Here is a 57,113-nt window from a genome sequence, read left to right on the forward strand (position 1 = left end):
CAAGCGTTTATTTTGAAGTTTGTTTCGAGAAACTCGTTCAACTTCAAACACTTGACTCGCTTCGATCTCTCGTAGCGGGAGGCGAATTCTACAGCGTTTCAACACGCTGTCAACCTTCTTCTCAACCGCTGCCGATCTGTTCGATCGTAGCCCTTACAGCACCACCCGAACTAGCTAACCCATTGAATCTCAAGGAGTTTCGCGTTCCGATGTCGCTGGAAGTGGGGCGCATTATAAGGGGATTCGAAACCGCGTCAACCTTTAATTTCATATAAATCAAAAGCAAAGCGGGGGGGCTGCCGCCCCCCCGCTTATCTATAGATGCAATGACCCGCTAGATCACCCCAGCCACCCGCAGTCGCTCCACTTCGGAATCCGGCACGCTTAGCAGCGCCTTCAATACGCTCTCCGTGTGCTCACCTAATAGAGGTGGCGCATGCCTGTACTCAACAGGCGTCTGCGACAAGCGAATCGGCGAAGCGACCTGGGGCACTGTCCCCGCCAGCGGGTGCGCCATGGTCACCGCCAGTTCTCGCGCCATTACCTGGGGATCACTAAACACCTGCGCCAGGTCGTTGACGGGCCCGCACGGCACACCTACTGCTTCCAGATCACTCACCCACTGCGCCGTCGTTCTGAACACCGTCACCTGGCGGATCAAAGGCACTAGTTCGCCTCTATTGGCCACACGCGCCTTATTGGTAGCGAACCGCGGATCATCCGCCCACTGAGCATTTCCAGCCACCTCTGCAAACTTGCGAAACTGGCCATCGTTGCCCACGGTGAGAATGAAATCGCCATCGGCCGTGGGAAAGTCCTGATAAGGCACGATATTCGGATGCGCATTGCCCAGTCGCCGCGGCGGCGCGCCCGTTGTCAGGTAATTCATCGCCTGATTGGCCAGGCACGCCACCTGGACATCCAGCAGGGCCATGTCGATGTGCTGACCTTCACCACGCTGCTCCCGATGAGACAGTGCCGCCAGAATCGCCACCGTCGAATACAGCCCGGTAAGAATGTCCGTCAGCGCCACCCCAACCTTCACAGGCCCCGCACCCACCTCACCCTCCGGCAGCCCTGTCAGGCTCATGAGCCCCCCAAGCCCCTGAATCATGAAGTCATAACCCGCACGCTGCGCGTAAGGACCTGTCTGCCCGAACCCGGTGATCGAACAGTAGATGAGCTTCGGATTGACAGCCTTCAGGCTGGGATAATCCAACCCATAGCCCGCCAAGCCACCTACCTTGAAGTTTTCAATGACGATATCGCTCTTGGCAGCCAACTCGCGAATCAGTCGCTGGCCATCGGCCTGGGTAAAGTCGATCGTGATCGAACGCTTGTTGCGGTTGGCCGCCAGATAATAGGCCGCCTCGCCGGTACTGCCACCCTCGCTGTCCCTGAGATAAGGCGGCCCCCACGCCCGCGTGTCATCCCCCTTACCTGGGCGCTCGACCTTGATTACATCGGCACCCAGGTCCGCAAGGATCTGACCAGCCCATGGCCCCGCCAGTACCCGTGACAGATCCAGCACGCGTAGATGCGAAAGCGCTCCCATGACCGCCTCCTTATCAATAGAAAGCCTGGATACCCGTCTGCGCACGCCCCAGTATCAGAGCATGCACGTCATGGGTGCCTTCGTAGGTATTCACCACCTCAAGGTTCACCAGATGACGCGCCACGCCGAATTCGTCCGAGATGCCATTACCGCCCAACATGTCACGCGCCATGCGGGCGATGTCCAGCGCCTTGCCACATGAATTGCGCTTCATGATCGACGTGATCTCGACAGCAGCCGTGCCCTCATCCTTCATGCGCCCCAAGCGCAAGCAGCCTTGCAGCGCCAAGGTGATCTCGGTCTGCATGTCGGCCAGCTTCTTCTGAATCAGCTGGTTGGCCGCCAGCGGCCTGCCAAACTGCTGCCGGTCCAGGGTGTACTGCCGCGCTGTGTGCCAGCAGGCCTCGGCAGCGCCTAGCGCTCCCCAGGAAATCCCGTAGCGCGCAGAGTTCAGGCAAGTAAAAGGCCCCTTGAGCCCGCGCACCTCAGGGAACATGTTCTCCTCGGGCACAAACACGTTGTCCATCACAATCTCACCCGTCACGGAGGCGCGCAGCCCGACCTTGCCATGAATGGCCGGTGCACTCAGGCCCTCCCAGCCCTTTTCCAAAACGAAACCGCGGATGTCACCTGCATCATCCTTGCCCCATACCACGAACACATCAGCGATAGGACTGTTGGTGATCCACATCTTGCTACCGGTCAAGCGATAGCCGCCCTCGACTTTCCGGGCACGCGTGACCATCGACCCCGGGTCCGACCCATGGTTGGGCTCAGTAAGGCCAAAGCAACCAATCCACTCGCCACTGGCCAGCTTGGGCAAGTACTTCTGCTTCTGTGCTTCGGAGCCAAATTCATTGATCGGCACCATCACCAGCGACGACTGCACGCTCATCATCGAGCGATACCCCGAGTCGATGCGCTCTACCTCGCGAGCAATGAGCCCGTAACACACGTAGTTCAGACCGCTCCCACCGTACTGCTCCGGAATCGTGGCGCCCAGCAGCCCCACTTCACCCATCTCACGAAAGATCGCTGTATCTGTCTTCTCATGACGGAACGCTTCAAGCACACGCGGAGCCAGCTTGTCCTGGGCGAACTGATAGGCACTGTCTCGAACCATGCGCTCCTCTTCAGTGAGCTGTTGATCCAGCAAGAGGGGGTCGATCCAGCTAAAGCTTGCTTTGGCGGCCATGAGTGCATTTCTCCCAGAACGGTGGATGACGTATGCCGTGATCCTAGGCCGGGCAAACGGCGAGGACAAACGACGTTTGTGCACCCAGGAGTGCTATTTTCTCACTCATAAATAAGTGAAAACCCAAAAACCGATCATCCACGAGTGAGGGATAGGCATGCGTCGGAAGATACCCAGCACTACCGCCCTGGTTTGCTTCGAGGCTGCCGCACGCCACGAAAGCTTCACCAAGGCTGCCCAGGAACTGTCGCTGACCCAAGGCGCTGTGTGCAGGCAGATCGGCAGCCTTGAGGGCTTTTTGAACGTCGAGTTGTTCCGCCGCTCACACCGGGGCGTGAAGCTAACCGAGGCAGGGCTGTCCTACAGCCGGCAAGTGGCGGCGCAACTCGATGCGGTAGAGCGCGATACGCTGTCGGTCATGCGTCAGCAGGGCGCCAGCGTGATCGAGCTTGCAGTGGTGCCTACGTTCGGCACTCAATGGTTGCTGCCGCGCTTGATGGATTTCCAGCAGCGCCAGCCCGATGTCACGGTCAACCTGACCAATCGCACAAGGCCTTTCCTATTTGCCGATACCAGCTTCGATGCCGCCATCTACTTTGGTGACGGTGATTGGTCAGGCACTCGGTCGCACAGGCTGATGGGTGAAAATCCTGTCCCTGTCTGCAGCCCCGCATTGCTCGGTGGCAGGCAAACCCTCCAGGCTCACGACATTGCACAACTCCCCCTGCTGCAGCAAAGCACCCGGCCCTATGCGTGGCGCCAGTGGTTCAGTAGCGTCGGCATTTCTGTAGCAACCGACATGACCGGCCCCCGCCTTGAGCTTTTTTCAATGCTCGCACAAGCGGCCATGCACGCAATGGGGGTCGCGCTCATTCCACCCTTTCTGATTCAACGCGAGCTCGGCGAGGGTAGGTTGGTGGTCGCTAACAGGCATGTTCTACGTAGCGACAGGGCCTACTATCTGATGATTCCGGAGCGCAGGGTCGAATCGACCACGCTGGATGCATTTCGTGAATGGCTAGTGGCGCAGGCGGCGAACTTCGCGGACACCAAAGAAAGCTGACCCCGTAGTCAATTATAATTTACACCTACAGATATAATCATCTGTCGCATTTAAATAACCATATTGCAATGCTTCTGACGGTGATAAAGTGCTCCCGCGTTCTTTAATCAGGACTCTGTTTGCGACATTCGCCTGCCTACACGCGAAAAATTCAGATTTTCCGCTGAAAATCGCCATAACCTGGCGAATAAAGATGCTTGAGCGCTTGTGACAGATTAGCTGCGACATCTGGTCACATGGTGACTTGTAGTTATTGTTTGGTTTCGCTCCAAATTCTATTGAAGCCCGTTCGGTTCGTCTGCAAAATGCTGTGCCCGCCCAGGATTGGGCGGTAAGGCCCTTAGCCGCTCCGGCGCACCCTACGAAGTGCGCTGGCCTCAAAAATATAAAAAAGGTCATCGCAGGAGAAATAGTCGTGCACATTGGTGTTCCGCTCGAGACGCAGGCCGGCGAGACAAGGGTCGCCGCGACGCCTGAAACCATCAAGAAACTGATAGGTCAGGGTCATCAGGTTACGGTCCAGCAAGGCGCTGGGGTCAATGCCAGCATTCCGGACAGCGCCTATGAAGCTGTCGGTGCCCGCCTAGGCTCGGCGGCTGAAGCCTATGGCGCGCAGTTGGTGCTCAAGGTAGTCGCGCCAACCGATGATGAACTGGCGCTGATGAGCAGCGGCAGCCTTCTGGTCGGCATGCTCAACCCGTTCGACAACGACGTTATCGCCAAAATGGCCGCGCGCGGCCTCACGGCTTTTGCGCTAGAGGCCGCGCCCCGAACTTCCCGGGCACAAAGCCTTGACGTGCTTTCGTCCCAAGCCAACATCGCCGGCTACAAGGCTGTATTGCTGGCCGCGCATCATTATCCGCGCTTCATGCCGATGCTGATGACAGCCGCCGGCACGGTGAAGGCTGCGCGCGTCTTGATCCTGGGGGCAGGGGTGGCGGGGCTGCAAGCGATTGCGACGGCCAAGCGTCTTGGCGCCGTCATCGAGGCATCGGACGTGCGCCCTGCGGTGAAGGAGCAGATCGAATCGCTCGGCGCCAAGTTCATCGATGTACCGTACGAGACCGATGAGGAGCGCGACTGCGCCCAAGGCGTCGGCGGCTACGCCAGGCCCATGCCGGCAAGCTGGATGCAGCGCCAGGCTCAGGCCGTACACGAGCGCGCTCGGCAAGCAGACATCGTCATTACCACCGCACTGATCCCGGGCCGCAAAGCGCCTACCCTGTTGAGCGCCGACACGGTTGCCCAGATGAAACCAGGTTCGGTGGTCATCGACCTGGCAGCGGCCCAAGGCGGCAACTGTCCATTGACCGTGGCCGACGAGGTCGTACATGCCCATGGTGTCACCATCGTGGGCCCAACGAACCTGCCAGCCCTGGTCGCAGCGGACGCTTCGGCCCTTTACGCACGCAACCTGCTGGACTTCATGAAACTGCTGTTCGACAAGGACGGCGCCCTGACCATCAACCTCGAAGACGACATTGTCGCGGCCTGCCTGATGTGCCGCGACGGTCAAATCGTCCGCAAGAACGGCTGAGGAGCACGACAAATGGAAGACATGCTGATTTCCCATGGCATTTATAACCTCATCATTTTCGTGCTGGCCATTTATGTGGGTTATCACGTGGTCTGGAACGTTACACCGGCCTTGCACACCCCGCTGATGGCAGTCACCAACGCAATATCGGCCATCGTTATCGTTGGTGCCATGCTCGCCGCTGCGCTGACGGTCACACCTGCCGGAAAGGTGATGGGCACGCTCGCCGTGGCCCTGGCTGCAGTCAACGTGTTTGGCGGGTTCCTGGTCACCCGCCGCATGCTTGAAATGTTCAAGAAAAAGGTCAAGAACGAGGGGCAGAAGTCAGCATGAGCATGAATCTGGTAACGCTTCTGTATCTGGTCGCTTCGGTGTGTTTCATCCAGGCGCTCAAGGGCCTGTCCCATCCCACTACATCCCGGCGCGGCAACCTGTTCGGCATGATCGGCATGGGTATCGCGATCCTCACCACGGTCGGCCTCATCTATAAGCTCGGCGCTGAGCTGGCCACGGCCGGTATCGGCTATGTGATCGTCGGGTTGTTGGTGGGCGGCACTGCGGGCTCAGTGATGGCCAAACGGGTCGAGATGACCAAGATGCCTGAGCTGGTCGCCTTCATGCACAGCATGATCGGCCTTGCTGCGGTATTCATCGCCATTGCCGCGGTGCTCGAGCCCCAGTCGATGGGCATCGTCGCCGCCATCAGCGATCCGATCCCTACGGGCAACCGCCTGGAGCTGTTCCTGGGGGCAGCCATTGGTGCCATTACTTTCTCGGGCTCGGTGATCGCCTTTGGCAAGTTGTCGGGCAAATACAAGTTCCGCCTGTTCCAGGGTGCGCCGGTACAGTTTGCCGGTCAGCACAAGCTCAACCTCATTCTCGGCCTGACTACCATTGCGCTGGGGCTGCTGTTCACCTTCACCGGCCACTACAGCGCCTTCACCCTCATGCTGGTTCTGGCGTTCATCATGGGCGTGCTGATCATCATCCCGATCGGCGGGGCGGACATGCCGGTAGTGGTGTCGATGCTCAACAGCTACTCGGGCTGGGCGGCGGCAGGGATCGGCTTCTCGCTGAACAACTCCATGTTGATCATCGCCGGTTCGCTGGTAGGCTCGTCCGGGGCGATTCTGTCCTACATCATGTGCAAGGCCATGAACCGCTCGTTCTTCAATGTCATCCTGGGCGGCTTTGGTGGTGATGCCGAAGCTGGCGCTGCCCAAGGGTCCACGGAGCAGCGCCCGGTGAAATCCGGTTCGGCCGACGATGCGACCTTCCTGCTCAGCAACGCCGACAGCGTGATCATCGTTCCCGGCTATGGCCTGGCCGTAGCCCGCGCCCAGCACGCACTCAAGGAACTGACCGAGAAGCTCACGCACAACGGCGTTACCGTCAAATACGCCATTCACCCGGTGGCAGGACGCATGCCCGGGCACATGAACGTGCTGTTGGCAGAAGCCGAAGTACCCTACGATCAAGTGTTCGAGATGGAAGACATCAATGCCGAGTTCGGCCAGGCCGACGTAGTCCTGGTATTGGGCGCAAACGACGTGGTCAACCCGGCCGCCAAGAATGACCCCAAGTCACCCATTGCCGGCATGCCGATTCTCGAAGCCTTCAAAGCCAAGACCATCATCGTCAACAAGCGCTCCATGGCCAGCGGCTACGCCGGCCTGGACAACGAGCTGTTCTACCTCGACAAGACCATGATGGTATTCGGCGATGCCAAGAAGGTCATCGAAGACATGGTCAAGGCCGTGGAGTGAGGCAGGTTCGGTTCTGACCCTATGAACGAGAAGCCTTGGTCGGTAACGGCCAGGGCTTTTTCATTTATTGATCCGGATCAACGGCCATGTAGCGGCGAGAGTAATACGACCATGGTCGCGGGACGGCACCGGTCTAAATCACTAGACTGCGCTGCAGTAGCTTAGTAGCCCGAGATAACAATCCATGTACCGTGATCGCATCCGCTTGTCCTCCCTGCATAGCAAGGTAATGAGTGCGGCCGACGCCGCTGGCCTGATCGAGGACGGCATGACCGTCGGCATGAGCGGCTTCACCCGCGCCGGTGAAGCCAAGGCCGTCCCCCACGCGCTGGCCGAACGCGCCAAGCAGTCGCCACTGCAAATCAGCCTGATGACCGGCGCGAGCCTTGGCAACGACCTGGACAAACAGCTGACCGAAGCCGGTGTACTGGCCCGCCGCATGCCATTCCAGGTGGACAGTACGCTGCGCAAGGCCATCAACGATGGCAAGGTCATGTTCATCGACCAGCATCTGTCGGAGACCGTCGAGCAACTGCGCAACCAGCAACTGAAGCTGCCCGACATTGCCGTGATCGAAGCGGTGGCCATCACCGAGCAGGGGCATATTGTGCCGACCACCTCGGTTGGCAACTCGGCAAGCTTTGCGATCTTTGCCAAGAAAGTGATCGTCGAGATCAATTTGTCGCACAACCCGAATCTTGAAGGGCTGCACGACATCTATATACCTACGTACCGTCCTACTCGTACGCCCATCCCATTGGTTAAGGTAGACGACCGCATCGGCAGTACCGCCATTGCCATCGACCCTGCCAAGATCGTGGGCATCGTCATCAGTGACCAGCCCGATTCGCCCTCGACGGTGCTGCCACCCGATGACGAAACCCAAGGCATTGCCGACCACCTGATCAGCTTCCTGAAGAAAGAGGTGGAAGCAGGGCGCATGACCAACCGGTTGGGCCCCTTGCAGGCGGGGATCGGCAGCATTGCCAACGCCGTGATGTGCGGGCTCATCGACTCGCCGTTCGAAGACCTGACCATGTACTCCGAGGTGCTGCAGGACTCCACCTTCGACTTGATCGATGCGGGCAAGCTGCGCTTCGCCTCCGGCAGCTCCATCACCCTGTCCAGTCGCCGCAACGCCGACGTGTTCGGCAACCTGGAAAAGTACAAGGACAAGCTGGTGCTGCGCCCGCAGGAAATCTCCAACCACCCCGAAGTGGTTCGGCGCCTTGGCATCATCGGTATCAACACTGCCCTGGAATTCGACCTCTATGGCAACGTCAACTCCACGCATGTCTGCGGCACCCGAATGATGAACGGCATTGGGGGTTCCGGCGACTTCGCCCGTAATGCACACCTGGCCGTATTCGTGACCAAATCGATTGCCAAGGGCGGCGCCATTTCGAGTGTGGTCCCCATGGTCAGCCATGTGGACCATACCGAGCATGACGTGGACATTCTGGTCACCGAGCAAGGTCTGGCCGACTTGCGCGGCCTGGCTCCTCGGGAACGCGCCAGGGCGATCATCGACAAATGCGTGCACCCTGACTATCGCGCGGCCTTGAACGACTACTTCGAGCGCGCTTGCCTGCGGGGCGGGCACACGCCGCACATCTTGCGTGAAGCGCTGGCATGGCATGAAAACCTCGAAGAAACAGGTCGCATGCTTGCCCTGTAACACGCTCTGAAGTACGCACAAACCTCAAAGGGTCGCTTAGCGACCCTTTTTTGCGTGCTCAACGAAACAGATACCAGCAAGACTCTATAAAACTGTACTACTGTACTGGTTTTTACACTCAAGCCTGTCAACGAGCCAAGCAAATTATATAAACTTGCACCATATTTGTGCGCACCAGTACAGTTAAGTCACTTTCGAGTGCAACAGTAGCGTTACACAGTTAACTGGCTTGCCGTCTTTACCTGCAACTGTATCTACTGTTATGGACAAGAGGGGAGGATCATTGGTATCAGTTAAATCACTATCTAATGCCGCCATAAGCGGAAGGATGATCATCATGGAACGTACCCTCAGTTCCGGTCTGGTTTTTGAAAGCACCGCCAAGCAATCCAACGCTTCGTTCCCCCTGCGCGTAGCTTCCACTCTGCTGCTTTGGCAGCGTCGTATGGCCAGCCGTCGTCAACTGGCTCGCCTGGATGCACGCCTGCTGGCAGACGCCGGTATCAGCGAATCGCAGCGCTACGAAGAGTTGAGCAAGCCTTTCTGGCGCTAATCGCCTGGCCCAGCCTGACTGGCAGCGTTAATCTCAAAAACCCGTCGCAGGGCCCTGCGACGGGTTTTTTGCTTCTGCTTTAAAGAAAATTCGCACGAACGATACAGTTCCTTCAATTTATTTATCAGGCATAACAGTTGAGCGGCGCTCTATCATTAACATCTTGATACAGCACAGCGTGATACGCTTCGCTTAACTGTCTGGTAGAACCGACTGTCATACCCTAGGCAAGGGCCGTTGCCCACGTTCCCAGCTGGATTTCCTTACACCAGGAGCTAACGTTCATGACCCGTAATTACCTCATTGGCGCTGCGCTGATGCTTGGCCTGGCTGGTACAGCCAGTGCCAGCAGTTTCGTCGTCACCACCGACACCGTGGTACGAGGCGTCGCTGCCTCTACCAACGCCACCTCCGATGCGTCTTCATCTTTGCGCGACAACAAAATCGTGCAAGCAGCCCGCGACGACGCCGCCAGCTTCGTCGCCAGCCAGGGCAGCATCCGAGGCGCCAAACTCGAAAGCGCGCTGGTTCACATCCGTGCCCAGGCACCTGCCTTGCACGCCAGCGACGAGCAGCTGGCTCAAGCCATCCTGGCTCTCTGAGTCAGCAGGCCGCCCCCAGCTGATCGCTCATGCGTTTTCTGCTATTACCCCTGCTCTGGATCGCAGGCATAGCCACGGCTCACGCGCTGGACACCACTACCCAAGGCCTGGTGATCTCGGGTTACGTCACGACCCAGGTCACCACTGCACCTTTTGATCGCAAGCTCATAAGCGCAGCGCGCGACGATGCGGCAGTGTTCGTTGCCACCGACGGTCGTGTGCGCGGCGCACGGCTTGAGGCAGCCCTTGAAGCCATTCGCGTGCATAAACCCGCGCGCACTGCCAGCGACCTGGAACTGGCGCGAGCAATCCTCGTCGAATGAGTATCCTTTTCCTCCCCAGTATTTTCGGAGATGCTCCATGCGTAAACCGCTGATTGCCGCTACTCTCGGCATGTTTCTGCTGGCCGACCTGGCCCAGGCCCAGACCTTGGTGGCCACCAGCAACATCATCGTGCGCGCCTTTGGCCGTTCGATCGACTTCACGTCAGATACCACGACATCCATTCGCGATTCCAAAGTGGTACGTGAAGCTCACGACGATGCAGCCAGCTTCGTAGCCAGTAACGGCGATATCCGTGGCGCGCAACTGGAAGCGGCGTTCACAACGTTGCGCGAGCGTGTACCGCAGGCACGCGATGCCAGTGACCAGGTATTGGCCGAAGCCATTCTCGCGCTGTGAAGTTACTGCGTGCCGGGTGGTTCGGCGGCCTTCTGACACTGCTTGGCACGCCCGCGCTCGCAGACTTGCACCTTGACCTGCAAACCGCCGACCTGACCCCGCAGCAGGTCAGCGCCAGCCAGGCGCTGCTCGACCAAGCGATGGCCAGCCTGCCACCCTTGTTCAAACAGCGGCTTGATCGCACCGTCAGCGTCAGTTGGAGCGACCAGATGCCGCCTGACGCCTACGGCCAGGCATCACTGGTGTCCAGCTTGATGCTCAATCGGCGCCTGCTGCCCAGCCTTGCCGACGGCACCGCGACAACCGAGCTGACGCATCGGCCCCATGGCACTGTGCGCAACGAACTGTTGGCGACCGTGGTGCACGAGCTCACTCATATCTACGACCGCGCCCGGTTATGGCCGGGGCAACAGCATGCCGTGCTCACTCGATGCAACCGCCTGCAAGGCACTGTCGGGAACATCGGCCTGCCCGGAGAGTGCCGCGGCCAGGCGGGGCGACGGTTCACGCTCAGCGATGACCCACGTCTGCTGGACCTCGCCGGCTGGCCCCAGTACGTAGGCCGGCGCGGCGAACGCGAACAGCATAATGGCCAATTCGTGCGCAGCCCCGACCGCTACGAGCTGAGCAGCCCGAAGGAATACGTCGCGGTCAATATGGAGTACTTCCTTCTCGACCCTAGCTATGGCTGTCGCCGCCCCGCGCTCAATCGGTACCTGACACAACATTTTGGCTGGAGCCCACCCCAGGACGCCTGCGCCAAAGGCCTGCCGTTCATCAATGCCGGTAGCGACTTCGCGCGCCAACCCCTGGGTGAAGTCGACCCCGAGCGGGTGTACGAGGTGGATTACCTGCTGGCCGAGGCCAACCAGAACCTGGTCAGCCGCTGGGGGCACAGCATGCTGCGCCTGGTCATCTGCAAACCCGGCCGGCCGCGAGGCCCGGACTGCCGCCTGGATCTCGATCAAAGCCTGGTGCTCTCGTACCGCGCTTTCGTCAACGACGTCCAGCTGTCCAGTTGGGATGGGCTGGTCGGCGTCTACCCCTCGCGGTTGTTCGTGCTGCCGCTGGGGCAGGTGATCGATGAATACACCAAGACCGAACTGCGCAGCCTGGCCTCGGTGCCGCTCAAGCTCAATCGAGAGGAGATCGAGAACCTGGTCCGCCAGGCCGCCGAGATGCACTGGAGCTACGACGGCAACTACTGGTTCCTGTCCAATAACTGCGCGGTGGAATCGCTGAAGCTGCTGCGCAGCGGTACCGCCAACCCAAAACTCAACGACCTCGACAGCATCATGCCCAATGGCCTGCTTGCCGTGCTCGATGGGCGTGGGCTGGCTGACACCAGCGTGCTGGACGATCCGCGGGAGGCGTTGCGCCTGGGCTACCGCTTCGACTCGTACCGCGACCGTTACCAAGCCATGTTCGACGTCCTGAAGAAGCAGCTGCCAGTGAAGCAAGCCAAGGTGGAGGATTGGTTGGCCCTGGACGCCGAACAACGCAAGCCCTGGTTCGACCAGGCTGACCTGCGCACCAGTGCAGCCTTGCTGCTTCTGGAACAGGCGGGCCTGCGACGGCAACTGCTATTGGCCCAGGACGAGGTCAAGCAACGCTACCTCAATGCCGCAGCGCTCAAGGATGGCAGCGTCGACAAGGCTGATGCCACCCTCAAGCAGATGCTCGCCAACAGCGGTTTCCTGAGCCGCCCGGCTGAACTGCTCGACACCACCGGCTACGGACTGCCGCAGCAAGCAGAGCGGGTTCACCTGGAAAAGGTCAGCAGCGAACGCCAGGCGCAGCTGCTGCGCTTGAGTACCAACCTGGACAAGGAGGTGAGGGCGCTACTCGAGCCTTCCCGTGCAAGGCAGATAGCGGCAGTCGAAGCCAACGTGAAGCACATTGGAGAGCATCTTCGCGCATTGCACAAGGCAGCGGGTGGGCTGCAGCTGTAGCGGCACGACAGCCCACTCACGCGCCTTCCCTACCTTTTGTCACCCTTGTTCGAGCGAAAGCTGGCTGAAAGCTTGCGCGCATAGGATAGCCCCATTGCCGGCACAGACCGGTCAGCCAGGGCGAGGTACGTGCCCCGCCCGGCGCATCCAACAACAACAATGGTGATACCGATGCCTTTCCGTGCCCGACTTCTCTCAGTCTTGTTCGACCCACTCCACGCGCAGCGTCCTGCACGCTGACCCGCCCGAACCGTCCTCTTTTTCGTCGCGCCTCGCCTGGAGTATTGCCATGCTGACCTTCCTCGGCTTCGCCATGGTCGTCACGTTCATGTACCTGATCATGACCAAGCGCCTGTCGGCCTTGATCGCGCTGATCCTTGTGCCCATTCTGTTCGCCATCTTCGGCGGTTTCGCCAGCAAGATCGGCCCCATGATGCTCGAGGGCATCAGCAAGCTGGCGCCCACCGGCGTCATGCTGATGTTCGCCATTCTCTACTTTGCCCTGATGATCGACTCCGGCCTTTTCGACCCTGCGGTGCGAAAGATCCTCAAGCTGGTCAAGGGCGACCCGCTCAAGGTGTCGGTAGGTACCGCCGTGCTGGCCCTGGTGGTATCGCTGGACGGTGACGGCGCCACCACCTACATGATCTGCTGTGCGGCCATGCTGCCCATGTACAGCCGCCTGGGCATGAGCCCGCGCATCATGGCGGGGCTCATCATTCTTGCCGGCGGGGTCATGAACATGACGCCATGGGGCGGGCCCACAGCGCGGGCGGCCAGCGCCTTGCACGTGGACCCTTCCGATATCTTCGTGCCCATGATCCCAGCGATGCTGTTCGGCGTAGTGGCAATTCTGGCCATTGCCTACCTGTACGGCAAACGCGAACGTGCCCGCTTGGGCGAGCTGCACCTGCCAACCGACGATGTCGATCACAGCGACATCAGCGTCTCGCAATATCCAGAGGCACGCCGACCTAAGCTGCTGTACTTCAATGGCGCACTGACCGCTGCATTGATGGCAGCCCTCATCGCCGGCCTGCTGCCGTTGCCAGTGCTGTTCATGATCGCCTTCAGCATCGCCATAATCGTCAACTACCCATGCCTGCAACAACAGAAAGACCGTATTGCAGCCCACGCCGGCAGCGTGCTGGCGGTCACCGGTCTGATCTTCGCCGCAGGCATCTTCACCGGCATCCTGTCAGGCACCGGCATGGTCGATGCCATGTCCAAAAGCCTGCTGGCCGTCATTCCCGAAGCCCTGGGCCCGTACCTGGCGGTGATCACGGCGATCGTGAGCATGCCGTTTACCTTCTTCATGTCCAACGACGCCTTCTACTACGGTGTCCTGCCGGTGCTGGCCGAAGCGGCAAGCCACTATGGCATCAGCCCGGTCGAAATGGCCCGTGCATCCATCGTCGGGCAGCCGGTACACCTGCTGAGCCCGCTGGTACCCTCGACTTACCTGCTGGTCGCCCTGGCCGGCATCGAATTCGGGGATCACCAACGCTTCACGCTCAAGTGGGCAGTGCTGGTGTGCCTGTGCATAATGTTCGCCGCGCTGATCATGGGCATTTTCCCGCTGTTCAGCAGTCTCTGATAACAGACCTCTCTCCACCGCAATGCGCCTCGATGCAGGCGCATTGCCTATACCGCTCAAAGGAAAACACATGGAATGGCTGACCAGCCCGGAAATCTGGGTTGCCTTTTTCACCCTGACCGCGCTTGAAATCGTTCTGGGCATCGACAACATCATCATGATCTCGATCCTGGTCAGCCGCATGCCCAAGCACATGCAGCCGCGCACCCGGATCTTCGGCCTGGCCCTGGCCATGGTGACCCGCATCATGCTGCTGCTGTCCATCACCTGGGTAATGCGCCTGACCGACGATCTGTTCGTGGTCCTGGGGCAGGGCATATCCGGACGTGACCTGATCCTGTTCTTCGGCGGCCTGTTCCTGCTCTGGAAAAGCTCGCAGGAGATCTACCATGGCCTGGAAGGCGAAGAAGAAAACGCCGATGAACCCAAGGGCTCTGGCGGCAAGTTCCTCTACACCATCATCCAGATCGCGATCATCGACATTGTTTTCTCGCTCGACTCGGTGATTACCGCTGTTGGGATGGTGTCGCACGTGCCGGTGATGATCGCCGCAATCATCGTCGCCGTGCTGGTCATGATGGCGTGCGCCGGCACCATTGCCGACTTCATCGACAAGCACCCTTCGTTGAAGATGCTCGCACTGTCGTTCCTGATCGTGGTAGGTACCGTGCTGATCGCCGAAGCATTCGATGTGCATGTCCCTAAAGGCTACGTTTACTTCGCCATGGCCTTCTCCCTGGCGGTCGAAGCCATCAATATCCGCATGCGTACGTCGTTGGCACGCAAAGCCGGCAAGGAACACGAGGCCGTGAAACTGCGCAAGGATGTGCCGGGTCAATAATCCTGCACGTCTCGAGAGAAAGGGCCCTGCGGGGCCCTTTGCGCATCCCCCCAGCCCTGGCCCCGGATGTTTCAAAATCATGACAGCCATGCGAAGCTGGCGGCAGCGGCATATTAGAACTAAAGCTTGAACAAGCCTGTGCAAACAGCACTGCGCCAACGTCTTTTCGACTGGCCAGCTTGGCCGGTGCAATCAGGGGGCTCTCGTCATGCTGACCCTACTCAACCTGCTTTCGGCAGTCACCTTGCTGGTGTGGGGCACGCACATCGTGCGAACCGGCATTTTGCGGGTATTCGGTTCGGACCTGCGACGCATCATCGGCCAGAACATGGACAAACGTCCGCTGGCCTTCATCGCGGGCATTCTCGTCACCGCAATGGTGCAGAGCAGTAACGCAACCGCAATGCTGGTCACCTCATTCGTGGGCCAGGGCCTTATGGCCATGACCCCGGCGCTGGCCATCATGTTAGGGGCTGACGTGGGCACAGCGCTCATGGCCCGTGTACTGACCTTCGACTTGTCCTGGCTTTCGCCCCTGCTGATTTTCCTGGGGGTGATCTTCTTCCTTTCACGCAAGCAGACCCGTGCTGGCCAACTTGGCCGCGTCGGCATCGGCTTGGGCCTGATCATCCTGGCGCTGGAACTGATCGTCCAGGCAGCTGCCCCCATCACCCATGCCCAGGGCGTAAAGGTGCTTTTCGCCTCCCTGACCGGCGACATTCTGCTCGACGCCCTGGTCGGTGCATTGTTCGCCATGGTGTCGTATTCGAGCCTGGCCGCCGTCCTGCTCACCGCCACACTGGCAGGGGCCGAGGTGATCAGCCTGCCCGTGGCCATAGGCCTGGTGGTCGGCGCCAACATTGGTAGCGGCCTGCTGGCGTTCATCAGCACCAGCATGCAGAACGCCGCTGGCCGCCGCGTGGCGCTGGGCAGCCTGCTCTACAAGCTGATCGGCCTGCTGTTGATCATCCCTGTGCTCCACCCGCTGGTGGACTGGATGGACACACTGAGTTTCAGCCCGCAGGAGCTGGTCATCGGCTTCCACTTGCTCTACAACACTGCCCGTTGCCTGATCATGCTACCTACGGTCAAGCCCATGGGACGGCTGTGCAACAGCCTGTTGCCAGAGCGCGAGCGCGACAACGGGCAGATACGCCCGCGCCATCTCGACGCCTCGGCCTTGGAAACGCCCAGTCTGGCGCTGGCCAATGCTGCTCGGGAGACGTTGCGCCTGGGGGACATCGTCGACAACTTGCTCGAAGCCATGCTTGGCGCACTGCGCGGCACCCAGGCTGCATTGCCTCAGCAGGTGCGTGCACTGGGGGAGGATGCCGAGGCCCTGTACAGCGCCATCAAGTTATACCTGGCGCAGATGACCCGCGAGGACCTCAGCGAACACGACAATCGTCGCTGGGCTGAGATCATCGAGCTGGCGATCAACCTCAAGCTGGCCTGCGACCTGATCGAACGCATGTTGCGCAAAGTCCAGCAGCAGAAGACCAGCCAACGACGCGCCTTTTCCCAAATGGGGCTGGAAGAACTGACCGGGTTGCAAGAGCAATTGCTGGCCAACCTGCGCCTTGGCCTCTCGGTATTCCTCAGCGCCGACCCGGAAAGCGCGCGTCTGCTGCTGCGCGAGAAGCGTCGCTTTCGCGCCCAGGAGCGGCGCCTGGCCCATGCCCATGTCAGCCGCCTGCAGCGCAAAGTGGTACAGAGCATCGAGACAAGCTCCATCCACCTGGAGCTCATCGCCGACATGAAGCGGTTGAACTCTTTGTTCTGCAGCAGTGCCTATGTGGTACTGGGCGGCTCGGACACGGGCGGGCTGATGCTCGACAGCGTGCCGGACGAAGCCCCGCCGCCGTGATGTCGCCGACCTGAGGACCCCCGCTCGCCCATGCGTTGCCTGATGTTCATCTGCCTGCTGATGTTTAGCCTCTGCTCCTTTGCCCTGGACCGCGCTCGCGTGGAGGGCTACCTGCTGCCCAACGGCCTGCAGGTCATCCTCAAGGACGGCTACGAACGCGACCATGTGTCCATTCGCCTGGTCGTGGGCGTGGGCCTGGACGACTTCGGCTGTGACCAGAAAGAACTGCCGCACCTGTTGGAGCACTTGCTGTTCAGTGGGGTGGACGACACGGGCGAAGGAGGCCTCGAAGAGCGCCTGCAGGCACTGGGTGGCGAATGGAATGCGTTCACGGGCAATGCCGACACCACGTTCGTGATCGAAGCGCCCGCACGCAATCAGCGCAAGGTACTCGACCTGTTGCTGTCGATCATTCGCGACACCCAGATCGACGCCAAGGCCCTGGCGACTGCCAAGCGCATCATTGAGCGTGAGGACGGTGGCCACTACGGGCATCTACAGCGCTGGCTGGACCGGCAAGACATCGGTCACCCCGCCGGGCAGCAATTGGCAACGGAATTGGGCTTGAAATGCCCCGAGCGTTCCAATCTCGACGACATGACCCTCGAACAGGTCCAGGGCCTGCGCGAGCGTTGGTACGCGGCCAACAACATGACACTGATCATGGTGGGTGGGCTGGACCGCCTGTTGCCCGCCTACCTGGAAAGAACCTTCGGCGAACTCCCGGCCACCGAGCCGGAAGACCGCCGCGACCTGGAATCGATCAGCCAAGAGGCCAAGCAACGGCGCGACCTGATGCACGGCTGGCTGGGCGACACGGCCAAACTCCACTGGCTGTTCATCGAGCCGGTGCTGGACAACGACCACCAGGCCACCCTGGATCTGCTCTCCCGTTACCTGGACTGGGCAGTATATGACCAGCTGCGCCTGCGCAATGGCCTGTCCTATGGGCCCTCGGTCCAGCGCGAGAGCTTCGGTGATACCGGCCTGCTCAGCCTCAACGCCGACCTTGAGCGCGATGATATAGGAAGGGCGATCGAGGTCATGCGGCGCTTGTTCGATCACTTGCGCGAGCAGGGTCTGGACCCGGACACCTTTGCCCGCATCAAGCAAGCGAGCATCGCCAAGGAAAGTTGGGCAACCCAGGGCAACAGTGCCCTTGCCGATTATTACTGGGGCGCACTGAACGACTACACCGACGGCCGCTTCGCCAGCCCTGTACGTCAGTTGCAGCGCGTGAGCCTGGAGCAAGCCAACCAGGCGCTCGAACAGTTGCTCGCCCATGAAGGCTACATTCGTATCGAAAAACCGCTGCTCGGGTACGATGAGCTCTACGGCCTGTCGTTCCTGCTGGCAGGGTTGCTGCTCGCCGCATGCCTTCTGCGCTGGCGTCGACAGGCCCCTGACAAGCCAGGCGGTGCTACTCGGCACGTGTGAAACGGCGGTATCCTTTCAATGCCCGCGTCGTGCATGCAAGGGCCGCCTCCTAGCCACTCCCAAGCATTGCAGCCCCATGCCCCCAATACCTAAGATCGCCCAGCGCATCATCGAACTGCTCAAACGCTATCCGGGCGTCATTGCCTTGGGTGGTTTTCTATCAGGTGTAGGCAGTTTCATCCTGGTCGACCGGCAGGCGGGCCTCGCCAGCTGGATCGCCGTCCTGCTGCTGGTCAGCTGGGTCTGGCTGATGCTCGAAAGCACGCTCACCCGCCTGTTCACGCGTACCTTCAAGCGTGAAATACCCCAGCCGCTGTTGCGCTATGCCACGCAGATGATCCATCAGGAATCCCTGTTCTTCGTACTGCCGTTTTTCTTCATCACCACCACCTGGAACAGCGGCCAGTCGATCTTTACAGGCTTGCTGGGCGGCGCCGGACTGGTCTCGATCATCGACCCGTTGTACTACCGCTGGCTCGCGCCGCGGCGCTGGCTGTTCATGGCGCTTCACACCCTGACCCTGTTCGCCGCCTTGCTGACCGCCCTGCCGATCATCCTTCACCTCACCACCGCGCAAAGCTTCAAGCTGGCCCTGATCATCGCCATGGCCTTGTCCTTCCCGAGCCTGGTCAGCAGTTTTCCGGTCAGCAACTGGCGACGCGGTGTCGCCCTGGTGGTAATCACGCTGGCCGTCGGTGGCGGGGGTTGGTTGTTGCGCTCCTGGGTGCCGCCGGCCACCTTGTGGATGACCGAAGTCGCCGTGAGCACCGAGGTCATTAACCGTGAGCCGGGAGATTCACTGGATAAAATCGCTGCCAGCCGTATTCGCAGCAGCGGCCTTTACGCCTACACCGCCATCAACGCGCCGCGCGGCCTGAATGAGCGGATCTACCATGTATGGCAGAAAGACGGGCAGGAAGTGGACCGTATCGCCCTAGACATTCACGGTGGGCGCAAGGAAGGCTATCGAGCCTGGACCCACAAGCAGAACTTCCCGCCCAACCCGGTAGGGCGTTGGCAGGTGAGGGTACTGACTGAGGATGGCCAGGTGATCGGTGTACTGCGCTTCAAGGTAGTCGAGGATGCCGCCGCTTCATGAGCGGCGCATCGTGTACCGCCAGAAACGCCGGTCAGCCGAAGAACCAGTAGCAAACGCAGATCGCTGCCACCACACCGGAAAACTCGGCCAACAGTGCACACCCCACGGCATGGCGCACCCGTTGAATGCCCACGGCGCCGAAGTACACGGCCAGGACGTAGAACGTGGTTTCGGTACTGCCCTGAATGGTCGCTGCGACCAAGGCAGGGAAGCTGTCAACACCCTGGGCCTGCATGGTCTCGATCAGCATTGCCCGTGCAGCACTGCCGGAAAACGGCTTGACCAGGGCAGTTGGCAGCCCTTCGACAAAGCGCGTATCCAGGCCCATCCAGTTCACCGCATGGCGGATACCGTCCAACGCCACCTCAAGCGCCCCGGATGCGCGCAGTACACCGACCGCCACCAGCATCGCCACCAAGTAGGGCAGCAGGCTTTTGGCAACGTCGAAGCCCTCCTTCGCCCCTTCGACGAATGCTTCGTAGACCTGGACCCGCTTGAGCGCGCCGATGATCAAAAAGACGATGATCACCCCGAACAGCGTGAGGTTGCCCAGGATCGAGGACAAGCTGGCCAGCGCGGCTGCCGACAGCGTGCCGAGAAAGGCCATGAAGCCCCCCAGCAGCAACGCGCCGGGTACCAGGTACGCCAGCACCACAGGGTCCCATAGCCGTAAACGCTGCATCACCGCGACCGACAGCAGCCCGACCAGCGTCGACACACTGGTGGCCAGCAGGATAGGCAGGAACACCATGGTTGGGTCGGGCGCGCCTTGCTGGGCGCGGTACATGAACACGGTTACAGGGAGCAGGGTCAAGGAAGACGCGTTGAGCACCAGGAACAGGATCTGCGCGTTGCTGGCCGTGGTGCTGCTGGGGTTGAGCGTCTGCAGGGCACGCATGGCCTTCAGGCCGATAGGGGTAGCAGCATTGTCCAGGCCCAGGCCATTGGCCGCAAAGTTCATGGTGATCAGCCCTAGCGCAGGGTGCCCAGGCGGCACTTCGGGCATCAGCCGTGCGAACAAGGGGCCCAGTACCTTGGCCAGCCACTCGACGATACCCGCCTGCTCGGCGATCTTCAGAAAGCCCAGCCATAGGGTCAGGGTGCCGAACAGCAATACCATGACCTCGACCGACAGCTTCGCCATGGCGAAGATGCTTTCGACCATGGCCGCGAAGATGCCGGCGTTGCCACCCACCAGCCATTGAGCCATGGCAGATATGGCCGCTACCAGGAAAAAGCCGAACCATAAGCCGTTGAGCATCCACGTACCTCCCCGAAAATGCCCGAATCATAACGTATCGAACACTGCCCTGGCTGCGGCTCGCCGTGAGTATGGATGCCACAGACGACAAAAAGCCCCGACGGGTCGGGGCTTTGGGTCCAACAGGTTTGGCCTCAGCGTTTGGCTGCTTCACCCACCATGGCAGTTTCAGGCTTCTCGGCGATCAGCGAAGCGTAGTACAGCTCGCCCTTGGCCGCGTCGTACATGCCTTCCCAGCGGGAGATGACCAGCGCCGCCAGGGCATTGCCGATCACGTTGAGCGCCGTGCGCGCCATGTCCATGATGCGGTCGACACCGGCAATGAACGCCAGGCCTTCCAGTGGGATACCCACGCTACCCAGGGTGGCCAGCAGCACCACGAACGAAACGCCTGGTACCCCGGCGATGCCTTTGGAGGTCACCATCAAGGTCAGCACCAGCAGCAACTGCTGGCTCCACGACAGGTCGATACCGTAGAGCTGGGCGATGAAGATGGCCGCGATGCTCTGGTACAGGGTGGAGCCGTCGAGGTTGAACGAGTAGCCGGTGGGTACCACGAACGAGCAGATCGATTTGGGCGCGCCGTACTTCTCCATCTTTTCGATAACCCGTGGCAGGACGGTTTCCGAGCTTGAGGTGGAGTAGGCCAGGATCAGCTCATCTTTCATGATGCGCATGATCTTGATCACCGAGAAACCGAACAGGCGCGCTACCAGCCCTAACACCATGAAGGCGAAGAAGGCGATGGCGAAATACACCAGCAGCACCAGCTTGGCCAGTGGCAGCAACGAGCTGAAGCCAAAGTTGGCAACGGTCACCGCGATCAGCGCGAACACACCGATCGGCGCGTACTTCATGATCATGTGGGTGACTTTGAACATGGTCTCCGATACGGCCTGGAAGGTGCGTACCAGAGGATCGCGCAGCTCGGCTTGCAGGCTCGAAAGGCCAAGGCCGAACATGACCGAGAAGAAGATGATCGGCAACATTTCACCGCGCATCAGCGCCGCGAAGATATTCGACGGGATCAGATTGAGCAGGGTCTCGATGAAGGCATGCTCATGCTGCACCTCGGCGGCGGTCGCCTGGTACTTGGAGATGTCCACAGTACCAAGGGTGCTCATGTCGATACCCGCGCCCGGATGGAACAGGTTGGCAAGCACCAGGCCCACAACAATAGCGATGGTCGTGACGACCTCGAAGTAGAGAATGGTCTTCAGGCCAATACTGCCAAGCTTCTTGGCATCGCCAACCCCAGCGATACCCACGATCAGCGACGAGATCACGATCGGGACCACGATCATCTTGATCAGGCGAATGAAGATATCACCAGCAGGCTGAAGGACGTTGCTGATCCACCAGGCCTTTTCTGCACTGAAGTGGTTCAGGAGCGCGCCGATTGCAACGCCCAGTACCAGACCTATGACGATCTGCCAGGCGAGGCTCAGTTTTGCCTTCTTCATGTCTTTACCCTTTGTTGTAGTGGTCATGTCGACTAACGGCAACCGGACAGCAGATGGACACAAGCCCGGAGTGAATTCGCCGATTAGCGACGTGTTGTAAGGACAGCGCAGACGAGCGCAGGGCTCGGTCGGCGAAAAAGGCCGCAACTATTGCGATGGGAAGAAGGGAAATCTAATGCCGGAAACGCATACCCCATACCGATTGAGCATGGGAAAGTGGGGTATCTAGAAGGGAATAGGCGTCCTGCGAAGCGCTGTTCGGAATCCCGAACAAGACATAAACGCCATATGACGGCTGAAATAGTCGCAGGGGAAAGTAAAAGAAGCTTGGTTGTTCGACAATCCGAATGCTTCAAACGCAGCTGATATAGATAGCACAGCTCACGAAAAAAAAGACGCGCGGTTGAGACAAAATGTGTCCCCAGATGGATTTCGTGCATCGTGCACTGCCATCTGGATGGCTCCTCGGAAGCCAGGTCCACCCTGAAGATCGTTCAGGGCTCTACTGACCTGGAACTTCCGATTCTGCCTTGCCTGACCCGGCCCAACAGGTGGAGGCACTCCCTGTACCCCTAGGCCACTCCGATCCTGTAGCGATCAAAACAGCCCGGCCCCTTGGTCATGTGCTGCTCCTCCTCGGAGCGGCGCATCATAGAAGGCTGCAAGCCTACGGCCGTTCAGCTTCTATTTCATGACAGTGCCAAACCTGAACCACACCGGTCTTGCGACTCAGTACCAGTTCGGGTCCCGCTTGAGTTGCTCCTGAAGCATGGTTTTCATGCCCTCGTCAGGTTTGCCAAGCCACCGATACTGCGCATGGCGGGTAGGCGACTTGTCGCTGGGCAGGCCTTCCGGTACCTCCACCAGCATCCCGTAGGCGTCATCCTTGTCCCAGCTGAATGCGACGATCAAACGCTTGTAAGTGCATTTGTCCGCAGCTTCGCAGAGCGGGCCCACGAGGTATTTATCGCCGTCTTCCGTGACCGCCGACATCTGCTGAGGCGAGCTCCCCGTCAGGTTCAACACCCAATCGGGCAGGCGTTCCTCGCCTTTGACGGCGTCCTGCCAGGATTCCCGGTACTCGGCGTCGCTACCCAGCAATTGATCGACGCGTAGCTGGCCATCATTGGCCGCCAACGCTGCTGCAGTGGCGCTCATCATCAGAACGCCAGCTACGGCATTGCGTAACAGCCTGCTCATCTGCGACCGCGTCCAAAGAAGAACGAAGCAACGAAAAGAACCAGGAAGACGATGAACAGGATCTTGGCGATACCCGTTGCAGCGCCAGCGATACCACCAAAGCCCAGAACTGCAGCGACGATGGCGATGATGAGGAAAGTGATAGCCCAGCTCAGCATGGTGATTCTCCTTTGTTTTCGAAAGCAGGGTGATCAGAACACCCAACGGTCCTGTGGTACGACATGTTCAACGGTTGCAGGGGACTCGGCCTTACCCTTCGATGGCAGCGGCTCGGCTGCTTGCACGAGGTTACTGGCGCGGGTGTTCTGGATCTGCGACAGCAGGGCTGTTTGCGCCGCCACTTGGTCGGCCAGGCGGGCGGTTTGCACGCTGTAGTAGAACAGCCCTGCTGCCAAAGTCAGCATGACCGCGATGCCAAGCGACATGATCTGACGCAGTGGCAGGGCGGTAACGTGCAAACGGTTGACAGATGGGCGGTTCATACCGGCTTCTCCTGCTGTAATTTTTGTCCAGACTTGAACAAGTAATTGCAGCCTGCGTGCCAGCTTTGAAATTAGAAAATATCCTTATTTTTCAATAAGTTAAAAGATTGAACCATTAGGACCTACCACGTATCCTGCACGATGCCCCCTGGGGGACCGTGCGAAATGCACGATCACCCTTCAACCTTGGTTGCCACCTTGAGCATGTCGGCATCGACCCCACGCACACCAGTGATCTGTCTGGCGATGTCCGTCGCGATATTCTTCTGCTCCGGGCTGACGACTTCGCCGGAGAGTCTGACCAAGCCATCCTGGCTCACCACCTTCAGATTCAGCCCGTCGAGGTTGCGGCTGAAGCTGTAACTGCTTTGGACCTTATCGACGATCCAGGCATCGCTTGGCTGCGGTCCGGTTGGGGCATCCACAGGCTGGTCTTTAGCTTTGATCATGGCTGCGGTGTCAAGGCTGATCAGGTTGTTGACCAGGTACACCCCCTCGGTCGTACGCGCCACGACGCCCGCAAGCTCCTTTGCCTCGGGGTTGTCTACCCGCCCCCGGAGCGTGACGACACCGCTGTCACTTTGTACCTCTATGGGTGCCTTCTCAGTCAGGCGGCTCCACAACAGCCGTGACCGTATGACTGCCGTAAGCGTCACGTCCTCCGTGCGCTGGGCATAAGCGCGCAACGCCAGTGGACGCTCGACCAGCTCAGGATTGACCTGCACCTGATTGTCGACCTTCTCGATACCTGAAGTCGCCAAAGCCACTTCTTCGACCAAACGTCGCTCAACCTCATTCTCGACCTCCCCAGCCAAACGCGCCGACGCGCCATCGACCTTAACGGTGATTCGATAGGGATTGAGGATTCGATTCAAGGACACTGCCGTCTGCAGCGAACCTTCCAGGCGAGCATCGTGGACAGGATCGTCACTGGCCACAGCGGCGAGGGGCAGCAAACTGACCGCTAGCGCAAGTGCGCGAAAGGGGAAAGGCATGTCGTAGTCTCCTTTTGTAGGCAAAATCTGAAACTCTTCGCAACCAATGTGCCAACCAACCTCTCTAAGCAAATCGCCGGCCCCACGGGTGTCTTCAAGCTTCTTGGTCGACCCGCTGGCGTGCAAAGGGCAGAATCCTTCAGAATTGACCATGCAACTTGCCCGATTTTTCCCACACTAAACAAAGATATTTCCCAAAGGAGCGCAGGTACATGGAATCAGCCCAGGACAAGCAAGGCCGCATTCTGCTGGTGGATGACGAGTCCGCGATCCTGCGCACCTTCCGCTACTGCCTGGAAGACGAGGGCTACAGCGTGGCGACCGCCAACAGCGCCACCCAGGCGGAGAGCCTGCTGCAGCGCCAGGTGTTCGACCTGTGCTTCCTCGACCTGCGTCTGGGCGAGGACAATGGCCTGGACGTGCTGGCCCAGATGCGTGTTCAGGCACCGTGGATGCGCGTGGTCATCGTGACCGCCCACTCCGCTATCGACACGGCGGTCGATGCCATTCAAGCCGGTGCCGCCGACTACCTGGTCAAGCCTTGCAGTCCTGACCAGTTGCGCCTGGCCACAGCCAAGCAACTGGAGGTACGCCAGCTTTCCGCCCGCCTGGAAGCCCTGGAAGGCGAAGTGCGCAAGCCCAAGGATGGCCTGGACTCCCACAGCCCGGCCATGATGGTCGTGCTGGAAACAGCCCGCCAGGTAGCAACCACAGATGCCAACATCCTGATCCTGGGCGAGTCCGGGACCGGTAAAGGTGAGCTGGCCCGCGCCATCCACGGCTGGAGCAAGCGTGCGCGCAAGGCCTGCGTGACCATCAACTGCCCGTCGCTCAATGCCGAGCTGATGGAAAGCGAACTGTTCGGCCACACGCGAGGGGCCTTTACCGGCGCCAGCGAGAGCACCCTTGGCCGCGTCAACCAGGCGGACGGCGGTACGTTGTTCCTCGATGAAATCGGTGACTTCCCCCTGACCCTGCAACCCAAGTTGCTGCGCTTCATCCAGGACAAGGAATATGAGCGTGTTGGCGACCCCGTCACCCGCCGGGCCGATGTGCGCATCCTCGCCGCCACCAACCTCAACCTTGAGGAAATGGTGCGCGAGGGCCGTTTCCGCGAAGACTTGCTCTACCGCCTGAACGTCATCACCTTGCACCTGCCGCCCCTGCGCGAGCGCAGTGAAGACATCCTCACGCTCGCCGACCGCTTCCTGGCCCGCTTCGTCAAGGAATACTCAAGGCCAGCACGCGGCTTCAGCGACGAGGCACGCGCAGCGCTGCTCAATTACCGCTGGCCGGGCAACATTCGCGAATTGCGTAACGTGATCGAGCGGGCCAGCATCATCTGTCCCCAGGAAAAGGTCGAGATCAGCCATCTGGGCATGGGCGAGCAACCGGCAAGCAACGCGCCGCGTGTAGGGGCCGCCTTGAGCCTGGATGAGCTGGAGCGCGCGCATATCGGCGCCGTGCTGGCTGCCAGCGACACGCTTGACCAAGCCGCCAAGACCCTCGGGATCGACGCGTCGACCCTGTATCGCAAGCGTAAGCAGTACAACCTGTGAAGTGGCCGACCATGAAGCTGCGCACGCGGCTCTTTCTCAGCATCTCGGCGCTGGTCACGGTCGCCCTGCTGGGGCTGCTGCTTGGCTTGGTAAGCGTCCTGCAAATGGCTTCGGCCCAACAGGCACTGGTTCGCGACACCAATCACTCGCTGGATGTGGGGTTGAAGCTACGCCAGAACCTCGGTGAGCAACTCATCCTGCTGCTGGATACGGACACGGCTCCAGATCAGTTGCAAGCACTGCAAGACAATTTCCAACACCTGCTCGACCAAAGCCTGGCCGACGGTGGCCAGCGGCCTGGGTTCAGCGAAGCCCGCGACCACTACCAGGCATTTCTCGAGGCTTACCACGCAACCCCGGCGCCTTCGCGCAGCCTGGCCGTGGACCAGCCACTGGGCGCCGCATTCAATCAAGTGCGCACCGACCTGATCGATTCCCACAAACAAGCGCTGGCCAACATCGCTCGCAGCGAAGAACAAAGCCGTGCCCGCGCCTTGCTGGTCGGCGGCGTGCTGGGCCTGATGGGCCTGGTGGTCCTGGTTCTGGGCTTTATCACTGCCCACAATATTGCCCGCCGATTCGGGCAGCCCATCGAGGCCCTGGCCAAGGCAGCCGATCAGCTCGGCAAGGGCAATTTCGATGTCACGCTCCCGATCACTCAAGCTAGCGAGCTGAACCAGCTCACGCGTCGCTTCGGGATCATGGCCGACGCCCTGCGCAAGCACCAGGCCACCAATGTCGACGAATTGCTCGCCGGGCAGCAGCGGCTGCAAGCCGTGCTCGACAGTATCGATGATGGCCTGCTGATCATCGATCGACAGGGCTTGCTTGAGCACTTGAACCCGGTTGCTCAACGCCAACTGGGCTGGAACGACAGCCGTGTTGGCAGCAGCCTGGCCGAAGCCCTGGAACGACCTGAGCTGGAACAGCAACTGTGCCAGGTGCTGCGCGGCGGCAGTCTGGACCGGCAACCGGACGACCTTCACATTGATGTTGACGAGGAAACGCGTCTGCTGACCTATAGCCTGACGCCCGTCAGCCATCCCCAGGGCCCGATCCTGGGCGCTGTGATGGTGCTTCACGACGTGACAGAACAGCGTGCCTTCGAGCGGGTGCGCAGCGAGTTCGTGCTCCGCGCCTCCCACGAGCTGCGCACGCCTGTCACCGGTATGCACATGGCGTTCGGCCTGCTGCGCGAACGGGTCAAGTTTCCCGAAGAAGCGCGTGAGTACGATCTGCTGGAAACCATCGGCGAAGAAATGCAGCGCCTGACCCAGTTGATCAATGACCTGCTCAACTTCAGCCGCTATCAAAGCGGCCTGCAAAAGCTCGACTTGGCGCCCTGCGCCGTCGATGAACTGCTGGAGCGGGCGCAATTACGCTTCGCCGACCAGGCGGGCCAGAAGCAGATCGAACTGGTCCTGGCCCTGGAACCGCCATTGCCACGCATTCAGGCTGACGTTGCCCAGCTCGACCGTGTGTTGGACAACCTGCTGCACAACGCGGTCAGGCATACCCCACAGGGCGGGCGCATCCGCCTGCATGCGCGGCGCCATGCCGAACGCGTGATCATCAGTGTCGAGGACACGGGCGAGGGTATCGCCTATGGCCAGCAGGCCCGTATCTTCGAGCCGTTCGTGCAAGTAGGGCGCAAGAAAGGTGGAGCCGGCCTGGGACTGGCCTTGTGCAAGGAAATCGTGCAGTTGCACGGTGGGCGCATGGGCGTCTTCTCGCGACCGGGTGAAGGTACCCAGTTCTACCTGGCCCTGCCGGTCTGATGCTCGCAAGGCGCGTCAGGCCTGTCTGCCCCGTGGCAATTTATCCCGCGTGACCAGCTCGGCGAACTGACGGGCCGTCAGGGCCTTGGCGAACAGCCAGCCCTGGCCGTACTTCACGCCCTCACCAAGCAGCAGCAGTGCCTGGTCTTCACGCTCGATACCTTCGGCGATCACCCGCAGATGCAGGTCGTGGGCCATGCGGATGATATGCGGTGCCACGCCGCTGCTGGCGGCATCGTGGCCCAGCGCATCGATGAATGCCTTGTCGATTTTCAGGCAATCCACGGGCAAGGTCTGGAGATAGGCCAGGCTGCAGTAGCCCGTACCGAAATCGTCGATCAGCACCTGATGGCCCTGGGCGCGCAGTGCTTGCAGGTTTTCGCGCGCCACCACCACATCGATCAGGCCGCGCTCGGTCACCTCGAAGGCGATCTGCCTAGGGGCCACCCGGTGCAGCGCCAGCAAGCGCGCCGCCACTTCCCCAACACGCGGAACCATCACGTCGCACGCCGCCAGGTTCACCGAGATGTACAGCATGGGCCGTGAGCGCAACAGTGGGCCAAGTTGTTCGAGGACGCGTCGCAGGACGAAGTCGGTGATCTCACGGATCTGCCCGGTATTCTCGGCCAGCGGGATGAACAGCTCAGGGCTGGTCAAGCTGCCATCGGGCCGACGCCAACGCACCAATGCCTCGGCACCCACACAGCGCCTGCTGTCGAGCTCGAAAATCGGCTGGTAAAGCACTTGCAACTGGCCACGACTCAGCGCCTGCTGCAGCTCCGAGCTCATGGAGCGTCGCTGTTGCGCCAGCTGCAAGACCAGCCAGCCGATGCAACAAGCACCCAGTACGCTGCCTGGAAACAGCAGCCACAGAGCGCCATTCATGCGCAGGGGGAGACTTGCGCGTGGTGCGATCAGAACCAACTGGTAATCAGGAGACTTGGTGGGCATGCGATAGATCAGACGGTCGCTGAACTCCAGCAGCGTTTTGTGGCTGGTCGACCACACAGAAGGCGGTGGCCACACTTGGGGCGGGCCCAGTACCGGGATCGCCCGGGCACCGTTATCCAGCACGACCAACAAGCTGCCGCCCGGGGGCAAATCCACCACGTCGGTCAGGTGCCCGCGGGACGTTGACACCAGAAACCGGCCACGCCCCAGCATCAGCGCGGCAAGGTTTTCGTCGGGCTCGGTGGTGGTATTGAGCCAATAGCTGTAGACCGGCCCCTTGATATCTGGCGGGCGCAGCGGCACGAAAGCCCGCTCGTCACCTCGGTTCGAACACGCGACATCACCGTCGACATAGGCCGCCTCGTAGATGAACCGTGAACTCAACCCGATCTGCTGCAAGGCCGTCAGCATGGCGGGGCCGCAGCCACGCAAAGGCTGCGTCTCCAACAAGTCCACGCCTTCGCGCAACTGCCCGAACACCTGCTCGAGTCGCTCCAGAAAACGCTCGCCCTGAGCATTCATCTGTTCGCTTTCACTTTGTTTCATCTGCTGCAACGCAATGGCGATGCTGGCGGTCAGCAACAAGGCGGCACTGGCGATTGCCGCCAAAGCGGCAAGCATCCAGGGACGGTAGAAAAATTGGCGCAAGGCCGTCAGGCGATCAGGCATCGAAGGCATCCAGTTGATTACCAAGGTATAGCAACTCAATGGACAATTACCTTTGCCGTTTAGCGCTTCGCTTGGGCGAGGACCAAACTGCCAGCCGTCAACGCTTTACGGCATGCGGTTGAGCACCTCGAGCATGGCGGCCGTCTGCGCATCGGGCTGGCCGTCGAAGCGTTGAGGTCGAAAGCGCATCTGGAACGCCGCGATCACGTGCCGCGTCTGGACATCGGGCACGCCCGTCTGCTCGACGGCATAGCCAAACCGGGCGAGGGCCTGCTGGTACCACCCAATAGTAGGGGGATTGACCTCAAAATAGGCCTGCTGGCGAGCCACGGCAGAGGCGTCAGGCCAAACGCCCAGGCCGGCGTCGGCCAGGCGTTTCCACGGGAACAGCGGGCCGGGGTCCTGCTTGCGCAGTGGCGCGATGTCGCTGTGGCCAATAATGTGCCGTGGTTCGATGCCGTTACGCTTGACGATGTCCTTGAGCAGCGCGATCAGCGACTGGATCTGCGCTTCGCTGTAGGGGTGCCATACCCGCCCGGCAGGCGTATCGGTAAAGCCAGCATTGACGATCTCGATGCCGATGGACGATGAGTTCAACCAGGTTCTGCCCTGCCACTGGCTATCGCCAGCGTGCCAGGCTCGCCTGCTTTCATCCACCAACTGGTAGACAGTGGCGGGGCCATCACCGATCAGGTAGTGGCTGCTGACCTCGCCGTGGGTCAGCAACGCCAACGAGCGCTCCAGCGAAGCATTGGTATAGTGCAGCACCACGAACTGAATGCGGTTGTCGTGGTTGGCTGACGGGTGGCTGCGGTCAATGCGCAAGCCCGTCGAACAACCAGCGACAGTCAGCAGCAGTAAGGTGATCAGTGTTTTTTTCAGCGTGGAAAGCACGGCAGTGGCCTCAGCGAATGAGCGCTACAGTATAACGGTCTCCCCGCATCTGCGCTCGCCCTTGCCAGGCCCCGGTCAGTTCTGCTCCACGCAATTGCGCCCCCGTTGCTTGGCACGGTAAAGCGCTGCGTCGGCACGCTTGAGCACCTGATCGGCCACCTCGCCGGGCCTGAAGGCGCTCAGGCCGATGGACGTGGACACTACCACCCGCTCTCCCTTGAAGTGAAACGGGCAGGCCTCTACGGCAAGGCGCATTGTTTCGACGACCTGTAATGCGTCCGCCGGCGAGGTGTCGGGCAGCAGCAACACGAACTCCTCGCCCCCGAAGCGGGCAATGAAATCCTGGCCCCGCAGCCGTTTGCGCAACTGATCGGCCACGATCTTCAATACCTTGTCGCCGGCCAGATGCCCGTAGCCATCGTTGATCTGCTTGAAATGATCCAGGTCCAGAATCGCCATGGCCAGGTCGCCGCCGTTTTCCTGCCAGCGCTGCATTTCGCGCTCTACCTGCTCGCTCCAGGCCGCACGATTGGGCAGGCCGGTCAGTGGGTCGAGCAACGCCTTTTGCCGCTGCTCCTCCAGGTGCTCACGATAACCCAACGCTTCCTGCTCCATGCTGGCCACGCGCTCGGACAGGCCCTGCAGGCGCCCAGCCAGCGCCTGCTCGCGGCGGTCGCGCTCGTGCTGGTGCTGGTCCATTGTCATCAGCAAGCCCTCGAGCCGGCTTTCGAGCAGGTGCTTCAAGCTCGATACGTCTGCGGCGCCCTGCATGTCGGTTTGCAGCCCGTCCACCTGTTCACGCAATTGCGTGTCCAGCTGGCGTGCTGCACTGCTGTTGTCGGCGTGACCGGCACTGGCGGCCTGCAAGTGGCCGTGGAAACCTTCGAGCCGTTCATTGAGCAATTGCAGATAGGTTTCGAACTCATGCTGGCCACTGTCGGTGATCGCCAGCAGCAACACGGCAAGATCATCCAGTACAGGAATCAACTCGTACCAGTTCATACCGCGCGCCACCCGTTCGCGCATCGCCTGCGCCTGCGCCTTGTGGCGATCTGGCAGGCTCAGGTCATCCAATAGACCGAGCAGCGTCTGCTCGATATGGGCGGCAACCTGACTGTAGGGCGGCTCGACTGCGTAGGGCAGCGCATAGGCGTCTTGATCAGACAGCGGCACATCAGTCAGAGGGGGCGGGCCATCATCCGCTTCAGTTCGCAATGGCGTATCCATTGCCATGGGAGGTGCCGGGGGAATGGGTGGCGGCTCGACACCCGGCACGTGTTCAGACTCGATCAGCGACGGGGACGCATCGTTGCCTTCATGCCCATCGTGGTGAGACAGAAGAGATACTTCCTGTACCAGGGGTTGCGCGGCAACAGGGGCGGGGCCCGTCACCTGCTCGCTGGCGGCCTCGACAGGCGCCGGTTCATCGCGGCCTTTGAACAATCGCTGCAGAAAGCCGCCCCGCGATCCGCCTTCGGGCCTGTCCAGCGCGGCCAGCGCACGCCCTTGCAGACCACTGAGTTCCCCCAGCAGTGGCGGCAGATCACGAGACTGGGTAACGCCGGCCTCCAGCCGCTTGGCAAGCTTCTTCAAGGGCCTTGAGACATCGCTGCTCAACGGCAGGCCTTGCAACTGATCGACGAGCGCCGTCAGCGCATCGCCCACTTGGTGCATGCGGGTTTCGCGGCGCTGCTCAGACTCCAGTACGGCTTTTTCAAGACGGGGGATCAGGCCGGCAAGCCCGGCATCCATATTGTCACTGCGAATGACCTCGCGCATTTCCTTCATGCACTGGTCGACGACCTTGTCGCTGCCCTCGGCGGCCAACGTACTGCGAACCAGGCCTCGACGCAGCAAGTCCAGGCGCGCTTCCCAGCGACGTTCGAGCTTCTCCTGTTGCTCAATGCTTATCAGGTATTTTTCTTTCCAGCGCTCGGCTTCTTCGGTCATGCCTGTGTCCGCACGGGTGATACAACTGGGGCTGTCTGATACACACTGTCGGCGCGCGCCCGGGACACTTGAAGGCAAGCGAGGCGTCAGTTGATTCAGCTCAAGGCCGGCAGCGTATCCACAGTCAATGCATCAGGCAATCGGATCTCGACGGCCACGGGAAGATGATCGGAAATCGGCTGGGCCAGCACCTCGACCCTTTCCAGGGTAAGGCTCGGGCTGAGCAGGATGTGGTCCAGGCAGCGCTGTGGTCGCCAACTGGGGAAGGTGGCCTCCACCTGGGGCGCGATCAGGCCAAGGTCGCGCAAGGGTGAGTGCTCGAGCAGGTCGGTGGCATGGGTGTTCATGTCCCCCATCAACACCTGATGGCGGTACCCGCCGATCAGTTCGCGTATGTAGGCCAGCTGCAGTGCGCGGGTCTTGGCGCCCAATGCCAGGTGCATCATGACCACGATCAGCGCGTCCTCACCCTCGCCGAAGCGCACCAGGATAGCCCCGCGCCCTGCTGGGCCAGGCAGTGGGTGATCTTCGAGCTGATGAGGCTTCAGACGGCTCAGTACGCCATTGCTGTGCTGGGCGAAGCGCCCAAGGTTGCGATTGAGCTGTTGGTACCAGTAGGGGAAGGCACCCAGTTGGGCCAGATGCTCGACCTGGTTGACATAGCCCGAGCGCATGCTGCCCCCATCCGCCTCTTGCAGGGCCACTAGGTCGAAGTCCCCAAGCAACTTACCGATTTTCTGCAAGTTGCTGGCTCGGCCAGTGTGCGGCAACAGGTGCTGCCAGCTGCGCGTCAGGTAATGCCGATAACGCTCGGTACTGATGCCTACCTGGATATTGAAGCTAAGCAGCCGCAGACGACCATCTTCCGGCAAACCGGGGGCTTGCAGGTGATGCTCGTTGACCTGCGGCTGGGGCAGGGCAACGCCGCGCGTGGCCCGTAGGCGAGGCATGGGTGCGCTGCCTACTTGGCAGCGCGCTCCTTGTCGATCAACTGGTCGGCCACGTTGAGGACACCCTCTGGCCCACCAGCGGTGCCCAGGTCGAAGCGGTACTTACCGTTAACCACCATGCTGGGAACGCCAGTGATTTCATATTTCTTGGCCAGTTCTTTCGCCTGGTTGACCTGTCCCTTGATGGCGAAGGAGTTGTAGGTAGCCAGGAACTTGGCCTTGTCCACACCTTGCGTTGCCAGGAAATCGGCCATGTCTTTTGGGCTTGTCAGACGCTTGCGCTGGTTTTGAATGGCGTCGAATACCGCCGCGTGCACCTTGTGCTCGACGCCCATCGCTTCCAGGGTCAGGAACATCTGGCCATGGGCATCCCAAGGGCCACCGAACATGGCCGGCACACGCTTGAAGTTGACATCCTTGGGCAGCTTGTCGACCCAAGGGTTGATGACAGGCTCGAAGTGATAGCAATGCGGGCAGCCATACCAGAACAACTCGACCACTTCGATCTTGCCAGGCACGGAAACCGGAACCGGGTTGCTCAGCTCGACATATTCCTTGCCGGCTACAGGCTCTGCGGCCTGGACGGAAGTCATACCAAGTACGCTGGCAGCGACCAGCGCAGCGCTGAGAATCAGTTTACGCATGCTTTACTCCTGAGCAGTCATGGGTCGCCACGGCACGACCTGGATTGAGACAGGCCGGGGAGGGCTCTAGTTCTGTAGTGTAACGGCTGCGGGCAAAAAAAAGGGCAGCCGCGCCGCCCTTTCATCTTTGGCTTGCAACATTAACCCGGCATTAATGCAGGCCCTGGATGTAGCTGGCCAAGGCCTCGATGTCATGGTTACTGAGCTTCCCGGCGATGGTGCGCATGGTCATGGCATCCCCATCATTGGTGCGGTTGCCTTCACGGAAGTCGGTGAGCTGCTTGCTCACGTACTGGGCATGCTGCCCACTCAGGTGAGGGAACCCGGCCAGTGCGATACCTGCCCCGTCAGGCGAGTGGCAGCCCGTGCAGGCCGGCATGCCCTTGTCCAGGTCGCCACCGTTGAACAGCGCACGCCCACGCTCGACCAGCGCAGGGTCGGCTGCACCCACGCTGCCTTTCTGGCTGGCGAAATAGGCCGCGATGTCGGCCAGGTCCTGGTCGTTGAAGCCGGCCAGCATGCCGGTCATCTCCAGCACGACGCGTTTGCCAGACTTGATGTCGTGCATTTGTTTTTCGAGGTAGCGCTGGCCTTGACCTGCCAGTTTGGGGAAGTTCGGTGCCAGGCTATTGCCATCTGGGTTGTGGCAGGCCCCGCAGACGGCCGTCTTGGCCTGACCTGCGGCGGCATCGCCTTTGACGGGCTGCGCAGCAGTGGCCGCACCTGCGACACCCAGGCTCAACAGCAGACTCACGACTAGTTTGTTCATCAGCTAATCCAACACGGCTAGGGGTGAAATGTTATGTATCGGGACTGCCATTCATCCAAAGGATGACCAGACGGTAGTCCTCGGCACTGCAGTCCATGCACAATCCACGCGGCGGCATAGCCTTGAAACCCTGAGCATTGTGCCGTGCCGAGCTATTCATGCATTGCGCCAGATCAGGATTCGGGTTGCCCGATCGCCCATCTGGGCTCATGGAGCAGGCGTTCGATGTACCCCCCGCACACACGCGGTTGTACAACACCTCGGAATCCTGTGTAGCCTGTGCGCTGAAAACCGGCAGGAACAGACCGACAGCAAGCGGCCATTGCGTATTGCGCCATGACGTTCAGGGTTGGGGGCCGCGCTGCGTTCTAATGCGCAAGCTCATGTTCGACACCCCATGCTCGCCCCCCAAAGCCGGGAGAATGAGCACACAAAAACTGGGGCATTATATACTTCCGCCACCCAAACGGAAACGACACCGCTTGCCAGGCCCCGCTCGACAGGGGCTGGCATCACCACATCGGATATCCCATGCAAGTCAAGAACCCCATCCTCGGCCTGTGCCAGAAAGCCAAATTCGCCCTCAGCGCTGCCAAGGTCGAACAATGCCCGGACGATCAGGGTTACGAGGTGGCCTTCGCCGGCCGCTCCAACGCCGGCAAATCCAGCGCACTGAACACGCTGACCCATGCCAGCCTGGCCCGTACCTCGAAAACACCCGGCCGTACCCAGTTGCTGAACTTCTTCAGCCTGGATGACGAACGCCGCCTGGTCGACCTGCCAGGCTACGGCTACGCCAAGGTGCCCATCCCCCTCAAGCAGCACTGGCAGCGCCACCTGGAAGCTTACCTGGGTAGCCGCGAATGCCTGCGTGGCGTGATCTTGATGATGGATGTCCGCCACCCGATGACGGACTTCGACAAAATGATGCTCGATTGGGCCAAGGCCAGCGGCATGCCCATGCACATCCTGCTGACCAAGGCCGACAAGCTCACCCACGGCGCCGCCAAGAACACCTTGCTCAAGGTGCAATCGGAGATCAGGAAAGGCTGGGGCGAAGGCGTGACCATCCAACTGTTCTCGGCCCCCAAGCGCCTGGGCCTTGAAGACGCCTACCGCGTGCTGGCCGACTGGATGGCGCTCGAAGACAAGCCTGCCGCCTGAGGGCGAAGGCCCGCATCAGGCAAATTTCAGGCAAAAAAAACCCCGGACTTCGTATGGGGAGGGGGAAGTTCGGGGTCCAAGCCCGGACCGCTAGGGCGGGGTCCGGATATCTGCCAACACTTAACACAACATAGGAGCATCGAACGGCTTCACCAGCCATTCAGGTACTCTGAGTTGCAGTTCACTGCTTTAGTTCCTGGGGCCTGGAACTATTTGCCGCAGTTTCATGAAACAGCTGGACACAGGCCGGGGCGCCTGTAACGACAAATCGCCACACAACGCCCCTTTGCCCCGTGCAATCAGTGGGCTTCGTCCCAGTTCGCGCCTACACCGGCCTCGACCAGCAGCGGCACATCCAGCTGCGCCGCCTGGCTCATATGCTTTCGAATTTCATCTTTCACCAGGTCCACGAGGTCTTCGCGCACCTCGAGAACAAGTTCGTCGTGCACCTGCAGGATCACCCGCGCATCCAGTGCGCTTTCGGTCAGCCAGTTGTCCACGTTGACCATGGCACGCTTGATGATATCGGCGGCCGTGCCTTGCATCGGCGCGTTGATCGCCGTGCGCTCGGCTCCCCGGCGCAAGGCTGGGTTCTTGGCGTTGATATCAGGCAGGTAGAGCCTGCGACCGAACAAGGTTTCCACGAACCCCTGCTCTGCGGCCTGGGCACGGGTACGTTCCATGTAGGCCAGCACCCCTGGATAGCGGGTGAAGTAACGATCGATGTAGTCCTGGGACTGCTTGCGGTCCACCCCGATCTGCTTGGCCAGGCCAAAAGCGCTCATGCCGTAGATCAGCCCGAAGTTGATCGCCTTGGCGCTGCGCCGCTGGTCATGGGTAACCTGTTCGAGCGCGACGCCGAATACTTCCGCTGCCGTCGCACGGTGCACGTCCAGATCGTTTTGGAAGGCGTGCAGCAAGCCTTCGTCCTTGGCCAGGTGCGCCATGATGCGCAGCTCGATCTGGGAGTAGTCGGCGGCCAGCAGCTTGTAGCCAGGGCTTGCGATGAAGGCCTGGCGGATTCGCCGGCCTTCGGCCGTACGGATCGGAATGTTCTGCAGGTTCGGGTCACTGGACGAAAGACGGCCAGTGGCCGCCACTGCCTGCTGGTACGACGTGTGGATGCGACCCGTGCGCGGGTTGATCTGCCCTGGCAGCTTGTCGGTGTAAGTGCTCTTGAGCTTGCTCAGGCTGCGGTACTGCATCAGCACTTCAGGCAGTGGATACCCTTGTTCGGCCAGCTCGTCCAGTACGGCTTCTGCCGTCGATGGCTGGCCCTTGGCCGTCTTGCTGATCACCGGCATGCCCAGCTTGTCGTACAGGATCGCGCCCAGCTGCTTGGGCGAACCCAGGTTGAATTCCTCCCCCGCCAGTTCGAAGGCCCGCTGCTCCAGCTCGGCCATCTTCACACCCAGCTCGCCGCTCTGGACGTGCAACAGCGCCGCATCGACCAACGCGCCCTGGCGCTCGATCTTGGCCAGCACCGGCACCAGCGGCATTTCGATGTCCATGAGCACCGGCTGCACACTGGGCGTCTTGGCCATGTGCGCCTGCAACGCCTGGTGCAGGCGCAGGGTGATGTCGGCATCTTCGGCCGCATAGGGGCCGGCCTTGTCCAGATGAATCTGGTTGAAGGTCAGCTGCTTGGCACCTTTGCCCGCAATGTCCTCGAAAGCGATGGTGGTGTGCCCAAGGTACTTTTGCGCCAGGCTGTCCATGTCGTGCCGCGTGCCCGTCGAGTTGAACACGTACGATTCGAGCATGGTGTCATAGGCCACACCCCGCACCTGGATCGCGGGCGAACCATTGGCAAGGATGTTGATGTCGTACTTGGCGTTCTGGCCCACCTTGGCTTTTGCCGGATCCTCCAGCAGGGGCTTGAGCGCAAGCAGGACGGCCTCACGATCCAACTGGACAGGGGCGCCTTCGTAGTCGTGCATCAAAGGGACGTAGGCCGCTTCATGGGGCTCGACGGCAAAGGAAATCCCTACCAGCTGGGCGCGCTGGGCATCAAGGCCGGTGGTTTCGGTATCGAACGCGAACAGCGGTGCCTGGCGCAGCTTCTCGAGCCAGGCGTCGAAGCGTTCTTGATCAAGGATGGTTTCATAGCGGGCTTCGACCATGGCCGCCGGGGCCTCCACCGGGGGCAGTTGGTCCCCCTCCCGAGCCGCATCGCGCTGCAGGTCGGCAATCCAGCTCTTGAACTCCATTTCGGTGTACAGCGCCAGCAGCGCCTCGCGGTCCGGTTCGCCGCACACCAGTGCATCGACTTCGATGTCCAGCGGCACGTCGATCTTGATGGTAGCCAGCTCGTAGGACATGAAAGCCGCATCCCGGTGCTCTTCAAGCTTGGCGGGCAGGCTCTTGGCGCCACGGATAGGCAGCGCAGGCACCTTGTCCAGGTTCGCGTACAGGTCGCTGAGCCCCCCGCCGATCCCGGTCAACAGCCCGACGGCAGTCTTTTCGCCCACGCCTGGCACACCTGGGATGTTATCGACCTTGTCGCCCATCAGCGCCAGGAAGTCGATGATGTGCTCGGGGCCGACCCCAAATTTCTCGTGCACGCCAGCCACGTCCAGCACGCTACCGGTCATGGTATTGACCAGGGTAATGTGCCCGTCGACCAGCTGCGCCATGTCCTTGTCGCCGGTAGAAATGATGACCGGGCGGTTCAGCGCCGCGCTGCTACGGGCCAAGGTACCGATGACATCGTCAGCCTCGACGCCTTCGACGCACAACAGTGGGTAGCCCATGGCCTTGACGCTGGCATGCAGCGGCTCGATCTGCACCCGCAGATCGTCCGGCATGCTGGGGCGGTTGGCCTTGTAGTCGGCGAACAGGGTGTCGCGGAACGTGCCGCCCTTGGCGTCGAACACCACGGCGAACAAGCTGTCCGGGTACTGCCTGCGCAGGCTCTTGAGCATGTTGAGCACACCCTTCACCGCACCGGTCGGCATACCCTTGGACGTGGTCAGCGGGGGCAGGGCATGGAAGGCGCGATAAAGGTAGGAGGAACCGTCCACGAGGACGAGGGGCGCTTGGCTCATGAGCAGAATCAACCTTTTCGACGGGTCCGGCGCTAGAATAGCCAGAATCATTGACGACAAAGGGACTAGGTTATCATGCGTACACTCAATCGCCTGTTACTGCTCTGCCTAATGGCAGGTCTGCCCGTCGTCACCTTGGCGGCGGATGACGCGCCCTCGGCCGATCCCGAGGTGACCATTCGCACGGAAGGCGACAAGACCATCCAGGAATATCGCCAAAACGGCTTCCTGTATGCGATCAAGATCACGCCCAAACATGGCAAGCCTTACTTTCTGGTACGCGCCGATGGCTCCGATGGCAATTTCATTCGTTCCGACCAGCCGGACATGCTGATTCCGTCCTGGAAGATCTTCGAGTGGTAATCTGACGCGCACCGTTCACATCAACCCGGCACTTCGGCCAGAAGTGCCCGCATGGGCAATCTTTCATCATGTCAGTCTTCACCCCCGTGACCCGGCCTGAGCTGGAAACCTTTCTGGCACCTTACGAGCTGGGTCGTCTGCTCGATTTCCAGGGTATCGCCGCCGGCACCGAGAACAGCAATTTCTTCGTCAGCCTCGAACAGGGGGAGTTCGTGCTGACGCTGATCGAGCGTGGGCCCAGCGAGGACATGCCGTTCTTCATCGAGTTGCTCGATACCCTGCACACGGCCCGGATGCCAGTGCCCTACGCCATTCGTGACCGTAACGGCCATGGCCTGCGCGAACTGTGCGGCAAGCCGGCGCTGCTGCAACCCAGGCTCTCGGGCAAACATATCAAGGCGCCCAATGCCCAGCATTGTGCCCAGGTCGGTGAACTGCTGGCACACATTCACCTGGCCACCCACGAACACATCATCGAGCGCCGCACGGACCGAGGCCTTGAGTGGATGCTGGCCGCCGGGGCCGAACTGCTGCCGCGCCTGAACGCCGAGCAGGCCAGCCTGCTGCAACCGGCGCTGGATGAAATCGCCGCCTACCAGGCGCAGATCCTGGCATTGCCCCGGGCCAACCTGCATGCCGACCTGTTCCGCGACAACGTGATGTTCGAAGGCACCCACTTGTCTGGGGTCATCGACTTCTACAATGCCTGCTCGGGGCCGATGCTGTACGACATTGCCATTACCCTGAACGACTGGTGCCTGGATGCACAGGCCGGCATCGATGTACCCCGCGCCCAGGCTTTGCTTGCCGCCTACGCCGCATTGCGGCCATTCACGGCAGCCGAAGCTGAACTCTGGCCGCAGATGTTGCGCGTTGCCTGCGTGCGGTTCTGGCTGTCTCGCCTGATCGCGGCAGAGTCCTTCGCCGGCATGGACGTGATGATCCACGACCCAAGCGAATTCGAAGTGCGCCTGGCGCAGCGCCAGCAGGTGGCCGTGAAGCTGCCGTTCGCCCTCTGACCCGAACCCTGTCGGCAGGCCCTGCGTCTGCCCATGGGAATCAGGCGCTGCCCAGGCGGCGCTCAACCCAGGCATGCCGCCACCTCATACCATTACAACTGCTCCAGGCAGCTCGCCAGGTCGCTTCCTAGCTTGTCGAGCAAGCGCTCGTAGCCTTGTGCATTTACCGGATCGGTGCCGCCAAGGGCATCGAGCTCGGCCAGGCGCACCGGCAAACCGGCTGTCAGGGTTTCGGCCAGCCGAGGGCGCAAGGGCGGCTCGCTGAAGACACACGTCTTGCCCACTTCCTGCAGCCGCTTGCGCATGGCGGCCACGTGTTGAGCGCCGGGCTGCACTTCGGAGGCCACACTGAACACGCCAGTGTGCTTGAGGCCATATTCAGCTTCGAAATAATCGAAGGCCTCGTGGAACACGAAGTACGGCTTGCCGGCCACGCCTGCTACCCGTGCCTTGATACGGGCGTCGAGCGCGTCCAGGCGTTGGGTGAACGCCGCCAGGTTACGCTTGTAGCGGTCGGCATTGGCAGGGTCCGCGCTGGCGAGATCGGCGGCCATCTTTCCAGCGATCACCCGGGCGTTCACCGAAGACAACCACAAGTGCGCATCGAGGCTGCCCGGGCGGTGGTCATGGTCATGGTCGTCATGGTCTTCGTCATGGGAATGGCTGTCTTCACCGAAGTGACGCAGCTTCATGCCCGGCAGCGACTGTACCGCGACGGTCGGCTTGCTGCGGTTACCCAGCACCCTTGGCAGGAAGCCTTCCATGTCCGGGCCGATCCAGTACAGCAAATCCGCATCCGCGACCCTGCGCACGTCCGAGGGACGCAATGCGTAATGATGAGGCGAGGCGCCTGGCGGCAACAGCACTTCAGGGCTGCCGACACCGTCCTGCACAGCAGCGGCGATCTGTTGCAGTGGCTTGATGCTGGTCAGCACACGCACGTCGGCGTGGGCGGAAAATGCGATGAAAGCGACAAACAGGGTAAGGAATCGGGCCACGGTAGGTACTCGAATCGTCAGAAACAGGTAACATAATAACGTCTCCATCCAGAATCGTCGCTGCCCATGTCCATTACGCCGCTGGCCAACCGTCCCCATGACCATTCCCATTGCGTGCACAGCGCCCTGGCCGAAGCCGACGCCTTGTGCGCCCGTCAGGGTCTGCGCCTGACGGCGCTGCGTCGCCGGGTACTGGAGCTGGTGTGGCAGAGCCACAAACCGCTGGGCGCCTACGACATCCTGGCGGTGCTCAGCGAACAGGATGGTCGTCGCGCGGCGCCGCCCACGGTGTACCGCGCGCTGGACTTCCTCCTGGAAAACGGCCTCGTGCACCGCATCGCCTCGCTGAACGCCTTCATCGGTTGTAGCCATCCCGAGCATTCGCACCAGGGGCAGTTTCTGATTTGCCGGCTGTGCCATATCGCCATTGAACTGGAGCAGGCGAGTATCAGCGATGCCATCGTCGGCAGCGCCAGGCACGTGGGTTTTACGGTCGAGAACCAGACCGTCGAAGTCGTGGGCGTGTGCAGCAACTGCAAGGACGCGGCATGAGCGACGCGCTGATCCGGCTGGAGCAGGTCGGCGTCACCTATGGCGGCGAGGCCGTGCTCGACAGCATTGACCTGGCAGTCGCGCCGGGCCAGATCGTCACCCTGATCGGGCCCAATGGGGCGGGCAAGACCACATTGGTCCGCGCCGTGCTGGGGCTGCTAAAGCCACACCGCGGCTCGGTATGGCGCAAACCCCGGCTGCGCATTGGCTACATGCCGCAAAAAATCCAGGTCGACGCCACGCTGCCATTGTCGGTGCTGCGCTTTCTGCGACTGGTGCCCGGCGTGGATCGCGTGGCGGCCCTGTCAGCGCTTCAGCAGGTCGGCGCCGAGCACGTGATCGACAGCCCGATCCAGACTGTGTCCGGGGGTGAAATGCAACGCGTGCTGCTGGCCCGTGCACTGCTGCGAGAGCCGCAGTTGCTGGTGCTGGACGAGCCGGTCCAAGGCGTTGACGTGGTAGGGCAGACCGAGCTTTACAACCTCATCACCCGACTGCGTGACCGCCTGGGTTGCGGCGTGTTGATGGTTTCCCACGACCTGCATCTGGTCATGAGTGCGACCGACCAGGTGGTGTGCCTGAACCGCCATGTGTGCTGCTCCGGTCATCCCGAGCAGGTCAGCGGTGACCCGGCATTCGTCGAACTGTTCGGCCAGACCGCACCGAGCCTGGCCATTTATCACCATCATCATGACCACAGCCACGACCTGCACGGTTCGGTGGTCGCCCCATCCCCCCATGTCCACGGAGCGCACTGCAAGCATGGCTGATTTTCTTCTCTACGCCCTGCTCGCTGGTCTGTCCCTCGCGCTGGTAGCTGGCCCTCTTGGCTCGTTCGTCGTCTGGCGGCGCATGGCCTATTTTGGCGACACCCTGTCCCATGCCGCCTTGCTGGGCGTGGCCCTGGGCTTCGTGCTGGATGTCAGCCCCACGTTGGCCGTCACCGTGGGCTGCCTGTTGCTGGCGATTCTGCTGGTGACCTTGCAGCAACGCCAGCCTCTGGCATCCGACACGCTACTGGGCATCCTGGCGCCCAGTACCTTGTCCTTGGGTCTGGTGGTGCTGAGCTTCATGCACGACGTGCGCATCGACCTGATGGCTTACCTGTTCGGGGATCTGCTGGCCATCAGCCCGACCGATCTTGCCTGGATCTTGGGCGGTAGCGCCCTGGTACTCGTACTGATCGCCGTCTTGTGGCGCCCTTTGCTCGCCGTCACCGTCCACGAAGAACTGGCAACGGTCGAAGGGCTACCGGTTGCAACCTTGCGCATGGCGCTGATGCTGCTCATTGCCGTGGTCATTGCGGTGGCCATGAAGATCGTCGGCGTCTTGCTGATCACTTCTTTATTGATCATTCCGGCGGCAGGCGCACAGCGGCATGCGCGCTCTCCGGAGCAGATGGCCGTAGGCGCCAGCGTCATAGGCGTAGTCGCGGTCTGCGGCGGGCTGGCTTTGTCATGGTTCAAGGACACCCCTGCCGGCCCATCCATTGTGGTGTGCGCTGCGGTGCTATTCTTGCTGAGTCTGGCCCTGCCCAAACGGTGAGCGAAAGGCTTACAAGGCCTGCCTTGCAACCTTCGGCGCAGTTAAGGGTCTGTAAGACCAGTTTTCGAGCGTGCGCACCTGGGTGTAGACTTGCTCGCTTTTTGCGCAAATAGAGAGCCGCAGGAATGAAGCCGTTTGCCTCCCGTTGTCTGCTTGTTGGCGTATTTTCCCTGTTCCTCGCCGCGTGCTCCCAAGCACCGGTCGAACAGGCCAACACGCCTGCCCAGCCTGATGCATGGCAGCAATTGCAACAAAATATCGCCAGCAACGAGCTGGCCACCGCAGAAGACCAACTGGTCTCCCTGCAAGCGCAGTCGCCTGGCGACGGCCGCATCGAACAATACCAGCGCGAGCTGGCCGAAGCTTACCTGCAACGCAGTCAGATCATGCTGCAGAAGGGTGACGTGAACGCGGCGGTCACAGCCTTGGCGCGCGCGCGCGCACTCATGCCACAGGCTCCGGCGGTTACTGGCGGTGATGCCGTTTCACAAGCGCGCAAGGCCGAGCTGGCCAAGGCCGAAGCCGCACTCAAGGCTGCCGAAGCCAAGCCCAGGGCTCGAGTGATCGACCCCAGTGCGCCCAGCACGGTCATTGCGTTGGAAACCACCAACATCCAAGCCATGCGCCAGCAACTCGATGACATTGCCGCCGACGTGGTCAACTATGGTTGCGATGTGGTGTTCCAGGTGCCACGCAGCGCGGATGCGCCGTGGCTGAAGAAATTATTGGCCAAGCGTGTTCGCAAGATCGACAGCACCTTCGAGCTGAAACAGAAGCACGATATCCAGCGCGCGCTGCCTGCTCAGGTGGTGCTGGTTCCCCACCAGCGCTAAGCCAGTGAACAGGGGCTGCGAGGCAGCCCCTGATACACCGGGATTTAAGCAGGAACCGCTTCGGCAGCCGCTTCACGCTCCCACACGCGATGCCCTTCCACTGCCTTGACGAACGCGTCCATGGCCTTCTGGTCGTCGCCGGTCAGCAGACCTTTGTCTTCCTTCAGACCCAACGTTGCCAGCAGTTCCTGAGTCAGCACCATCGCCTTGAGGTGCTTGTAGCCCTCAAGCAGGAAGTGCTTGGCCAGGCCACTGGCCGCCATGGCATCGGTGGACGCCTTGCCAGCGGGTACGACGATGCCATCGAACATGATCGACGGCATACCTTCCATCGATGCATCCACCGGCAGTTGCGTACCGTCGGCGGCCTTCACAGGCGCGGAGGTCGGGCCCAGCAGCATGGGGCGAGCACTCTGCGCTTCCAGAGCCTTGACCATCTTGTCGACACTGGCAGCATCTACGCCGTTGGCGATCAGTACAGCGATCTTGCGACCCTTGATCCCAACCTTGCCCGGGTGGTTCATCTGGCTTAAGGCTGGCGATTCGGCCAGCTGGCTGCCCTTGACCTTGACGGTACCGGCTTTAGGGGCTGGCAGGCCTAGGTTTTCGGCCACGGCGGCTGCCAGCTTCAGGTCGATGTTGGCGAGAATTTCATTCACCTGGCGGGCGCGGATGTGCTCACGCTCGACCTTGCCCAATTCGAAGCTGTAGGCCTTGATGATGTGCTGCTGTTCGGTCGGGCTCATGCTCTGGAAGAACAGGCGCGCCTGGGAGAAGTGGTCACCGAACGAATCGCTGCGCTGGCGAATCTTGTGCGCATCGACGCGTTCCTGATAGGTCTCGAAACCGCCATCGCGGGGGCCGGGCGGGGTTTCCTTCGGCCAGCCACCATCGATGGAGTTGGGCTCGTAGGCGGCGCGGCCCTTGTGCACGATATGCTGGTGCATCGCGTCGCGCTGGTTGTTGTGGTTCGGCGCGACCGGGCGATTGATCGGGATCTGGTGGAAGTTCGGGCCACCCAGGCGGCTGATCTGGGTATCGGTGTAGGAGAACAGGCGACCTTGCAGCAACGGGTCATTGGTAAAGTCGATGCCCGGCACGATGTGGCCTGGGCAGAATGCAATCTGCTCGACCTCGGAGAAGAAGTTGTCCGGGTTGCGGTTGAGCACCATCTTGCCCAGTGGCGTGACCGGTACCAGCTCTTCGGGGATGATCTTGGTCGGGTCCAGCAGGTCGAAGTCGAACTTGTGCTCGTCGGCCTCAGGCACGATCTGCACGCCCAGTTCCCATTCCGGGTAATCGCCGGTTTCGATGGCTTCCCACAGGTCACGACGGTGATAGTCGGTGTCCTTGCCCGCCAGCTTTTGCGCCTCGTCCCACAGTACGGAGTGCACGCCCTCGCTGGGCTTCCAGTGGAACTTGACGAAGTGGGCCACGCCTTCGGCGTTGACCAGGCGGAAGGTGTGCACGCCGAAGCCTTCCATCATGCGCAGGCTGCGCGGAATGGCACGGTCGGACATGGCCCAGACGACCATGTGCGCCGATTCAGGCACCAGCGAGACGAAGTCCCAGAAGGTGTCGTGAGCCGAACCGCCGGTAGGGATCTCATTGTGCGGCTCGGGCTTGACGGCGTGTACGAAGTCCGGGAACTTGATCGCGTCTTGGATGAAGAACACCGGCATGTTGTTGCCGACCAGGTCGAAGTTGCCTTCATCGGTGTAGAACTTCACGGCAAAGCCGCGCACGTCACGTACCGTGTCACCAGAGCCGCGCGGCCCCTGTACGGTGGAGAAGCGTACGAATACCGGGGTGATCTTTTCCGGGTCTTGCAGGAAGCCGGCCTTGGTCAGTTCGGCGTGGCAGCCATAGCTCTGGAAATAACCGTGGGCACCGGTGCCTCGTGCGTGGACGATACGCTCCGGGATGCGCTCATGGTCAAAATGGGTGATCTTCTCGCGCATGATGAAGTCTTCAAGCAGCGAGGGGCCGCGGTCGCCGGCCTTCAAGGTGTTCTGGTTGTCCGAGATGCGCACACCCTGGTTGGTGCGCAGCGCCTGCCCGGTGGCATCGCTGCGGTCTGCTTCCAGGCTCTGCAGCTTGGCATTGGTATTGGCCCGATCCGGGGTCTGGGTACCTGCGGCCTCGCTGTGCTTCGGCGCATCCTTGTTCTTGCTGGGCATGGTTGGCTTTCCTCATCAGTCTTCAGGCGCCCGATCGGGCTTGTCCAGCTAGTGACTCGGGCAGAGGCGCGAGCGTTCCATCGGGATGACCAGCTGTCGCCATATAGCGTTCAGATTGGTCAGAAGCAAAATAAATGCTAAGAACAGCGGTTATAAAAGGCTAAAATGCGGCCCCCAGCCCACCGCTGAATCAATTTCCATGCGCCCCACAAGGTTCGCTACGTGATCGAGTTCCAACAGGTACACAAGACTTACCGCGTTGCCGGTAGAGAAATTCCCGCACTGAATCCCACGACCCTGACGATCGAGGATGGCCAGGTGTTCGGCCTGATCGGCCATTCCGGGGCCGGCAAGAGCACCATGCTGCGCCTGATCAATCGCCTGGAAGAGCCTTCCGGCGGCAAGATCATTGTCGACGGTGAAGAAGTGACCGCATTCAATGCCACCCAATTGCGCGGCTTTCGCCAACAGGTCGGCATGATTTTCCAGCATTTCAACCTGCTGGCTTCCAAGACCGTTGCAGACAACGTCGCTCTGCCGCTCACCCTTGCTGGCCAATTGTCGCGCGCCGAGATTGACAAACGCGTGGTCGAGCTTCTGGCCCGGGTCGGTCTGTCGGACCATGCTCGCAAGTACCCTGCACAGTTGTCGGGCGGTCAGAAGCAGCGCGTCGGCATTGCCCGTGCCTTGTCGACCAACCCGAAGATCCTGTTGTGTGATGAGGCGACCAGCGCCCTGGACCCGCAGACCACCGCCTCGGTACTGCAGCTACTGGCCGAGATCAACCGGGAGCTGAAACTCACCATCGTGCTGATTACCCACGAAATGGACGTGATCCGCCGCGTCTGCGACCGGGTAGCAGTGATGGACGCCGGTCAGATCGTCGAGCAAGGCTCGGTGGCGGATGTGTTCCTGCACCCGCAGCACCCCACCACCAAGCGCTTCGTGCAGGAAGACGATCACGTCGATGAAGGCGAACAGCGCGACGACTTCGCCCATGTGCCAGGCCGCATCGTACGCCTGACCTTCCAGGGCGAAGCCACCTACGCGCCGCTGCTGGGTACCGTTGCCCGTGAGACCGGCGTGGACTACAGCATCCTTGCCGGGCGTATCGATCGCATCAAGGACGTCCCCTACGGTCAGCTCACGCTTGCCCTGATCGGCGGCGACATGCAAGCGGCCTTTGCCCGCTTCAAGGCCGCGGATGTTCATATGGAGGTACTGCGTTGATGGACGCCTTGAGTTTCTTTGCCAACGTCGACTGGGCCGAAATCTGGCTGGCAACCGTCGATACCCTGATCATGCTGTTCGGCTCGCTGTTCTTCACCGTGCTGCTGGGCCTACCGCTGGGCGTGCTGCTGTTTCTGTGCGGTCCGCGCCAGATGTTCGAACAAAAGGGCGTGTACGCCTTGCTGTCGCTAGTGGTCAACGTGCTGCGTTCGCTGCCGTTCATCATCCTGTTGATCGTGATGATCCCCATCACCGTGCTGATCACCGGCACGTCGCTGGGCGTGGCGGGTGCGATTCCGCCCTTGGTAGTGGGTGCCACGCCATTCTTCGCCCGCCTGGTCGAAACCGCTCTGCGCGAAGTGGATCGCGGCATCATCGAAGCCACACAGTCCATGGGTGCCACCACGCGCCAGATCATCACCAGCGCCCTGTTGCCCGAGGCCCGGCCAGGGATCTTCGCCGCGATCACCGTCACGGCCATCACGCTGGTTTCCTATACCGCGATGGCCGGTGTCGTGGGTGCGGGTGGTCTGGGGGACCTGGCGATTCGTTTCGGCTACCAGCGTTTCCAGACTGACGTCATGGTCGTGACCGTGGTGCTGTTGCTGGTGCTGGTGCAGGTCCTGCAAAGTGTCGGCGACCGGCTGGTTGTGCATTTTTCCCGTAAGTAACCCCAATGGGGTCGGCTCGGCCGACCCGTTCGGGGGCCGTCGCGGCCCTCACAAGGAGTGATCAATGAAGAAGCTGCTTGCTGTCGCTGCCGCCATCGCGGCCTTCTCGGCCCAGGCCGATACCCTGACCGTCGCTGCTACGCCGGTACCCCACGCCGAGATCCTCAACGTGGTCAAGCCGCTGCTGGCCAAGGAAGGGGTAGAGCTGAAGGTGAAGGAATTCACCGACTACATCCAGCCAAACGTGCAGGTGGCGGAAAAGCGCCTCGACGCCAACTTCTTCCAGCACCAGCCTTACCTCGATGAGTTCAACAAGGCCAAGGGTACCGATCTGGTGAACGTGACTGGCGTGCACATCGAACCGCTGGGCGTTTATTCCACCAAGATCAAGAAGCTCGACGAACTCCCATCCGGCGCTACCGTGGTCATCCCCAACGATGCCACCAACGGTGGCCGTGCCCTGCTGCTGCTGGACAAGGCCGGCGTCATCAAGCTCAAGGACAACAGCAACATCCTCTCCACCGTGAAAGACGTTGCCGAGAACCCGAAGAACATCAAGTTCCGCGAACTAGAAGCGGCCACCATCCCGCGCGTGCTGACCCAGGTCGATGCCGCCCTGATCAACACCAACTATGCGCTGGAAGCCAAGTTGAACCCGGAAAAGGATGCGCTGGCCATTGAGGGCAGCGATTCGCCTTACGTGAATATCCTCGTCGCGCGTCCGGACAACAAGGACAGTGAAGACATGAAGAAGCTGGCAGCCGCCCTGCATTCGCCCGAGGTGAAGCAGTTCATCACCGAGAAATACAAAGGCGCTGTAGTACCCGCGTTCTGAGCCTGCACCCTGGGTCGCCAAGCGGCCCAGGGTGAGGTTGCCATTTGGAGCGTGACGCAAGCACGGGGGTCATGCGCCTGTGCTATCGCTCCAGAGGCCAGGTCCCGCGCAGGGCCCTGACAGATGCTCAGTCGCCCCGGACCAGACCGGGCAGGCGGGCCACCAACTTCTTGCTGTCGAACGGCGCACGAATGAAGCCACGCTGACGGCCGTCCGGGCCGACGATTGCCAGGTTGCCACTGTGGTCCACGGTGTAACCGGGCTTGCTGGTGTCGGCAGGGATGAAGGGGATGCTAAGCGCATTGGCCAGCTTCTGGGTATCTTCCACGGAACCGGCCAACCCCACGAAGTCCTTGTCGAAGTAACCCAGGTATTGCTTGAGCTGGCTCGGCGTGTCGCGGTTGGGGTCCACGCTCACCAACACCACCTGCAAGCGGTCCAGCGCCTGCTTGGGCAGTTCACTCTTTACCTGTCGCAGCTGCGCCAATGTGGTGGGGCAGATGTCCGGACAGTAGGTATAGCCAAAGAACAGCAGCGACCACTTGCCTTTCAACTCATCCAGCTGCACCGGCTGGCCGTTCTGGTTGGTCATGGTCACGTCAGCCACCGTCCGGCTTTGCGGCAGCAGGATGATGCCGGCATCGATGAGCTCGGTAGCGCTCGGTGGGCGCTTGGCGTTGAGCACATTGTTGAGGATCAGGCCCATGATCACGACGATCAGGGCAGCGATGAGGAAGACGGCTTTCTGGGTTCGGGTCATGGGCTCGATAACAGGTTGAGGTCGACGATAACTGCAATGAACAGCGCACAAGGTAGGCGCTAGGGTACGCCATGCCGGCGTGCTACGCATGCGGCGCGGCGCCACGGTTTGCATTGGTCTTAATGGGCTGTGCGGGACGATTAGCATTGTGCACCCGGTTTTCATGAAATGAACTTCATCAACAGCCCAATGGCTCTAAATCGGTGTAATTGAAGGGGAACAGTCACGCAGGAAGCGCCATATATGCTGGATACGACAGGCATCGGATCCGTTTATAACAAATGGATCTTAACTTAATTGAATATCCAGCTAAGTTAGTGTCTTCCGTTTGAAACGATTTGTCCTTGGAGTTGTCATGAACATCGCTGCTGTACGCGAGCAGGTGAATCAAGCCCACCAACATGAAGGCCAGACCGGCCAGCTGAAAAAACGCCTCGCGCTGCAACTGCCGCACCTGCACCCTTCCATCCAATTGCCGGAGCAGGGTGCTCAGGACACGTTGGCGCGCTTTGTGGGTGCCTACATCGATCAAGTGCCGGAACTGCTTGAAGCGGCCCACGAGGTGGCGCGTGAAGCCGGTATCGAGTCGCAGATCAAGCCCGTACTGAAGATTGCCGAGGCCTACTTCCTGCAGCCGCCTAGCGTTATGCAAGGGCATGTCGGCCTGGACTGCCTGCTGGACGAGGCCTACCTGGCCCATCGCCTGGTGGAGGAGGTCAACGACCTGTATATCCGGCACTTCCAGCAGCCACTCATCCCCGTCGATACCACCGTTGCCAACCTGATCGCTCACCAGCTGATCGGCGAGGCGTTTGCCAATCAGCTCGATGAAGTGGTGCACCACTCGGTCGATGAAATGCTCGACGACGAGAGCTTCGCCGCAGAATCTGTGGAAGCCTACCGTGAAAAACTGAGCAGCCCCGAAACCGGCGCGGCCTGGAAGCGTTGGCCCTGCCTGTCACGTCAGCTGGGCGTGGAGCTCGGCCAGCCGGCCTGAGCATGGCCGGGCTGGCCAATCGTGCGATGGCCAGCCTGGGCCATAGCCCGAGGTCAGGCGCCCACGCCGGACGTGGTGCGTAACCGTCCTTCCACCCGTCGTTTCAAGCGCTTGTGCTCGACTCGAAGCTTGGAACCACTGGCCGCATTGCTGCGGCTCCAGTCTTCGAGCAATTCCAGACACGCGTGGTCGATATAGCTGAGATTGCCCAGCGGCACATGCAACGTGGTGCCGGCGGGTACGCCGTCGAGCACCTTGGTCAGCGCCGGCACCTTGAGAAAGGTTGCCGCGCCGCTCAGGCGAAGTTCCATGTGCCCGGCCTTGGGCAGGTCCACCAGGTTGATCTTGAGGCGTGCGGCCTTGAAGGCGAGCTTGAGCAACGTCAGGGCAAAGCCCAACAAGACGCCCGTGAGCAGGTCGGTGAAGATGATCGCCAGGGCGGTGGCCGCATAGGTGAACATCGGCATCCGGCCATAGCGCCCAAGGCCCCGGAAGGCTTTGAGGTCGACCAGTTTTATCCCGGTAAACACCAGCACCCCGGCCAGGCTTGCAATCGGAATCTGCTGCAGAATGCTGCTGAGCACCACCACGAACGCCAGCAGCCACACACCATGCAGAATCGCCGAAGCCCGGGTTTGTGCGCCGGCCTGGACGTTGGCCGAGCTACGCACGATCACGCCGGTCATGGGCAGCGCGCCCAGTATCCCGCACAGCATGTTGCCGATGCCTTGGGCCGACAGTTCCCGGTCGTAATCCGAACGCTGGCCACTGTGCATGCGGTCCACCGCTGCGGCAGACAACAAGGTTTCGGCGCTGGCGATGAATGCCAGTGCAAAGGCCGCCACCAGCAGGCCAGGGTCAGTCAGTTTCATCAGGTCATCGAAGCGAATCCAGTCGATGGCCTCGGACAAGTCCGCCGGTACCTCTACGCGGTTCACCGGCAGCGCCAGCCACAGGCTGATGGCAGTCATGGCTGTCACGCCCAGCAATGCTCCCGGAATGAAGCGCAAGCGTTGTGGCCGCAATCGCTCCCAGCCCCACATGATGAGCATGGTGCCCAACCCCAATGCACCGGCCTGCCAACCCATGCCTGCGCTTTCCAGCGGCAACGCCCCAGCGACGGTTGCCGGGAACGCCAGCAGGTTCTGCATGCCCGACGGTTGAGGCGCGGTGTCGAACATCACATGGACTTGCGACAGCACGATCAGTACCCCGATACCCGCCAGCATGCCGTACACCACCGCCGGCGCCGTCACTCGGAACCAGCAGCCCAGGCGCAGGCGCCCGGCCAGCAACTGCAGCAACCCTGCCAGAAGCAGAATCGGCCCGAGCATGGCCATGCCGTGCTGGCGCACCAGTTCGAAGACCAGCACCGCCAGCCCAGCTGCCGGTCCGCTGACCTGCAACGGGGAGCCGGCGAGGAAACCGACGACAATGCCGCCGATGATACCGGTGATCAACCCCTTGGCAGGCGGCATACCGGAGGCGATCGCAATGCCCATGCACAAGGGCAGGGCCACCAGAAAGACCACTACCGAGGCCAGCAACTCACGCGGCAGGGCCGCTTTCAGCTGTGTAATGTTCACCGTATTACTCCTTTCTCTATCGCACGGCCATTCCTCTGGCCGTGGGCACGTTTAGCCCCGACAGGCGCGCAGCAGCAGGCCGCCAGCGCAGCAGCCGGCACACCAGTCAGGGAATTCAGGGCAGCAGACGGCCACGCCACACCCCAGCAGGGTGTAGCCGGCCATCAAGGTTCAGCGGTGGTCGGGTCGCTTAGTAGCGGCCTCTCGGCGTGGCACAGGGCACTGGCTGGTCTGCCGACAACGGCAGGAAGCTGTCGCTCAAGGCGTCGTAGGCTTCAATCTTGCTGGTCTCGATGTCGTACACCCAGCCATGGATATACAGCTCGCCGGCGGCAAGACGCGAGGCGACGGAGGGGTGCGTACGCAGGTGATGCAACTGGGCGATGACGTTTTCCTTGGTCAGCACCTGCATGTTTTCATGCTCGGTTTCGCACGAGCAGTTGTTCTCTACCACGGTGCGGGCGACTTCGGCATGACGCAGCCATGCGCTGACGGTCGGCATCTTGGCCAGCGACTGCGGGTTGAGCACGGCGCGCATGGCGCCGCAGTCGGAGTGGCCACAAACAATGATGTGATGCACTTTCAACGCCATGACGGCGTACTCGATGGCGCTGGAAACGCCGCCGTTCATCTGTCCATAAGGGGGGACCACGTTACCGACGTTGCGGGTGACGAACAGATCGCCCGGCGAGCTTTGCGTGATCAGCTCCGGCACGATGCGCGAGTCGGCGCAGGTAATGAACATGGCGCGCGGCGTTTGCGCCGTGGCGAGCTTCTTGAACAGCTCTTGCTGCTCAGGAAAAACGTCATGATGAAAGCGCAGGAAGCCGTCGACAATGTGCTTCAGGGCGGCGTCGGCGCTTTCCGCAGGGACCTGCGGCACGACCTTGGATGGGTCCTTTACGGGCATGATTCATCCTCTTGACGGTGAGTAGGCAAATCCATTTTACCGGTGAAAGATTCTGGCAATGCTGGGATTTAGATGACAGGCATTGAGCATAAATCACAGTCGGTGTGGACTGATTTCCTACGCTAGCCGGGAAAACTTAACTGAAACTTAATTCGGAGGCTCTAGAACGGGCGTTCCAGATGATCAGGAGGGTGCTTCAATAGTAGCAAAAAAGCATCAATTGCCAAGTACCATGACTGCAATTATTTGCTCGGATTAGTGAGGCTGGGGGTAGTCCCCCAGCGCGTGGCAAAACGTAGGCTGTCGAGGCGGGAGGCAGTGCGCCTTCCGGGTTGCATTTCGCACAGCTGTAGTGCACTGGGTGCTCGAAGGGGACCACGCCTCGATGCCCGATCAAGCCTTCCGGTCGTTCAATGTCAGAATCAAATCACGAACGGCCTCGCCCGCAGCTGCGATGTAGCCTTTGTAGAAATCCCTGCCTTGGTGCAGCAATGGGGAGCCTTCCAAGGACTCAGCAGCCGCTTCAACTGTTGCCGAGCCGTACTCTTCACTCATCGCTGCCACACTCCGGGCACGCGCCGCCGGATCGTCATACGACCTCTGATACCAACTGGATACTTGGTATTCAGCGCCCTCGCGCTCGAATTTTTCACGCATGCTCGTTGCCAGCGCATCCAGTGACCTTTGAATCACGACGGGGTCGATGTTATGGGCTTTCAGGTAAGTCTCAACGCGCGCCTGAGCCGCCGTTATCAAGGCACCATGGGTGTATCCCTGCATGGGTGGAAAAACACCTTCGGGGAGCTTCATACCAGGCGTGTACGAGTGATAGGTGTAATTTTTGTCAGCCATGTTTGACTCCTTGGCGTAAACAGGGGAGTTGGCGAGTACCGCTAGTAGGCTGGCAGCCAAGGCTAGGCCCAAGCGCCCGGAATAAGCGTGCCTATGGTGTGTCCTTGATCGAAGACGAGGTCGTAGCATTCGCATCTTGGCCAGACTTTCATTATTCGCACGACATGCGGCAGAGATTATTTGAAGCACTAGTAGGCACTGGGTCATTTGCCCACTGAATCACTGCCCGACTTTTCCAATCCAGCTATCAGATCGTGCACACCATTTCCTGCGCTTTCAATGTAGTCGCCGAGTAGGTCACGGTCTTTGTCCAATAGCGGCGAGCCTCTAAGGGACTCGGTAGCAGCGCGAACAGCAAGCGCACCGAAGTGCTCGGCCATGTCGGCAACGCTCTTGCCACGGTCCGCGCTGTTCGCATAGGGCTTCTGGTACCACGTCGATATCTGATACTCGACATTTTGGGCTTCAAACACCCGGTTAAGCTGGTCGGCCAGACCAATCAACGATTCACGGACAAGCGCTGGCTCGATACCCCTGTTGCTCAACACTGCTTGGGCACGCGTTGTAGCAGCGCCGATCAAGTCCTCGTGGGTGTAACCCGGCATGGGTGGGAACACACCCTCCGGAAGTTTCATACCTGGTTGATAGGATTGGTAGTGGTTTGGATTATCTTGCATGGCAAGCTCCGTAGCTTGAGCGGTTGATGACATGGCCGACACGACGGTAAATGCGCCATAGGCAAGCAGGGCCAGTAAGCAAGGCCGCCAATGAGATCGGCAGAGGTAGGGAGACTGAAACGCTGCAGGTCCGGTGGCTGCATCCAAATCGTCTGTATTATGCATATCTTCCCTGATGGTCATGTAAAGCCTGCTGGCTGGCCAAACCTTGTTATCTCCGTCGCCAATGTTGTGGCGGTCAGCAGAGCGTTGGAGGTCGGCTTATTTCTGAAGGGCTCTTTTGATGAGCTAGCTTTTCAACTTCAACCGTGTACTGAGCGCTGTTCAGAGTGAGGTCCGAGGTTAACCGAGCACTACATGACCGCGAAATTGCAATATGCTTACATACTCGTAAGCATTTTCTTACACAAGTGACACCCGCGTTATTCTGCCCAAAAAGATAATGCGCCCTCAAAGCCTCGCCAATCGTGGCTTTGTCGATTACCGGGTTACTTCGCTGAACGCGTTAACCTCTTCAATGACGTGCTCGCTCCAAACAATAAATCTACGTCCATTCACAATCACTGATGAGCGCTTTTTAGGGTTTCAATGCGGCAGCGCATTTTCTCCAAGCAGGCACAGCGCTACCGCAGGATCTGAGGAGCCATGCTCCATGGTTCAAAACAACTGAAGCTGGGCGCCAGGCGGATTAAACTTCGAACAGTCCAGTTGCAAGGCGTCACGTTCCTGGAATCCTAATTTGCGGACACTCTTGGCGAAGCGCTGGGCAAGCAGCTGGGCAAAAACACCTTCACCCCGCATACGAACACCGAAGCGGCTGTCATAAAGCGCTCCGCCCCGGCTTTGCCGAATCAGGCTCATCACATGGGCTGCGCGCTGCGGATAGTGATCGTGCAACCACTGCTCGAACAGAGGGGCCACCTCCAGCGGTAAGCGAAGCATCATGTAGGCCGCGCTTTGCGCCCCGGCCTCTTGCGCCGACCCCAGCAACTGCTCCAGTTCACAGTCGTTGATCATGGGAATGATCGGCGAACACAGCACGCCCACGGGTACGCCCGCATCGCGCAGCAGGCGTATGGCCCGCAAGCGCGCAGCAGGCGAAGCGGCACGGGGCTCCAGCACACGCTTAAGGCCAGCATCAAGGGTGGTATGGCTGATCATTACGCGCACAAGGCGCAAGCTGGCCATTTCGGTCAACAGGTCAAGGTCACGCAGAATCAAAGCGCCCTTGGTGACGATGGTCACTGGGTGTCGAAACTTCAGCAGCACCTCCAGCAAACGCCGAGTCAGCAAGTGTTCGCGTTCTATCGGCTGATAAGGGTCGGTGTTGGCCCCCAGGTTGATCGGCGCACACACGTACCCAGGTTTGCTCAGCTGCTGCGCCAGCACATCGGCCGCATTGGTCTTGGCGATCAGCTTGGTTTCGAAATCCAGACCCGGCGACAGGTCCCAATAGGCGTGGGAAGGGCGCGCATAGCAATAGATGCATCCGTGCTCGCAACCGCGATAAGGGTTTATCGACCGGTCGAAGGGCAGGTCGGGCGAGGTATTGCGGCTGATCACGGTCTTGGCCGTCTCGATCCGCACTTCGGTCCCTTGCGTGATCGGCACATCTTGGTACCAGCCATCATCCTCATACGATGAGTGGGTGTGGCCGAAGCGATTATGCGGATTATGCGCAGTGCCGCGGCCCTTCAAAGGAGGTGAATATGACATGGCTAAACCCTTTACTGTATGCATGTACAGTAAAGGGCATGCCGGGTAATTGCCAGCCCGATTATCCGGCAGCCTGAAGCCACTGGAGGTAAGGGTGCAGGCTGGTCTCACGGCCTAGAAACTGTCTCACCCCTTCACGCAATGGGCGCGATGCCCCTGGGGCGATTAGTGACTCGAACAGCACCTGTCC

Annotated in this window: 54 protein-coding genes (1 of these 54 running past the window's edge); 29 read left to right on the forward strand and 25 right to left on the reverse strand. The window is 60.7% G+C overall.

The features are described from left to right. On the forward strand, positions 1–275 hold a 275-nt coding region (locus ACF8E5_RS06125), incomplete at its 5' end, for a hypothetical protein (RefSeq protein WP_392475032.1). 59 nt (positions 276–334) lie between these two features. Here ACF8E5_RS06125 and ACF8E5_RS06130 read toward each other — a convergent pair. Further along, positions 335–1,555 (reverse strand): CaiB/BaiF CoA transferase family protein, encoded by a 1,221-nt coding sequence (locus tag ACF8E5_RS06130; RefSeq protein ID WP_392475033.1) that lies wholly within the window; start codon positions 1,553–1,555, stop codon positions 335–337. Positions 1,556–1,568: 13 nt separating this feature from the next. Further along, positions 1,569–2,750 carry an acyl-CoA dehydrogenase gene (locus tag ACF8E5_RS06135; protein ID WP_058603709.1) on the reverse strand — a complete coding sequence of 394 codons (1,182 nt, stop codon included), beginning with the start codon at positions 2,748–2,750 and terminating at the stop codon, positions 1,569–1,571. Between the two features lie 157 nt (positions 2,751–2,907). Here ACF8E5_RS06135 and ACF8E5_RS06140 point away from each other — a divergent pair, with 157 nt between their 5' ends. The 15 genes from ACF8E5_RS06140 to ACF8E5_RS06210 all read left to right on the forward strand — a co-directional run bounded on the left by ACF8E5_RS06140 (position 2,908) and on the right by ACF8E5_RS06210 (position 19,423). Further along, on the forward strand, positions 2,908–3,813 hold the full coding sequence (locus ACF8E5_RS06140) for a LysR family transcriptional regulator (protein WP_058638693.1): 906 nt from the start codon (positions 2,908–2,910) through the stop codon (positions 3,811–3,813). A gap of 415 nt (positions 3,814–4,228) precedes the next feature. After that, a complete protein-coding gene (locus ACF8E5_RS06145; RefSeq protein ID WP_392475034.1) occupies positions 4,229–5,350 on the forward strand; it encodes a Re/Si-specific NAD(P)(+) transhydrogenase subunit alpha in 1,122 nt (373 codons plus the stop codon). A gap of 12 nt (positions 5,351–5,362) precedes the next feature. Next, positions 5,363–5,683, forward strand: coding sequence for an NAD(P) transhydrogenase subunit alpha (locus ACF8E5_RS06150; protein ID WP_023532697.1), 321 nt, complete (start codon positions 5,363–5,365; stop codon positions 5,681–5,683). After that, entirely contained in the window at positions 5,680–7,116 is a 1,437-nt protein-coding gene (locus tag ACF8E5_RS06155) for an NAD(P)(+) transhydrogenase (Re/Si-specific) subunit beta (protein WP_027913213.1), read from the forward strand. Before ACF8E5_RS06150 ends, ACF8E5_RS06155 begins: the two co-directional genes overlap by 4 nt. 184 nt (positions 7,117–7,300) lie before the next feature. Beyond that, positions 7,301–8,794, forward strand: a complete 1,494-nt coding sequence (locus ACF8E5_RS06160) for an acetyl-CoA hydrolase/transferase family protein (RefSeq protein WP_392475035.1) — start codon at positions 7,301–7,303, stop codon at positions 8,792–8,794. Positions 8,795–9,131: 337 nt separating this feature from the next. Then, positions 9,132–9,347, forward strand: coding sequence for a DUF1127 domain-containing protein (locus tag ACF8E5_RS06165; protein WP_027913215.1), 216 nt, complete (start codon positions 9,132–9,134; stop codon positions 9,345–9,347). A gap of 284 nt (positions 9,348–9,631) precedes the next feature. Next, positions 9,632–9,949: a DUF2388 domain-containing protein gene (locus tag ACF8E5_RS06170; RefSeq protein WP_058638695.1), complete on the forward strand. Its 318-nt coding sequence runs from the start codon at positions 9,632–9,634 to the stop codon at positions 9,947–9,949. A 29-nt stretch (positions 9,950–9,978) separates the two neighbouring features. Continuing rightward, positions 9,979–10,272, forward strand: a complete 294-nt coding sequence (locus ACF8E5_RS06175) for a DUF2388 domain-containing protein (protein ID WP_326384171.1) — start codon at positions 9,979–9,981, stop codon at positions 10,270–10,272. 37 nt (positions 10,273–10,309) lie between these two features. Next, positions 10,310–10,630, forward strand: a complete 321-nt coding sequence (locus tag ACF8E5_RS06180; protein ID WP_058603703.1) for a DUF2388 domain-containing protein — start codon at positions 10,310–10,312, stop codon at positions 10,628–10,630. After that, a complete protein-coding gene (locus tag ACF8E5_RS06185) occupies positions 10,627–12,582 on the forward strand; it encodes a DUF4105 domain-containing protein (protein ID WP_392475036.1) in 1,956 nt (651 codons plus the stop codon). Before ACF8E5_RS06180 ends, ACF8E5_RS06185 begins: the two co-directional genes overlap by 4 nt. A 289-nt stretch (positions 12,583–12,871) precedes the next feature. Then, entirely contained in the window at positions 12,872–14,179 is a 1,308-nt protein-coding gene (locus ACF8E5_RS06190) for a CitMHS family transporter (RefSeq protein ID WP_197843937.1), read from the forward strand. 70 nt (positions 14,180–14,249) lie between these two features. Beyond that, positions 14,250–15,020: a TerC family protein gene (locus tag ACF8E5_RS06195; RefSeq protein ID WP_027913220.1), complete on the forward strand. Its 771-nt coding sequence runs from the start codon at positions 14,250–14,252 to the stop codon at positions 15,018–15,020. A gap of 208 nt (positions 15,021–15,228) precedes the next feature. Next, positions 15,229–16,887 (forward strand): Na/Pi cotransporter family protein, encoded by a 1,659-nt coding sequence (locus ACF8E5_RS06200; RefSeq protein WP_182138444.1) that lies wholly within the window; start codon positions 15,229–15,231, stop codon positions 16,885–16,887. A 30-nt stretch (positions 16,888–16,917) separates the two neighbouring features. Next, positions 16,918–18,324, forward strand: coding sequence for a pitrilysin family protein (locus ACF8E5_RS06205; RefSeq protein ID WP_326384173.1), 1,407 nt, complete (start codon positions 16,918–16,920; stop codon positions 18,322–18,324). 76 nt (positions 18,325–18,400) lie between these two features. Next, a complete protein-coding gene (locus tag ACF8E5_RS06210) occupies positions 18,401–19,423 on the forward strand; it encodes a DUF5924 family protein (protein WP_392475037.1) in 1,023 nt (340 codons plus the stop codon). A gap of 31 nt (positions 19,424–19,454) precedes the next feature. Here ACF8E5_RS06210 and ACF8E5_RS06215 read toward each other — a convergent pair whose 3' ends face one another. The 6 genes from ACF8E5_RS06215 to ACF8E5_RS06240 form a co-directional block, all read right to left on the reverse strand. Beyond that, the gene (locus ACF8E5_RS06215) at positions 19,455–20,684 is read right to left on the reverse strand and encodes a nucleoside recognition domain-containing protein (RefSeq protein ID WP_392475038.1); all 1,230 of its coding nucleotides are present in this window, start codon (positions 20,682–20,684) and stop codon (positions 19,455–19,457) included. A 134-nt stretch (positions 20,685–20,818) separates the two neighbouring features. Further along, a complete protein-coding gene (gltP, locus tag ACF8E5_RS06220) occupies positions 20,819–22,147 on the reverse strand; it encodes a glutamate/aspartate:proton symporter GltP (protein WP_058603696.1) in 1,329 nt (442 codons plus the stop codon). A 729-nt stretch (positions 22,148–22,876) separates the two neighbouring features. Beyond that, entirely contained in the window at positions 22,877–23,347 is a 471-nt protein-coding gene (locus ACF8E5_RS06225; protein ID WP_326384174.1) for an inhibitor of vertebrate lysozyme family protein, read from the reverse strand. Further along, positions 23,344–23,505, reverse strand: a complete 162-nt coding sequence (locus tag ACF8E5_RS06230; RefSeq protein ID WP_023532363.1) for a DUF1328 domain-containing protein — start codon at positions 23,503–23,505, stop codon at positions 23,344–23,346. The genes ACF8E5_RS06225 and ACF8E5_RS06230 overlap by 4 nt, the downstream gene beginning before the upstream one ends. A gap of 33 nt (positions 23,506–23,538) precedes the next feature. Next, positions 23,539–23,829 (reverse strand): hypothetical protein, encoded by a 291-nt coding sequence (locus ACF8E5_RS06235; RefSeq protein ID WP_058603694.1) that lies wholly within the window; start codon positions 23,827–23,829, stop codon positions 23,539–23,541. A 173-nt stretch (positions 23,830–24,002) separates the two neighbouring features. After that, a complete protein-coding gene (locus ACF8E5_RS06240; RefSeq protein ID WP_197843940.1) occupies positions 24,003–24,824 on the reverse strand; it encodes a BON domain-containing protein in 822 nt (273 codons plus the stop codon). Positions 24,825–25,036: 212 nt separating this feature from the next. Here ACF8E5_RS06240 and algB point away from each other — a divergent pair, with 212 nt between their 5' ends. Together algB and ACF8E5_RS06250 are read left to right on the forward strand one after the other, a co-directional pair. Continuing rightward, a complete protein-coding gene (gene algB / locus ACF8E5_RS06245) occupies positions 25,037–26,383 on the forward strand; it encodes a sigma-54-dependent response regulator transcription factor AlgB (RefSeq protein WP_023532715.1) in 1,347 nt (448 codons plus the stop codon). An 11-nt stretch (positions 26,384–26,394) separates the two neighbouring features. Next, positions 26,395–28,161: a KinB sensor domain-containing domain gene (locus ACF8E5_RS06250; RefSeq protein WP_058638795.1), complete on the forward strand. Its 1,767-nt coding sequence runs from the start codon at positions 26,395–26,397 to the stop codon at positions 28,159–28,161. Positions 28,162–28,176: 15 nt separating this feature from the next. Here the strand turns inward: ACF8E5_RS06250 and ACF8E5_RS06255 are convergent, their stop codons facing one another. The 7 genes from ACF8E5_RS06255 to ACF8E5_RS06285 all read right to left on the reverse strand — a co-directional run bounded on the left by ACF8E5_RS06255 (position 28,177) and on the right by ACF8E5_RS06285 (position 35,286). Continuing rightward, positions 28,177–29,781, reverse strand: a complete 1,605-nt coding sequence (locus ACF8E5_RS06255; RefSeq protein WP_058603692.1) for an EAL domain-containing protein — start codon at positions 29,779–29,781, stop codon at positions 28,177–28,179. 105 nt (positions 29,782–29,886) lie between these two features. Beyond that, complete coding sequence (locus ACF8E5_RS06260) at positions 29,887–30,675, reverse strand: N-acetylmuramoyl-L-alanine amidase (RefSeq protein ID WP_058638706.1); 789 nt, start codon at positions 30,673–30,675, stop codon at positions 29,887–29,889. A gap of 75 nt (positions 30,676–30,750) precedes the next feature. Continuing rightward, the gene (locus tag ACF8E5_RS06265; protein ID WP_058638707.1) at positions 30,751–32,625 is read right to left on the reverse strand and encodes a GGDEF domain-containing protein; all 1,875 of its coding nucleotides are present in this window, start codon (positions 32,623–32,625) and stop codon (positions 30,751–30,753) included. 95 nt (positions 32,626–32,720) lie between these two features. Beyond that, complete coding sequence (locus ACF8E5_RS06270; protein WP_023532864.1) at positions 32,721–33,575, reverse strand: endonuclease/exonuclease/phosphatase family protein; 855 nt, start codon at positions 33,573–33,575, stop codon at positions 32,721–32,723. Between the two features lie 11 nt (positions 33,576–33,586). Then, on the reverse strand, positions 33,587–34,219 hold the full coding sequence (gene dsbA, locus ACF8E5_RS06275) for a thiol:disulfide interchange protein DsbA (protein WP_058638708.1): 633 nt from the start codon (positions 34,217–34,219) through the stop codon (positions 33,587–33,589). Between the two features lie 151 nt (positions 34,220–34,370). Next, positions 34,371–34,988, reverse strand: coding sequence for a cytochrome c (locus ACF8E5_RS06280; protein WP_023532830.1), 618 nt, complete (start codon positions 34,986–34,988; stop codon positions 34,371–34,373). A 31-nt stretch (positions 34,989–35,019) separates the two neighbouring features. Continuing rightward, the gene (locus ACF8E5_RS06285) at positions 35,020–35,286 is read right to left on the reverse strand and encodes a cytochrome c5 family protein (protein ID WP_232105823.1); all 267 of its coding nucleotides are present in this window, start codon (positions 35,284–35,286) and stop codon (positions 35,020–35,022) included. 233 nt (positions 35,287–35,519) lie between these two features. Between ACF8E5_RS06285 and yihA the strand changes: the two genes are divergently transcribed. Next, positions 35,520–36,152, forward strand: coding sequence for a ribosome biogenesis GTP-binding protein YihA/YsxC (gene yihA / locus ACF8E5_RS06290; protein ID WP_058603688.1), 633 nt, complete (start codon positions 35,520–35,522; stop codon positions 36,150–36,152). A gap of 299 nt (positions 36,153–36,451) precedes the next feature. Here the strand turns inward: yihA and polA are convergent, their stop codons facing one another. Beyond that, entirely contained in the window at positions 36,452–39,199 is a 2,748-nt protein-coding gene (gene polA, locus ACF8E5_RS06295; protein ID WP_078477784.1) for a DNA polymerase I, read from the reverse strand. Between the two features lie 75 nt (positions 39,200–39,274). On the opposite strand from polA, the gene ACF8E5_RS06300 reads away from it, so the two are divergent. Continuing rightward, positions 39,275–39,562 (forward strand): DUF2782 domain-containing protein, encoded by a 288-nt coding sequence (locus ACF8E5_RS06300; RefSeq protein WP_027913237.1) that lies wholly within the window; start codon positions 39,275–39,277, stop codon positions 39,560–39,562. 68 nt (positions 39,563–39,630) lie between these two features. Next, positions 39,631–40,581: a homoserine kinase gene (locus tag ACF8E5_RS06305; RefSeq protein ID WP_196185291.1), complete on the forward strand. Its 951-nt coding sequence runs from the start codon at positions 39,631–39,633 to the stop codon at positions 40,579–40,581. A gap of 92 nt (positions 40,582–40,673) precedes the next feature. Here the strand turns inward: ACF8E5_RS06305 and ACF8E5_RS06310 are convergent, their stop codons facing one another. Continuing rightward, on the reverse strand, positions 40,674–41,627 hold the full coding sequence (locus tag ACF8E5_RS06310; RefSeq protein ID WP_230379073.1) for a zinc ABC transporter substrate-binding protein: 954 nt from the start codon (positions 41,625–41,627) through the stop codon (positions 40,674–40,676). Positions 41,628–41,645: 18 nt separating this feature from the next. Here ACF8E5_RS06310 and zur point away from each other — a divergent pair, with 18 nt between their 5' ends. The 4 genes from zur (at position 41,646) to ACF8E5_RS06330 (ending at position 44,509) form a co-directional block, all read left to right on the forward strand. Beyond that, positions 41,646–42,131, forward strand: a complete 486-nt coding sequence (gene zur, locus ACF8E5_RS06315) for a zinc uptake transcriptional repressor Zur (protein WP_058603684.1) — start codon at positions 41,646–41,648, stop codon at positions 42,129–42,131. Next, positions 42,128–42,901 carry a zinc ABC transporter ATP-binding protein ZnuC gene (gene znuC / locus ACF8E5_RS06320; RefSeq protein ID WP_078477781.1) on the forward strand — a complete coding sequence of 258 codons (774 nt, stop codon included), beginning with the start codon at positions 42,128–42,130 and terminating at the stop codon, positions 42,899–42,901. Before zur ends, znuC begins: the two co-directional genes overlap by 4 nt. After that, on the forward strand, positions 42,894–43,676 hold the full coding sequence (znuB, locus tag ACF8E5_RS06325) for a zinc ABC transporter permease subunit ZnuB (RefSeq protein ID WP_182138451.1): 783 nt from the start codon (positions 42,894–42,896) through the stop codon (positions 43,674–43,676). The genes znuC and znuB overlap by 8 nt, the downstream gene beginning before the upstream one ends. A 125-nt stretch (positions 43,677–43,801) precedes the next feature. Beyond that, the gene (locus ACF8E5_RS06330; RefSeq protein WP_392475039.1) at positions 43,802–44,509 is read left to right on the forward strand and encodes a PA5502 family lipoprotein; all 708 of its coding nucleotides are present in this window, start codon (positions 43,802–43,804) and stop codon (positions 44,507–44,509) included. Positions 44,510–44,553: 44 nt separating this feature from the next. On the opposite strand, the gene katE is transcribed toward ACF8E5_RS06330, so the two are convergent. Next, on the reverse strand, positions 44,554–46,689 hold the full coding sequence (gene katE / locus ACF8E5_RS06335) for a catalase HPII (protein ID WP_027913244.1): 2,136 nt from the start codon (positions 46,687–46,689) through the stop codon (positions 44,554–44,556). A 222-nt stretch (positions 46,690–46,911) separates the two neighbouring features. On the opposite strand from katE, the gene ACF8E5_RS06340 reads away from it, so the two are divergent. From ACF8E5_RS06340 to ACF8E5_RS06350, 3 genes are all read left to right on the forward strand, one after another. Then, positions 46,912–47,919, forward strand: a complete 1,008-nt coding sequence (locus tag ACF8E5_RS06340) for a methionine ABC transporter ATP-binding protein (RefSeq protein WP_100850549.1) — start codon at positions 46,912–46,914, stop codon at positions 47,917–47,919. Next, complete coding sequence (locus ACF8E5_RS06345; protein WP_058603678.1) at positions 47,919–48,590, forward strand: methionine ABC transporter permease; 672 nt, start codon at positions 47,919–47,921, stop codon at positions 48,588–48,590. Before ACF8E5_RS06340 ends, ACF8E5_RS06345 begins: the two co-directional genes overlap by 1 nt. 64 nt (positions 48,591–48,654) lie before the next feature. Next, positions 48,655–49,425 (forward strand): MetQ/NlpA family ABC transporter substrate-binding protein, encoded by a 771-nt coding sequence (locus ACF8E5_RS06350; RefSeq protein WP_058638717.1) that lies wholly within the window; start codon positions 48,655–48,657, stop codon positions 49,423–49,425. Positions 49,426–49,552: 127 nt separating this feature from the next. Here the strand turns inward: ACF8E5_RS06350 and ACF8E5_RS06355 are convergent, their stop codons facing one another. After that, entirely contained in the window at positions 49,553–50,185 is a 633-nt protein-coding gene (locus tag ACF8E5_RS06355; protein ID WP_196141319.1) for an SCO family protein, read from the reverse strand. Positions 50,186–50,540: 355 nt separating this feature from the next. Here ACF8E5_RS06355 and ACF8E5_RS06360 point away from each other — a divergent pair, with 355 nt between their 5' ends. Continuing rightward, positions 50,541–51,182, forward strand: coding sequence for a hypothetical protein (locus ACF8E5_RS06360; protein WP_058638719.1), 642 nt, complete (start codon positions 50,541–50,543; stop codon positions 51,180–51,182). 53 nt (positions 51,183–51,235) lie between these two features. On the opposite strand, the gene ACF8E5_RS06365 is transcribed toward ACF8E5_RS06360, so the two are convergent. From ACF8E5_RS06365 to ACF8E5_RS06390, 6 genes are all read right to left on the reverse strand, one after another. Next, entirely contained in the window at positions 51,236–52,768 is a 1,533-nt protein-coding gene (locus ACF8E5_RS06365; RefSeq protein WP_392475040.1) for a SulP family inorganic anion transporter, read from the reverse strand. 190 nt (positions 52,769–52,958) lie between these two features. Continuing rightward, entirely contained in the window at positions 52,959–53,678 is a 720-nt protein-coding gene (locus tag ACF8E5_RS06370) for a carbonic anhydrase (RefSeq protein WP_058603673.1), read from the reverse strand. Positions 53,679–54,071: 393 nt separating this feature from the next. Continuing rightward, complete coding sequence (locus tag ACF8E5_RS06375) at positions 54,072–54,530, reverse strand: hypothetical protein (protein ID WP_392475041.1); 459 nt, start codon at positions 54,528–54,530, stop codon at positions 54,072–54,074. 203 nt (positions 54,531–54,733) lie between these two features. Continuing rightward, a complete protein-coding gene (locus ACF8E5_RS06380; RefSeq protein ID WP_182138458.1) occupies positions 54,734–55,390 on the reverse strand; it encodes a hypothetical protein in 657 nt (218 codons plus the stop codon). 474 nt (positions 55,391–55,864) lie between these two features. Next, positions 55,865–56,923 (reverse strand): PA0069 family radical SAM protein, encoded by a 1,059-nt coding sequence (locus ACF8E5_RS06385; RefSeq protein WP_326384178.1) that lies wholly within the window; start codon positions 56,921–56,923, stop codon positions 55,865–55,867. Positions 56,924–56,984: 61 nt separating this feature from the next. Continuing rightward, positions 56,985–57,113 carry the 3' end of a M3 family metallopeptidase gene (locus ACF8E5_RS06390; RefSeq protein ID WP_326384179.1) on the reverse strand. The gene runs 1,878 nt beyond the window's last position, so 129 of the gene's 2,007 nt are visible here — the last part of the coding sequence; the start codon falls outside the window, past its right edge; its stop codon occupies positions 56,985–56,987.

The sequence above is a fragment of the Pseudomonas sp. WSY_20 genome, assembly GCF_043104335.1.
In the GTDB taxonomy this organism is placed as follows: domain Bacteria; phylum Pseudomonadota; class Gammaproteobacteria; order Pseudomonadales; family Pseudomonadaceae; genus Aquipseudomonas; species Aquipseudomonas parafulva_B.

What these genes read in the sequence shown, in the direction of transcription:
- ACF8E5_RS06385 (WP_326384178.1), bottom strand. Translation starts at nt 56,923, where the DNA reads ATGTCATATTCACCTCCTTTGAAGGGCCGCGGCACTGCGCATAATCCG.
- katE (WP_027913244.1), bottom strand. Translation starts at nt 46,689, where the DNA reads ATGCCCAGCAAGAACAAGGATGCGCCGAAGCACAGCGAGGCCGCAGGT.
- ACF8E5_RS06170 (WP_058638695.1), top strand. Translation starts at nt 9,632, where the DNA reads ATGACCCGTAATTACCTCATTGGCGCTGCGCTGATGCTTGGCCTGGCT.
- ACF8E5_RS06165 (WP_027913215.1), top strand. Translation starts at nt 9,132, where the DNA reads ATGGAACGTACCCTCAGTTCCGGTCTGGTTTTTGAAAGCACCGCCAAG.
- ACF8E5_RS06230 (WP_023532363.1), bottom strand. Translation starts at nt 23,505, where the DNA reads ATGCTGAGCTGGGCTATCACTTTCCTCATCATCGCCATCGTCGCTGCA.
- ACF8E5_RS06130 (WP_392475033.1), bottom strand. Translation starts at nt 1,555, where the DNA reads ATGGGAGCGCTTTCGCATCTACGCGTGCTGGATCTGTCACGGGTACTG.
- ACF8E5_RS06250 (WP_058638795.1), top strand. Translation starts at nt 26,395, where the DNA reads ATGAAGCTGCGCACGCGGCTCTTTCTCAGCATCTCGGCGCTGGTCACG.
- ACF8E5_RS06210 (WP_392475037.1), top strand. Translation starts at nt 18,401, where the DNA reads ATGCCCCCAATACCTAAGATCGCCCAGCGCATCATCGAACTGCTCAAA.
- ACF8E5_RS06255 (WP_058603692.1), bottom strand. Translation starts at nt 29,781, where the DNA reads ATGCCTGATCGCCTGACGGCCTTGCGCCAATTTTTCTACCGTCCCTGG.
- znuB (WP_182138451.1), top strand. Translation starts at nt 42,894, where the DNA reads ATGGCTGATTTTCTTCTCTACGCCCTGCTCGCTGGTCTGTCCCTCGCG.
- ACF8E5_RS06215 (WP_392475038.1), bottom strand. Translation starts at nt 20,684, where the DNA reads ATGCTCAACGGCTTATGGTTCGGCTTTTTCCTGGTAGCGGCCATATCT.
- ACF8E5_RS06160 (WP_392475035.1), top strand. Translation starts at nt 7,301, where the DNA reads ATGTACCGTGATCGCATCCGCTTGTCCTCCCTGCATAGCAAGGTAATG.
- ACF8E5_RS06350 (WP_058638717.1), top strand. Translation starts at nt 48,655, where the DNA reads ATGAAGAAGCTGCTTGCTGTCGCTGCCGCCATCGCGGCCTTCTCGGCC.
- ACF8E5_RS06375 (WP_392475041.1), bottom strand. Translation starts at nt 54,530, where the DNA reads ATGGCTGACAAAAATTACACCTATCACTCGTACACGCCTGGTATGAAG.
- ACF8E5_RS06225 (WP_326384174.1), bottom strand. Translation starts at nt 23,347, where the DNA reads ATGAGCAGGCTGTTACGCAATGCCGTAGCTGGCGTTCTGATGATGAGC.
- zur (WP_058603684.1), top strand. Translation starts at nt 41,646, where the DNA reads ATGTCCATTACGCCGCTGGCCAACCGTCCCCATGACCATTCCCATTGC.
- ACF8E5_RS06360 (WP_058638719.1), top strand. Translation starts at nt 50,541, where the DNA reads ATGAACATCGCTGCTGTACGCGAGCAGGTGAATCAAGCCCACCAACAT.
- ACF8E5_RS06190 (WP_197843937.1), top strand. Translation starts at nt 12,872, where the DNA reads ATGCTGACCTTCCTCGGCTTCGCCATGGTCGTCACGTTCATGTACCTG.
- polA (WP_078477784.1), bottom strand. Translation starts at nt 39,199, where the DNA reads ATGAGCCAAGCGCCCCTCGTCCTCGTGGACGGTTCCTCCTACCTTTAT.
- dsbA (WP_058638708.1), bottom strand. Translation starts at nt 34,219, where the DNA reads ATGCGTAAACTGATTCTCAGCGCTGCGCTGGTCGCTGCCAGCGTACTT.
- ACF8E5_RS06200 (WP_182138444.1), top strand. Translation starts at nt 15,229, where the DNA reads ATGCTGACCCTACTCAACCTGCTTTCGGCAGTCACCTTGCTGGTGTGG.
- ACF8E5_RS06180 (WP_058603703.1), top strand. Translation starts at nt 10,310, where the DNA reads ATGCGTAAACCGCTGATTGCCGCTACTCTCGGCATGTTTCTGCTGGCC.
- ACF8E5_RS06305 (WP_196185291.1), top strand. Translation starts at nt 39,631, where the DNA reads ATGTCAGTCTTCACCCCCGTGACCCGGCCTGAGCTGGAAACCTTTCTG.
- ACF8E5_RS06205 (WP_326384173.1), top strand. Translation starts at nt 16,918, where the DNA reads ATGCGTTGCCTGATGTTCATCTGCCTGCTGATGTTTAGCCTCTGCTCC.
- ACF8E5_RS06135 (WP_058603709.1), bottom strand. Translation starts at nt 2,750, where the DNA reads ATGGCCGCCAAAGCAAGCTTTAGCTGGATCGACCCCCTCTTGCTGGAT.
- ACF8E5_RS06150 (WP_023532697.1), top strand. Translation starts at nt 5,363, where the DNA reads ATGGAAGACATGCTGATTTCCCATGGCATTTATAACCTCATCATTTTC.
- ACF8E5_RS06380 (WP_182138458.1), bottom strand. Translation starts at nt 55,390, where the DNA reads ATGACCATCAGGGAAGATATGCATAATACAGACGATTTGGATGCAGCC.
- ACF8E5_RS06140 (WP_058638693.1), top strand. Translation starts at nt 2,908, where the DNA reads ATGCGTCGGAAGATACCCAGCACTACCGCCCTGGTTTGCTTCGAGGCT.
- ACF8E5_RS06195 (WP_027913220.1), top strand. Translation starts at nt 14,250, where the DNA reads ATGGAATGGCTGACCAGCCCGGAAATCTGGGTTGCCTTTTTCACCCTG.
- algB (WP_023532715.1), top strand. Translation starts at nt 25,037, where the DNA reads ATGGAATCAGCCCAGGACAAGCAAGGCCGCATTCTGCTGGTGGATGAC.
- ACF8E5_RS06270 (WP_023532864.1), bottom strand. Translation starts at nt 33,575, where the DNA reads ATGCCTCGCCTACGGGCCACGCGCGGCGTTGCCCTGCCCCAGCCGCAG.
- yihA (WP_058603688.1), top strand. Translation starts at nt 35,520, where the DNA reads ATGCAAGTCAAGAACCCCATCCTCGGCCTGTGCCAGAAAGCCAAATTC.
- ACF8E5_RS06345 (WP_058603678.1), top strand. Translation starts at nt 47,919, where the DNA reads ATGGACGCCTTGAGTTTCTTTGCCAACGTCGACTGGGCCGAAATCTGG.
- ACF8E5_RS06265 (WP_058638707.1), bottom strand. Translation starts at nt 32,625, where the DNA reads ATGACCGAAGAAGCCGAGCGCTGGAAAGAAAAATACCTGATAAGCATT.
- ACF8E5_RS06330 (WP_392475039.1), top strand. Translation starts at nt 43,802, where the DNA reads ATGAAGCCGTTTGCCTCCCGTTGTCTGCTTGTTGGCGTATTTTCCCTG.
- ACF8E5_RS06280 (WP_023532830.1), bottom strand. Translation starts at nt 34,988, where the DNA reads ATGAACAAACTAGTCGTGAGTCTGCTGTTGAGCCTGGGTGTCGCAGGT.
- ACF8E5_RS06235 (WP_058603694.1), bottom strand. Translation starts at nt 23,829, where the DNA reads ATGAACCGCCCATCTGTCAACCGTTTGCACGTTACCGCCCTGCCACTG.
- ACF8E5_RS06300 (WP_027913237.1), top strand. Translation starts at nt 39,275, where the DNA reads ATGCGTACACTCAATCGCCTGTTACTGCTCTGCCTAATGGCAGGTCTG.
- ACF8E5_RS06175 (WP_326384171.1), top strand. Translation starts at nt 9,979, where the DNA reads ATGCGTTTTCTGCTATTACCCCTGCTCTGGATCGCAGGCATAGCCACG.
- znuC (WP_078477781.1), top strand. Translation starts at nt 42,128, where the DNA reads ATGAGCGACGCGCTGATCCGGCTGGAGCAGGTCGGCGTCACCTATGGC.
- ACF8E5_RS06310 (WP_230379073.1), bottom strand. Translation starts at nt 41,627, where the DNA reads ATGGAGACGTTATTATGTTACCTGTTTCTGACGATTCGAGTACCTACC.
- ACF8E5_RS06355 (WP_196141319.1), bottom strand. Translation starts at nt 50,185, where the DNA reads ATGACCCGAACCCAGAAAGCCGTCTTCCTCATCGCTGCCCTGATCGTC.
- ACF8E5_RS06370 (WP_058603673.1), bottom strand. Translation starts at nt 53,678, where the DNA reads ATGCCCGTAAAGGACCCATCCAAGGTCGTGCCGCAGGTCCCTGCGGAA.
- gltP (WP_058603696.1), bottom strand. Translation starts at nt 22,147, where the DNA reads ATGAAGAAGGCAAAACTGAGCCTCGCCTGGCAGATCGTCATAGGTCTG.
- ACF8E5_RS06240 (WP_197843940.1), bottom strand. Translation starts at nt 24,824, where the DNA reads ATGCCTTTCCCCTTTCGCGCACTTGCGCTAGCGGTCAGTTTGCTGCCC.
- ACF8E5_RS06155 (WP_027913213.1), top strand. Translation starts at nt 5,680, where the DNA reads ATGAGCATGAATCTGGTAACGCTTCTGTATCTGGTCGCTTCGGTGTGT.